General features: G+C 66.4%; 43 protein-coding genes and 1 pseudogene (2 of these 44 only partly in view). 25 read left to right on the top strand and 19 right to left on the bottom strand.

Translation table 11 applies throughout. The annotated features are described in order from the left end of the window. The 3 genes from AC3WTE_RS09640 to AC3WTE_RS09630 all read left to right on the top strand — a co-directional run. On the top strand, nucleotides 1-1,153 hold the 3' portion of the coding sequence (locus AC3WTE_RS09640) for an LCP family protein (protein ID WP_492437182.1). It extends 290 nt beyond the left edge of the window; only the last 1,153 of its 1,443 coding nucleotides appear in the window; its start codon lies off the left edge, out of view; the stop codon is at nucleotides 1,151-1,153. A 91-nt stretch (nucleotides 1,154-1,244) separates the two neighbouring features. Next, entirely contained in the window at nucleotides 1,245-2,390 is a 1,146-nt protein-coding gene (locus tag AC3WTE_RS09635) for a hypothetical protein (protein ID WP_492437180.1), read from the top strand. A 38-nt stretch (nucleotides 2,391-2,428) separates the two neighbouring features. Next, complete coding sequence (locus AC3WTE_RS09630; protein WP_459367967.1) at nucleotides 2,429-2,848, top strand: nitroreductase family deazaflavin-dependent oxidoreductase; 420 nt, start codon at nucleotides 2,429-2,431, stop codon at nucleotides 2,846-2,848. On the opposite strand, the gene AC3WTE_RS09625 is transcribed toward AC3WTE_RS09630, so the two are convergent. Further along, a complete protein-coding gene (locus tag AC3WTE_RS09625) occupies nucleotides 2,835-3,416 on the bottom strand; it encodes a TetR/AcrR family transcriptional regulator (protein WP_492437178.1) in 582 nt (193 codons plus the stop codon). The genes AC3WTE_RS09630 and AC3WTE_RS09625 overlap by 14 nt on opposite strands. A gap of 306 nt (nucleotides 3,417-3,722) precedes the next feature. Here AC3WTE_RS09625 and AC3WTE_RS09620 point away from each other — a divergent pair, with 306 nt between their 5' ends. Together AC3WTE_RS09620 and AC3WTE_RS09615 are read left to right on the top strand one after the other, a co-directional pair. Beyond that, complete coding sequence (locus AC3WTE_RS09620) at nucleotides 3,723-4,157, top strand: MmpS family transport accessory protein (RefSeq protein WP_492437176.1); 435 nt, start codon at nucleotides 3,723-3,725, stop codon at nucleotides 4,155-4,157. Next, nucleotides 4,154-7,042 (top strand): MMPL/RND family transporter, encoded by a 2,889-nt coding sequence (locus tag AC3WTE_RS09615; protein ID WP_492437174.1) that lies wholly within the window; start codon nucleotides 4,154-4,156, stop codon nucleotides 7,040-7,042. Before AC3WTE_RS09620 ends, AC3WTE_RS09615 begins: the two co-directional genes overlap by 4 nt. A 325-nt stretch (nucleotides 7,043-7,367) precedes the next feature. On the opposite strand, the gene AC3WTE_RS09610 is transcribed toward AC3WTE_RS09615, so the two are convergent. Together AC3WTE_RS09610 and AC3WTE_RS09605 are read right to left on the bottom strand one after the other, a co-directional pair. Beyond that, nucleotides 7,368-7,583 (bottom strand): hypothetical protein, encoded by a 216-nt coding sequence (locus tag AC3WTE_RS09610; RefSeq protein WP_492437172.1) that lies wholly within the window; start codon nucleotides 7,581-7,583, stop codon nucleotides 7,368-7,370. Nucleotides 7,584-7,745: 162 nt separating this feature from the next. Further along, nucleotides 7,746-8,531, bottom strand: a pseudogene (locus AC3WTE_RS09605) (L,D-transpeptidase); the annotation flags it as partial. Nucleotides 8,532-8,808: 277 nt separating this feature from the next. Between AC3WTE_RS09605 and AC3WTE_RS09600 the strand changes: the two are divergent. Further along, nucleotides 8,809-9,867, top strand: coding sequence for a patatin-like phospholipase family protein (locus AC3WTE_RS09600; protein ID WP_492437170.1), 1,059 nt, complete (start codon nucleotides 8,809-8,811; stop codon nucleotides 9,865-9,867). 13 nt (nucleotides 9,868-9,880) lie between these two features. On the opposite strand, the gene AC3WTE_RS09595 is transcribed toward AC3WTE_RS09600, so the two are convergent. Further along, nucleotides 9,881-10,288: a DUF732 domain-containing protein gene (locus AC3WTE_RS09595; protein WP_492437169.1), complete on the bottom strand. Its 408-nt coding sequence runs from the start codon at nucleotides 10,286-10,288 to the stop codon at nucleotides 9,881-9,883. A gap of 174 nt (nucleotides 10,289-10,462) precedes the next feature. After that, entirely contained in the window at nucleotides 10,463-11,065 is a 603-nt protein-coding gene (locus tag AC3WTE_RS09590; protein WP_492437168.1) for a hypothetical protein, read from the bottom strand. Nucleotides 11,066-11,606: 541 nt separating this feature from the next. Between AC3WTE_RS09590 and AC3WTE_RS09585 the strand changes: the two genes are divergently transcribed. From AC3WTE_RS09585 to AC3WTE_RS09550, 8 genes are all read left to right on the top strand, one after another. Continuing rightward, entirely contained in the window at nucleotides 11,607-12,596 is a 990-nt protein-coding gene (locus tag AC3WTE_RS09585) for an ABC transporter substrate-binding protein (RefSeq protein ID WP_492437167.1), read from the top strand. Between the two features lie 55 nt (nucleotides 12,597-12,651). After that, the gene (locus tag AC3WTE_RS09580) at nucleotides 12,652-13,347 is read left to right on the top strand and encodes a queuosine precursor transporter (protein ID WP_492437166.1); all 696 of its coding nucleotides are present in this window, start codon (nucleotides 12,652-12,654) and stop codon (nucleotides 13,345-13,347) included. A gap of 74 nt (nucleotides 13,348-13,421) precedes the next feature. Next, nucleotides 13,422-14,093, top strand: coding sequence for a 5-oxoprolinase subunit B family protein (locus AC3WTE_RS09575; protein WP_492437165.1), 672 nt, complete (start codon nucleotides 13,422-13,424; stop codon nucleotides 14,091-14,093). Between the two features lie 10 nt (nucleotides 14,094-14,103). Further along, nucleotides 14,104-14,997 (top strand): 5-oxoprolinase/urea amidolyase family protein, encoded by an 894-nt coding sequence (locus tag AC3WTE_RS09570; RefSeq protein WP_492437164.1) that lies wholly within the window; start codon nucleotides 14,104-14,106, stop codon nucleotides 14,995-14,997. A gap of 49 nt (nucleotides 14,998-15,046) precedes the next feature. Continuing rightward, nucleotides 15,047-15,613, top strand: coding sequence for a GNAT family N-acetyltransferase (locus AC3WTE_RS09565; RefSeq protein WP_492437162.1), 567 nt, complete (start codon nucleotides 15,047-15,049; stop codon nucleotides 15,611-15,613). A 136-nt stretch (nucleotides 15,614-15,749) separates the two neighbouring features. Next, entirely contained in the window at nucleotides 15,750-16,898 is a 1,149-nt protein-coding gene (locus tag AC3WTE_RS09560) for a uroporphyrinogen-III synthase (RefSeq protein ID WP_492437161.1), read from the top strand. Continuing rightward, nucleotides 16,895-17,578 carry a sirohydrochlorin chelatase gene (locus AC3WTE_RS09555; RefSeq protein WP_492437160.1) on the top strand — a complete coding sequence of 228 codons (684 nt, stop codon included), beginning with the start codon at nucleotides 16,895-16,897 and terminating at the stop codon, nucleotides 17,576-17,578. Before AC3WTE_RS09560 ends, AC3WTE_RS09555 begins: the two co-directional genes overlap by 4 nt. Nucleotides 17,579-17,643: 65 nt before the next feature. After that, a complete protein-coding gene (locus AC3WTE_RS09550) occupies nucleotides 17,644-18,456 on the top strand; it encodes a hypothetical protein (RefSeq protein ID WP_492437159.1) in 813 nt (270 codons plus the stop codon). A 15-nt stretch (nucleotides 18,457-18,471) separates the two neighbouring features. On the opposite strand, the gene nirD is transcribed toward AC3WTE_RS09550, so the two are convergent. The 4 genes from nirD to AC3WTE_RS09530 form a co-directional block, all read right to left on the bottom strand. Further along, the gene (gene nirD / locus AC3WTE_RS09545) at nucleotides 18,472-18,861 is read right to left on the bottom strand and encodes a nitrite reductase small subunit NirD (protein WP_061001460.1); all 390 of its coding nucleotides are present in this window, start codon (nucleotides 18,859-18,861) and stop codon (nucleotides 18,472-18,474) included. A gap of 13 nt (nucleotides 18,862-18,874) precedes the next feature. Further along, nucleotides 18,875-21,391, bottom strand: coding sequence for a nitrite reductase large subunit NirB (nirB, locus tag AC3WTE_RS09540; RefSeq protein ID WP_492437158.1), 2,517 nt, complete (start codon nucleotides 21,389-21,391; stop codon nucleotides 18,875-18,877). Between the two features lie 127 nt (nucleotides 21,392-21,518). Next, on the bottom strand, nucleotides 21,519-21,929 hold the full coding sequence (locus AC3WTE_RS09535) for a hypothetical protein (protein WP_492437157.1): 411 nt from the start codon (nucleotides 21,927-21,929) through the stop codon (nucleotides 21,519-21,521). Next, complete coding sequence (locus AC3WTE_RS09530; RefSeq protein WP_492437156.1) at nucleotides 21,920-22,678, bottom strand: isocitrate lyase/PEP mutase family protein; 759 nt, start codon at nucleotides 22,676-22,678, stop codon at nucleotides 21,920-21,922. Before AC3WTE_RS09530 ends, AC3WTE_RS09535 begins: the two co-directional genes overlap by 10 nt. A 145-nt stretch (nucleotides 22,679-22,823) precedes the next feature. On the opposite strand from AC3WTE_RS09530, the gene AC3WTE_RS09525 reads away from it, so the two are divergent. From AC3WTE_RS09525 to AC3WTE_RS09505, 5 genes are all read left to right on the top strand, one after another. After that, the gene (locus AC3WTE_RS09525; RefSeq protein ID WP_459367949.1) at nucleotides 22,824-23,111 is read left to right on the top strand and encodes an Rv0250c family protein; all 288 of its coding nucleotides are present in this window, start codon (nucleotides 22,824-22,826) and stop codon (nucleotides 23,109-23,111) included. A 108-nt stretch (nucleotides 23,112-23,219) separates the two neighbouring features. Continuing rightward, on the top strand, nucleotides 23,220-24,047 hold the full coding sequence (gene sdhC / locus AC3WTE_RS09520; protein ID WP_492437154.1) for a succinate dehydrogenase subunit SdhC: 828 nt from the start codon (nucleotides 23,220-23,222) through the stop codon (nucleotides 24,045-24,047). A 50-nt stretch (nucleotides 24,048-24,097) separates the two neighbouring features. Then, nucleotides 24,098-26,002: a fumarate reductase/succinate dehydrogenase flavoprotein subunit gene (locus AC3WTE_RS09515; protein WP_492437153.1), complete on the top strand. Its 1,905-nt coding sequence runs from the start codon at nucleotides 24,098-24,100 to the stop codon at nucleotides 26,000-26,002. A gap of 2 nt (nucleotides 26,003-26,004) precedes the next feature. Next, entirely contained in the window at nucleotides 26,005-26,757 is a 753-nt protein-coding gene (locus AC3WTE_RS09510) for a succinate dehydrogenase/fumarate reductase iron-sulfur subunit (RefSeq protein WP_492437152.1), read from the top strand. A 164-nt stretch (nucleotides 26,758-26,921) separates the two neighbouring features. Then, nucleotides 26,922-27,083: a hypothetical protein gene (locus AC3WTE_RS09505; protein WP_459367945.1), complete on the top strand. Its 162-nt coding sequence runs from the start codon at nucleotides 26,922-26,924 to the stop codon at nucleotides 27,081-27,083. Between the two features lie 31 nt (nucleotides 27,084-27,114). Here the strand turns inward: AC3WTE_RS09505 and AC3WTE_RS09500 are convergent, their stop codons facing one another. From AC3WTE_RS09500 to AC3WTE_RS09475, 6 genes are all read right to left on the bottom strand, one after another. Further along, nucleotides 27,115-27,600: a flavin reductase family protein gene (locus AC3WTE_RS09500; RefSeq protein WP_492437151.1), complete on the bottom strand. Its 486-nt coding sequence runs from the start codon at nucleotides 27,598-27,600 to the stop codon at nucleotides 27,115-27,117. A gap of 70 nt (nucleotides 27,601-27,670) precedes the next feature. Beyond that, nucleotides 27,671-29,077: a sugar nucleotide-binding protein gene (locus tag AC3WTE_RS09495; protein WP_492437150.1), complete on the bottom strand. Its 1,407-nt coding sequence runs from the start codon at nucleotides 29,075-29,077 to the stop codon at nucleotides 27,671-27,673. A 14-nt stretch (nucleotides 29,078-29,091) separates the two neighbouring features. Beyond that, nucleotides 29,092-30,090, bottom strand: a complete 999-nt coding sequence (gene rfbB / locus AC3WTE_RS09490) for a dTDP-glucose 4,6-dehydratase (RefSeq protein WP_492437148.1) — start codon at nucleotides 30,088-30,090, stop codon at nucleotides 29,092-29,094. Continuing rightward, a complete protein-coding gene (gene rfbA, locus AC3WTE_RS09485; protein ID WP_492437147.1) occupies nucleotides 30,090-30,959 on the bottom strand; it encodes a glucose-1-phosphate thymidylyltransferase RfbA in 870 nt (289 codons plus the stop codon). Before rfbA ends, rfbB begins: the two co-directional genes overlap by 1 nt. A 36-nt stretch (nucleotides 30,960-30,995) precedes the next feature. Next, nucleotides 30,996-32,501, bottom strand: a complete 1,506-nt coding sequence (locus tag AC3WTE_RS09480; RefSeq protein ID WP_492437146.1) for a serine/threonine-protein kinase — start codon at nucleotides 32,499-32,501, stop codon at nucleotides 30,996-30,998. A gap of 187 nt (nucleotides 32,502-32,688) precedes the next feature. After that, nucleotides 32,689-33,321, bottom strand: coding sequence for a hypothetical protein (locus AC3WTE_RS09475; protein ID WP_492437145.1), 633 nt, complete (start codon nucleotides 33,319-33,321; stop codon nucleotides 32,689-32,691). Between the two features lie 263 nt (nucleotides 33,322-33,584). Between AC3WTE_RS09475 and AC3WTE_RS09470 the strand changes: the two genes are divergently transcribed. Both AC3WTE_RS09470 and AC3WTE_RS09465 read left to right on the top strand, forming a co-directional pair. After that, nucleotides 33,585-35,309, top strand: a complete 1,725-nt coding sequence (locus AC3WTE_RS09470; protein ID WP_492437144.1) for an AMP-binding protein — start codon at nucleotides 33,585-33,587, stop codon at nucleotides 35,307-35,309. A 12-nt stretch (nucleotides 35,310-35,321) separates the two neighbouring features. Next, entirely contained in the window at nucleotides 35,322-35,963 is a 642-nt protein-coding gene (locus tag AC3WTE_RS09465; RefSeq protein ID WP_492437143.1) for a GAP family protein, read from the top strand. A gap of 50 nt (nucleotides 35,964-36,013) precedes the next feature. On the opposite strand, the gene AC3WTE_RS09460 is transcribed toward AC3WTE_RS09465, so the two are convergent. From AC3WTE_RS09460 to AC3WTE_RS09445, 4 genes are all read right to left on the bottom strand, one after another. Further along, nucleotides 36,014-37,054 (bottom strand): alpha/beta hydrolase, encoded by a 1,041-nt coding sequence (locus tag AC3WTE_RS09460; protein WP_492437142.1) that lies wholly within the window; start codon nucleotides 37,052-37,054, stop codon nucleotides 36,014-36,016. Between the two features lie 103 nt (nucleotides 37,055-37,157). Beyond that, nucleotides 37,158-38,303 (bottom strand): acyltransferase PE, encoded by a 1,146-nt coding sequence (pe, locus tag AC3WTE_RS09455; protein WP_492437141.1) that lies wholly within the window; start codon nucleotides 38,301-38,303, stop codon nucleotides 37,158-37,160. Continuing rightward, on the bottom strand, nucleotides 38,300-41,275 hold the full coding sequence (locus tag AC3WTE_RS09450) for an MMPL/RND family transporter (RefSeq protein WP_492437140.1): 2,976 nt from the start codon (nucleotides 41,273-41,275) through the stop codon (nucleotides 38,300-38,302). Before AC3WTE_RS09450 ends, pe begins: the two co-directional genes overlap by 4 nt. A 31-nt stretch (nucleotides 41,276-41,306) precedes the next feature. After that, on the bottom strand, nucleotides 41,307-42,746 hold the full coding sequence (locus tag AC3WTE_RS09445; protein ID WP_492437139.1) for a condensation domain-containing protein: 1,440 nt from the start codon (nucleotides 42,744-42,746) through the stop codon (nucleotides 41,307-41,309). Between the two features lie 346 nt (nucleotides 42,747-43,092). On the opposite strand from AC3WTE_RS09445, the gene AC3WTE_RS09440 reads away from it, so the two are divergent. The 4 genes from AC3WTE_RS09440 to AC3WTE_RS09425 form a co-directional block, all read left to right on the top strand. Then, the gene (locus AC3WTE_RS09440; protein WP_492437138.1) at nucleotides 43,093-54,195 is read left to right on the top strand and encodes a type I polyketide synthase; all 11,103 of its coding nucleotides are present in this window, start codon (nucleotides 43,093-43,095) and stop codon (nucleotides 54,193-54,195) included. A 512-nt stretch (nucleotides 54,196-54,707) separates the two neighbouring features. Then, nucleotides 54,708-55,448 (top strand): SGNH/GDSL hydrolase family protein, encoded by a 741-nt coding sequence (locus tag AC3WTE_RS09435; RefSeq protein ID WP_492437137.1) that lies wholly within the window; start codon nucleotides 54,708-54,710, stop codon nucleotides 55,446-55,448. 549 nt (nucleotides 55,449-55,997) lie between these two features. Continuing rightward, complete coding sequence (locus tag AC3WTE_RS09430) at nucleotides 55,998-56,513, top strand: class I SAM-dependent methyltransferase (protein WP_492437136.1); 516 nt, start codon at nucleotides 55,998-56,000, stop codon at nucleotides 56,511-56,513. A 141-nt stretch (nucleotides 56,514-56,654) separates the two neighbouring features. Continuing rightward, nucleotides 56,655-57,671 carry the 5' portion of a hypothetical protein gene (locus AC3WTE_RS09425; RefSeq protein WP_492437135.1) on the top strand. Its footprint extends 303 nt past the window's final position, so the window shows 1,017 of its 1,320 coding nt (coding positions 1-1,017); the start codon lies at nucleotides 56,655-56,657; its stop codon lies beyond the right edge, outside the window.

Here is a 57,671-nt window from a genome sequence, read left to right as displayed (position 1 = left end):
CCCCGACAACCACGTGGTCGCCTTCTCGATCCCCCGCGACGACTACGTGCCCGTCGACGACATCTCCGGCTACAGCCACATCAAGATCAAAGAGGCGTACGGCCTCAAGAAGGCCGAGTTCGCCCAGAAGCTGAACGACGAGGGCGTCACCGACCAGCACGAGCTCGAGTCGCAAGGCCGCGAGGCCGGTCGCACCGCCACCATTGCCGCCGTGCGTGACCTCACCGGCGTGAAGGTCAACTATTTCGCGGAGGTCAGCCTCGCCGGCTTCTACGACCTGACCTCGGCGCTGGGCGGCGTCGATGTCTGCCTGAACAATGCCGTCCAGGACGACGAGTACTCGGGCGCCGACTTTCCCGCCGGCAAGCAGACCCTGAATCCGTCCCAGGCGCTGGCGTTCGTCCGCCAGCGGCACAACCTCGACAACGGCGACCTCGACCGGACCCACCGCCAGCAGGCGTTCCTCGCGTCGGTCATGCACAAGCTGCAGAGCGGCGGCGTATTCGACGACATCAGCAAGTTCTCGAACCTGATGTCGGTGGCCCGCAAGGACATCGTGCTGTCCAGCGGCTGGACCAACGACGTGTTCCGGCGCCTCGGCTCGATCTCCGGTTCCAACATCGAGTTCCAGACCCTGCCGGTGCTGCGCTACGACAACGTCAACGGTCAGTCCGTCAACATCGTCGATTCGGCCGCGATCCGGTCCACCGTGTCTGCCGCCTTCTCGGACGACAAGGCCGCCTCGACCACGCCCGCGGCGCCGACCAGCACCGTCGACGTGATCAACGGCGGTGACATGACGGGACTGGCGGCCATGGTTGCGGCGGCACTGTCCTCGCACGGCTTCTCCACCGGTGACGTCCGCAGCGCGCAGCCCGGCGAGCCCACCTCGACCCAGATCGACTACGGACCGGGCGCGGAAGCCGACGCCAAACAGTTGGCAAGCCAATTGGCCATCACCGCGGCGCCACAATTGAGCGACCAGGAAGCGCCCGGCCGAATCAGGGTCATTCTGGGCAACGACTACGACCCACCGAGTGCGATTTCCGACGTCTCGGCCACCAACGCGGCGGTGACCAAATCGTCGTCCGACGAAGCCCCGCCCGACCAGGGAAAGCCGCTGAGCGGCGACGGGGTACCGTGCGTCAATTGACGTTCGCGTAGAGCATTGTTTGGCCCATAGCTAATGGTCAGACGCGTGTGACATACTGCACTTTGGCCAGAAAAGGGGAGGTGATCTCCGCGTGATGCCCCACGCGCGGCTGTTCGCCGCCTCAAGCCTCCTCGCAGCCGGCCTGCTGGCGTTGGGCCCTGAAGCCGTCGTGGCATTGGCCGACACCGGCAGTGGCAGCTCCACAGGTGGTACCTCAGGCACCTCGACCACAGGCACATCCGGCGGCAGCACCCCGACGGGCACCGGAACCTCGACCACCGGCGGCAGCACCTCCACGGGGCCGTCGACCACGGGTTCAACGACCACCGGCTCCCCCACGGGCGGTGCCTCGTCGTGGAGTGCGCCAAACCTGTTGGGCGGCATAGGCGGCATGGCCGGCCAGTTCACCCGCATCATCCAGCACCCCACTGACGTGCTGAACAACATTCCAGTGATCGGCGGCGTCGCGCCCGGAACGAAGCCCAGTTCCACCAAGAACGCACCGGCGGTCGCGCCCGGCACCTCGTCGACCACGGGTTCTTCGGCACCAGCCCAGGCGAGCTTGTCGGCGCAGCCCCCGGCCGGCCAGGCCTCGAGTTCGCAGAGCACCACCACGAACAGCAACGTCGCGGCCACTCCCCAGCCCCCGCTGGCGCAACTCCCGCTGGCCGCCGCCCAGATTCCGCTGACGGCGCTCGACCTGGTCAAGACCACCATCCCCACCGTCGTCGATGCGGTGCCGATTCCCGGGCTCGCGGCGCTGCCGGCGTTCGCCGATGCCCTGATCAACCCGATCGAGAGCACCGTCCGCGAATTGGCGTCGGCCGCCTCGGGTCTGCCGTTCCTGCAGTACGTCCCGGGCATGCCCATCGCGCAGGTGCCGCTCGACAACCGGGGCATCCCCCGCGACGCCCCGGTACCGAAAACCTTTGCGGCGGCTACAGATTCGGTGCCGCGTGACGTCTCGCCGGGCGCTCCCGGCGATCCCGTCAATCCCGTCCCGCCGATCCAGCCCAAGGACACCTTCGCGGCCGAAAACCATATTGTCGCCTCGAAGGATTTCCGGCCGGGCTATCCGGACTACCTGCGGGCCGCCGGCCTCAGCGAGGTTGCCGCGGTCGCGGTCCCCGGGTTCGCCGGCATCATCACCCTGACCGCCGCCGGCGGGTTGGTCGGATACCGGCAGGCCCGCGCCACCGCATCGGCGCCCGCCCGCGCTGCTCGCTTCGTGAACTGACCCGGAATAAGCCGCCCGCCGATCTCGTTGGGAGCGACGTGACCGAACATGAACTGAGCCCCACCGACTGGGTGCGCAAGCAGACCGAACAGATTCTGGCGCAGGGCACCACCGATGGCGTGACCATCCTCGATCGGCCGGTGGTCTTGTTCACCACCACGGGAGCCAAGTCCGGTAAAAAGCGTCTGGTCCCGTTGATGCGGGTCGAGCACGACGGCCGTTACGCGTTGGTGGCGTCCAAAGGTGGCGCTCCCGAACACCCGTCGTGGTACCACAACGTCAAGGTCAACCCCCAGATCACGGCGCAGGACGGCGACAAGGTCGTGGAGCTGACCACGCGTGAGCTCGAGGGCGACGAACGACAGGAGTGGTGGGACCGGGCCGTCGAGGCCTACCCGCCGTATGCCGAATATCAAACCAAGACCGACCGACTGATCCCGGTCTTCATCGCCGAATAGCGTGCTGCTCTTCCACGGTAAGCAGCCGATGCGCCGCCTGTAACAAGATGCGGTGGAGCTCGTCGTCAGGGATGTCCTGCAGTTCGGGGTCCATCGCGCTGCCGTAGATGCCCGAGGTGACCAGTGACATGGTCACTCGGGTCTCGGTGTCTGCGCCGTCCATTCCCAGCACTGTCCGCAATCGCCGGTTGATGGCGCTGCACTCCTCGTGGGAGTTGACCAAGGTGTCGATGGCCGGATCGCGATAGAAGACGGCCGTCACGCGCCGATGCCGCACCGCCAGTTCGACGAACCCGGCGATCGCGGTCGCCTTGCGGGCCGGCCCTTCCTGTTCGGCGTCGATCTCCGTGGCCAGCTGGTCGAGGTCGGCGAACACCGGCCGGATGACAGCCAGGACGATGTCGTCTTTTGAGTGGAACTGGTAGTACACGGAGGCCTTGCTGACCCCGAGGTGATCGGCGATCATCTGCAGCGATGTGCCGTTCACGCCGTGCTCCGCAAACAACGCCAGGGCGGCTTCGATCACCCGAGCACGCGCTGATCCGCGCGGCCCCACCGATTTGGCCAATCCCCGCTCCCTGTTCACCGCCGACCGGGCTCGGTCGCCGTGTTATCACGGTCACCGCTTTCGCAGCGACGTCACGTGCGTCACATGGGATGCCCCGATGTGTGCACCGACCTGCAGCAATTGAATCGCTTAACTTGTCTAAGTTTACCTTGGTGGATACGCTGAGTCTGCCGATCGGCAGATTGAAATCTGACACAGGTGGCGGCGTCGCACAAACGCCGCCCTGCGCATCAGGTCACGGAATCCGTCGTGGCATGTCGAGCAATCGAGGAACGGGGAGGTCAGCATGACCACGGAGATCGCCGGATGATCGGCACTGCGCTCAAGAAGGCGTGGATCCCGCTGCTCATCCTCGCCGTCGCCCTCGTCGCCGGCTTCACCGTGCACCGCGTACGCGGCTACTTCGGCCAGAACCCCGTCATCGTCACCCCACGCAACTTCGCCGACGACGCCAAACCGTTCAAACCCAAGGTCGTCACCTACGAGATCACCGGCGAACCCGGCGCCTACGCCGACATCAACTACCTCGACCTGGACGCCAAGCCGCAGCGCGTCGACCACGCCAAGCTGCCCTGGAAACTCGTCCTGTCCACCACCGCACCGGCAGCATCGCCGAACATCGTCGCCCAGGGCGACGGTGACTCCATCACCTGCACCGTCCACGTCGACGACGAACTCAAAGACACCCGCACCTCCACGGGCGTCCACGCCCAGACCTTCTGCCTGGTGAAATCCGCATGAGCAACCACAGCCTCGATACCCCGACCGACTCGTTCCCGAAGGCCGAGACACCTCATCGGCCCCTGATCCCCCGACTCATCCGCACCCTCGCGCTCCCGGTGATCCTCGCCTGGGTCGGCATCGTCGTCTTGGTCAGCACGATCGTCCCGGGGCTCGACGAGGTCGGCAAGATGCGCTCGGTGTCGATGTCACCGCACGACGCGCCGTCGATGATCGCGATGAAGCAGGTCGGCTCCGACTTCAAGGAATTCGACTCCGACAGTTCGGCCATGGTGGTGCTGGAGGGCCAGCAGCCGCTGGACGCCGCCGCGCACGCCTACTACGACCAGATCGTCGCCAAACTCCGCGCCGACACCGCGCACGTCGAGCACGTCCAGGACTTCTGGAGCGACCCGCTCACGGCGTCCGGCTCCCAGAGCGCAGATGGCAAATCCGCCTACGTGCAGGTCTACCTGCGCGGCAACCAGGGCGAGTCGCTGGCCAATGAATCCGTCGAGACCGTCGACAACATCCTCAAGAGCGTGCCCGCCCCGCCGGGCGTGAAGAGCTATGTGACCGGCGCGGCCGCCCAGGCCTCGGACATGAACGTGGCCGGCGATCGCAGCCTCAAGGTCATGGAGGCCGTTTCGTTCGCGGTCATCATCGTGATGCTGCTGCTGGTCTACCGCTCGATCATCACGGTGCTGATCGAGCTGTTGATCGTCATGGTGCTGGTGGGCGCCGCTCGCGGCCTGGTGGCCGTGCTCGGCTTCTACCACGTCATCGGGCTGTCCACCTTCGCCACGAACCTCTTGCCCATGCTGGCCATCGCGGCGGCCACCGACTACGCCATCTTCCTGATCGGCCGGTACCAGGAAGCGCGCACTGCCGGGATGTCCAAAGAGGACGCCTACTACGACATGTATCACGGCACCGCGCACGTCATCCTGGGCTCAGGTCTGACGATCGCCGGTGCGACGTACTGCCTGCACTTCACCCGACTGCCGTACTTCCAGACGCTGGGCATCCCGCTGGCCATCGGCATGGTCACGGTCGTATTCGCGGCGCTGTCGCTCGGCCCGGCCCTCATCACCGTGGTCACCAAGTTCGGTAAGACGCTGGAGCCCAAGCGCGAGATGCGGGTGCGGGGCTGGCGCAAGATCGGCGCGGCGATCACCCGCTGGCCGGGCCCGATCCTGGTCGCCACGATCGCCGTCGCACTGGTCGGCTTGATCGCCATCCCCGGCTACAAGACCAGTTACGACGATCGTCAGTACATGCCCATCGATCTCACGTCCAACGAGGGTTATGCGGCCGCGACCCGGCACTTCTCCCCCGCCCGCATGAACCCGGACCTGCTGCTCGTGCAGAGTGACCACGATCTGCGGAACCCGTCGGATTTCCTCGTGATCAACAAGATCGCGAAAGCCGTTGTAGCCGTTCCTGGTATCGCACAGGTACAGGCCATCACCCGGCCCGAGGGCACTCCCATCCAGCACTCGACCATCCCGTTCCAGCTCGGTATGCAGAGCACCACGCAGGTGATGAACCAGAAGTACCAGCAGGACATGATGGGCGATATGCAGAAGCAGATCGGTGACATCCAGGTCAGCATCGACACCATGACCAAGATGCAGGCCATCACGGTTCAGATGTCGACCGTCATGGACAGCATGGTCGGCAAGATGCACGGCATGTTGGGCGACATCGAAGATCTGCGCAACCACATCTCTGATTTCGACGACTTCTTCCGGCCTATCCGCAACTACCTGTACTGGGAACCGCACTGCTACGACATCCCGGTCTGCTGGTCCATGCGCTCGGTGTTCGACACCCTCGACGGCATCGACACGATGACCGACGACTTCGAAACGATCGTCCCGGACATGGACAAGATGTCCGCGCTGACGAAGCAGATGGTCACGGTCATGCCTCCGCAGATCGAGACCATGAAGAACATGAAGAAGTACATGCAGATGATGTACGCCACCCAGAAGGGGCAGCTGGATCAGCAGGCCGAGGGCCAGAAGAACTCCAGCGCCATGGGTGAGGCCTTCGACAAGTCCAAGAACGACGACTCGTTCTACCTGCCGCCCGAGGCTTTCGACAGCGCCGACTTCAAGCGCGGTATGAAGAACTTCATCTCACCAGACGGTAAGTCAGTGCGGTTCATCGTGCAGCACGAGGGTAATCCGCTTACCCCCGAAGGCATTTCGAATATCGACGCCATCAAGCAGGCCGCCAAGGAAGCGATCAAGGGCACCCCACTGGAGGGCTCCAAGATCTACCTGGCCGGTAGTGCAGCGACCTTCCGCGACATGGCCGAGGGCTCCGACTACGACCTCATGATCGCCGGAATCTCTGCTCTCGCACTGATTTTCGTCATCATGCTGATCATCACCCGAGCAGTGGTGGCCGCCACCGTGATCGTGGCGACGGTGGCCATCTCACTGGCCGCGTCGCTGGGTATGTCGATACTCATCTGGCAGTACCTGATCGGCCTGCCGCTGCACTGGATGGTGATTCCGATGTCGGTGATCATCCTGTTGGCCGTCGGCGCGGACTACAACCTGCTTCTGGTCGCCCGGTTCAAGGAAGAGATTCATGCCGGCCTGCACACCGGCATCATCCGCGCCATGGGCAGCACGGGTTCGGTGGTCACCAATGCCGGCCTGGTTTTCGCCTTCACCATGTCGTCGATGATCATCAGCGAGCTGCGCATCATCGGCCAGGTGGGCACCACGATCGGCCTGGGTCTGCTGTTCGACACCCTGGTCGTCCGGTCGTTCATGATGCCGTCGATCGCGGCCCTCATGGGCAAGTGGTTCTGGTGGCCGCAGATCGTGCGCCAGCGCCCGGTCCCGTCGCCCTGGCCGGCCGCCAAGAAGGTCGACGCGACCGTCTGACCCGTCATACCCTAAGCGCCGCGCTGAGACTGCCGTCTCAGCGCGGCGCTTTCGTATGCGCGTTGACCGTGCGTCGACGCAGACGGCTACTCGAACTTTCCTGCGTCAGCGCAATCTCGACTGCCGCAAGGAATTTGGCTAGTCGTGGGACCTGTGCGCGCGTACCCGAACACCTCTCACGCAAAATGCCCGCCTCCATGCGACGGGGTTGTCGCACAAAGGCGGGCACTAGCGTGCGTCCAGGTTGGAGTGGCGGGGCCGTCCGGCCGGGCTACCGGTAGCAGCGAGCGCCGAACTTCAGCACCGGCGCGAGCGGGCTATTGACTCAGGCGCCGAAGCCGCGGCCAGCGGACCACGCGAACACCGCGTAGGCCGCCGAAGACGACAGTTTGTGAATCTCGGCTTCCGTGCCGCCGAGCTCACGGATGCGGTCGGCGAAAGTCGACTCGATGATGCCCGAACACGTCGACAACACATCCATCAACGATGCGTCCGCCGGCGCCGACTCGAACTGGTTCGGCAAATGCGCTACTGCTCCCACGACCACTCCTGACTTCAAACTGATTACTTCAGTTATCTAATTTTATCGGCTAAGTACCGGTCGTGACGAGGACTTTTGCGGTGACTTTCACCAGCATACCAAAGGTATTGTGGTGTGCGTCACAGCGACTCGCATCGACATGCAAACTTGATCGCACCGTTATCACCACTGGTCCCACGGCACGCTCCAGTCGCCGTTCTGCCACAGCTGCAACGGCTTGCCGCCGGTGTTCCGCACCTCGACCACGTCGCCCGGCACGGAGAAGTTGTAGAACCACTGCGCGTTGGCGCCGTTCAGGTTCAGACAACCGTGACTGGTGTCGGTGTTGCCCTGGGCCCACACCGTCGCATCGAGCTGGTGGAGGTACACCCCGTCAGTACTGACCCGCACCGCGTACGGGATGGTCTCCTTGTACCCGAGGTGGCTGTTGATCGGGAGGCCGTAGGTCGACGAGTCCATGACCACCGGATTGCTCTTGTCGAGCACGGTGTACACGCCGGGTTGGGTCCAGAAGCTCAGCGTCTTGCCGTTCACGGTTTCGGTGCCGCCGCGCCCCATCGAGGTCGGCATGGTCCGCACCAGCGCTCCGCCGTCGTACACGCTGACCTTCTTGGTCGCGTCGTCGGCGATCGCCACGTGCGAGGCGCCGATGGTGAATGTCGGTCCTCCGGCCACCGACACCACGGTGCCCGGCGCCCAGTACTGCGGCGGGCGCCAGTGCGCGGTGGTGTTGTTGACCCAGTGCCACGAGCCCGTGACCGGCGGGTTCGCCGTCACAACCAAGTCCCGCGCGGCGGCGGCCTCATCGACCGGGCCGGCGAAGTGCGCGACGATCACAGTGCCGATGCCGTAGGTGGCGCCGTCTCGAATCGGCGCTCCCGAGGTCATGGTGAACGAGACCGGCGGCGGCCCCGGGGGTGGCGCATCGTCGTCTGCCGATGCCACCGCAGTGGGGACGAGAAGGACCGTGGACATTGCCATGACAAACGCGCGTACCGCCAACATGCGGTCACAGTACCGATGCTCCATCCGTCACCCCCTCTCCGGTGAAACCTTCGCCGTGCCAGCAACATTAGGGACAGGTACTGAGGGCGCCTTAGTCTGCGCCTAAGAATCGGCTGAGTGGTTCAGTAACGCCCGCCACAGCGCGTCGAAAGCCACTTCCGACCTCACAATCCGTTGCACTCCAAGGCAAACCGCAGCCGTTCACCTAGCATCGAGACCGATGGTTCACAGGCCCGACAACTCCCCCGCGGCCCCGGTCAAGACCGCTGATCTGGTGCTGTCGGGCGGCGGCGTCAAGGCAATCGGATTGGTCGGCTCCGTCGTCGCTCTGGGTGACGCCGGCTACCGCGTCGGCCGGGTCTCCGGAACGTCGGCCGGCTCCCTCGTGGGCGCGGTCATCGCCGCTGCGAACCGCCGTCAGCCGGCCGGCTGCCAGCTCAGCGGCGATGACCTCCGCGAGCTGGCGATGTCGCTGCCGTACCGCAGATTCCTGGATTCCGTTGGCACCAGCCGGATTCCGGTGCTGGGCAAGTACTGGACCGCCTTCCACGGGCAGGGGATGTACCGGGGCGACGTCATCCACGACTGGGTCGCCGGCGAGTTGCGCAGTCTGGGCGTAGAGACCTTCGGCGATCTGGCGCTCGACGACCGCGAACTACCACCCGAGCAGCGCTATCGCCTGGTCGTCACCGTCGCCGACATCACCCGCGGCACACTGGTCCGGCTGCCCTGGGACTACCGCGAGATGTACGGCCTGGATCCCGACGAGCAGTCGGTCGCGGATGCGGTCAGCGCGTCGATGGCCATCCCGTTCTTCTTCCGTCCGGTGACCATCACAGGCGCCTCCGGCACGACGTCGACGCTGATCGACGGCGGACTCCTGTCGAACTTCCCGATGTACTCGCTTGATCGCACCGACGGCAAGGTCCCGCGCTGGCCCAGCTTCGGCATCACCGTGACGGCCCGGAGTCCCGCCCAGGGCGACGGCGACCCGGCCCCGGGCCTGGCACCGGTGGTCGATCTACCCGGTACGCCACGCCTGTTGGAGAACCTCATCAATACCGCGTTGCTCGGTCATGACCAGACCTATCTTCGGCAGCCATCCGTCGCGGCGCGCACGATAGTGGTCGATGCCGCCGGTATCGGATACCTGAATTTCGACATTTCCCAGGCGGATCGGCAGCGGCTTTATGACAACGGATACTCCGCCGCGATGGAATTCCTGAATACCTGGGACTGGCCCGCTTACCTACACCGATTTCACGCGGGTTCGGCGTGAATACTCTCGAGGCCTAAAAACTGGGGCGCGGTACGCCGTCGGTACCGATGGTCAAACCGGGGCACAGATGCACCATTGCCATATCCATCACGAAAGTGGCGGAGGCTTTGTTGACCTTCAACGAATTCGAGATGTCGTTCACCGCGTCGCCGGTCGGCTCGCCGGCATACACGAACATGTTGCAGGTCAGGCGGCCCGTCTTGAGCAGGTCGGCGTCGCTGGCGCCTTTCAGCCGGCTGTGGAGCTCGGTGAGATAGGCGACCTCTGCCGCATTGGCCGCGGACTTGGTCGGCACACAGTCGAGCGGATTACCCCTTTCGGCGCATGCCGCCACCTGGCCTGTCCCGACATCAGCCAGTGCGGGGACAGAAACGCCGAGACCAGCCACCGCCAGAGCCGCCAGCAGCTGGCCGGTAATCACACGCCCAGTCATTGCCACGACACCTCCCGCCCGCCATATAAGACGCTTCCGTCAATTAATTCCGGCACCGCCCCGCGGTGTCCGTAACGGAATAATAAAGATTATTCGGGCATTGCGATAACCGAACGGGAAATGAACCTTTCACGACTTATCGCCGCGATACCGGCGAAGAAGTCAGACCGCGCTGCCGGTCACCCTCTGCGCGGTGAGTTGAGGTACCAGTCCGGACGCGATCAAACGCAGTTGTCCCGACGGGTCCAGCGCATCGGGCCACGGTCCCGCCAGCGCGTCGAACTCTGCTTGATGACAAGAAACAGCCTGCTTGACCGCGCGCAGTGACACACTGCGGTCGCGGGCCCGCCGACTGCACGCACATTGATGACCCGGGTGCTCGGAGCAGCCGGCCACATAACGATCGACCGCAGTTCGAAGAGTCGGATGCACGGGACGGGCCAATGCGATGCTGCGCACCTGGCCCCTGCGCCCGATCCAGCTGACGACCACGTCTTCGCCCATGTCATCCAGGGCCTGGGCATACGCCCCCAGCTCGGCTCGCGGCGACGGGTCCCCGGCACCGGCCGAGCCGACGATTTCGATCACCGCGTGGCCCCGCCAGTCAACGGGACGGAACCGTAAGGTCCGCCGGCCGGACCGCAGGACCTGACCGCCCGCACTCACCATCGCGCCGTCCGGCTGGACCGTATCGAAGAACCACCGCAGCCCGATGAGCAATTCGGGGAGGTGTCGCGCCGCGACTCGCTCCTGCTGCCCCGACACAAGCCCTCGACTCGCAGAGGGCTCGGTCCGACCATGTCGCCGCGGGACGTGCAGTCCAGTCGAGTCCGCCTCCATGGCACCTCCAGCAAATTCATGCCGTTCGTCAAAGAATGACGTTGGTCCCATTAGAGCATGGAAGACAGGTGGCCGACGATACTTCAAACGAAAGACATCTCGCAGTTCTCGCTAATGACCTCAGTCGAATCACAGGTAACGCGAAGACCACGCGACCCACTGGGAACGCAGGTCGCAGTAACGTAATTTACCTGCGCTTTATCGCAATCTGCGATACATAGGCGACTCGCCGACGGAAGCCGGCGGCCAAGGAGACGGCTGGTGCATAGCTAATACTCAGACCAGTTCCATACCTAAAGTACGTCGTGCGCCACCCACACCGCACCGCCCCCGAACCTTGCGATATCGGCAAACCACCTCCGCGATCACGCCAGAGCCGCCGCCGCAGCGCGCGGCACACGACCGGCACCGACCCTGTTCGCGTGTTAGCGGCGCCATTCCCCGGGACAGGTGAAAGACTCGCGACGTGCACCAAATCCGCTCGCGCCGTAGCTTCCTGGCATTGGCCGCCGGCGCCGCCGGGGCCGCGGTAGTCGCCGCGTGCACCAAGCCACCGGCCTCGGGCACCGTCGCCGGCGACGGGTCGGTCACGATCAATCACGCCTTCGGCACCACCCGGATTCCCGGACCGCCCAAGAAGGTTGTGTGCGCCGGCCTCACCGGGCAGGACGAACTGCTGGCCGTCGGCGTCATACCGATAGCCGTGACCGAGTGGTTCGGAAATCAGCCCTTCGCGGTATGGCCGTGGGCCCAGCCCGCGTTGGGGCCGGCCCAGCCGACCGTCCTCAACCTCAACGACGGCATCCAGGTGGACAAGATCTCCGCGCTGAAGCCCGACCTCATCATCGCCACCAACGCCGGATTGGATGCCGACACCTACAAGAAGTTGGCGGCCATCGCGCCGACCGTCGCCCAGTCCGGCCAGGACGCCTTCTTCGAACCATGGAAGGACCAGGCCACCGTCATCGGGCAAGCCGTGTTCAAGGCCGACGACATGAAAAAGCTCATCGACGGCGTCGACGCCAAGTTCGCCGGCGCAGGCAAGGCGAACCCGCGTTTCAGCGGCCGAAAGATGTTGCTCGTCAACGGCCTTCCCACCTCCGACGGGGTGGAGATCACGCCGGCCGGGTGGCGCACCGAGTTCCTCGGGGAGATGGGCATTGCCATGCCGGACGGCCTGGACTCCTTCACCAAGGGACAACACGCCTTCGTGCCTCGCGACCAGATGGCCACCGCGTTCCGCGGCGCCGACGTGCTGATCTGGACTCTCGACGCCGACGAGCAGCGGCCCGCGGTGTTGGCCGACCCGACGGTCGCGCAACTGAGTCAGGCCAAAGCCAATCGGATCGTCTTCCCCAACAAGGATTTGTCGGCGGCCATCACCTTCGCCTCGGTACTGTCCTACCTGGCCGTGGCAGACCAGCTGCCGCCCCTGCTGACTGCGGCGCTGGCCTGATCAAATCCGGGCCCAGCCCCGGCTGCGGGTTGCACCCTCCGGCCTGCCTGCCAAGATGATCGGCGTGATCGCCACCGAGCGCCCCGAACAGCACGCCCGATTCGCCCAGATCGGATCGGCCTACTATCCGACCCTCGTCGCGGTGTTCACGGCGCTCGTGATCATCTCCAACGTCACGGCCACCAAAGGCGTGGCATTCGGTCCGATCATCACCGATGGCGGGTTCATCGTCTTCCCGCTCACCTACATCATCGGCGACGTGCTGTCGGAGGTGTACGGCTTCAAGGCGGCCCGGCGCGCGATCTACCTGGGCTTCGCCATGAACATACTTGCCGCGCTGACGTTCTGGGTGACGATCTATCTACCGGCTGCCGACTTCTACCCGAACCAGGCGCATTTCGAGAACGTCGTGCACTCCTACACCCAGCTGATCATCGCGGGGCTGGCCGGCTTCATCGTCGGACAGACCATCAACGCATGGGTCGTCGTGGCGATCAAGGAACGCACCAAGGAGAAGCATCTGTGGGCACGACTGGTCGGCTCGACCTTCGCCGGGCAGCTCGGTGACACTCTGGTGTTCTGCGCCATCGCCGCCAACGCCATCGGCATCAGCACCTTCCACGACTTCGCCGTCTACACCGGCCAGGGCTGGCTGTACAAGACCGCCGTCGAGGTGGTTTTCCTGCCGGTGACCTACCGGGTGATCAGCTACATCAAGCGCCACGAACCGACCTACGACATGGCCCTCTGAGTGATTGCTAAGGCTCCTCTGGCGAGGCGCTAAAGAAAGCGGAAATCACGGCTACCCGCGGGTAGCTTCGAGTGATGACCGTCACACAAGAAGCGGTGAACGCAACAACGCCCATGACGCTCCACACCGTCCGTAACTACGGCGACCAAGCCTTGCTGCTGGAATTCAACAGCACCACCGAGGTCTTGGCATGGACCGACACGCTCCGCGCGGCCGGTTTGCCCGGCGTGCTCGACATCGTCCCGGCCTCCCGGACCATTCTGATCAAGCTCGCCGCACCGAGATATCAGATTCCCACCGGGCAGCGGCTGTCCAAGCTCCATCTCGGGGAACCGGCTGCCGCCGAAAACGGCACTCCACAGCGGCCTGACGTGGTCATCGACGTCGTATACGACGGCATGGACCTCGATGAGGTGTCGAGGCTGGCCGGCCTGGCCCCGAGCGAGGTGATCGCCGCGCACACCGGATCGCTGTGGCGCGTGGCGTTCGGTGGCTTCATGCCGGGCTTCGCCTATCTGGTGGGCGGCGACGAGCGGCTGCAGGTGCCGCGACACAGCGAGCCGCGCACCCGGGTGCCTGCCGGCTCGGTGGCACTCGCCGGCGAATTCTCCGGGGTCTATCCGCGAGAGACGCCGGGCGGCTGGCAGTTGATCGGCCGCACCGACGCCAACCTGTGGGACATCGAGCGGGAGCAGCCGGAGTTGCTGGCTCCGGGTATGTCTGTGCAATTCCGGGCAATCGGTTAGGGGCGAGACGATGACCGCAACACTCGAAATTCTCAAGACGGGCCCGCTGGCGCTGGTCGAGGATCTGGGCCGTCCCGGCCTGGCCCACATGGGCGTGAGTCGCTCGGGCGCCGCCGATCGCCGCTCGCACACACTGGCCAACCGGCTGGTGGCCAACCCGAACGACCGCGCCACCATCGAGGTGACGTTCGGCGGCTTCTCCGCCCGGGTCCACGGCGGCGGGAAGGAAGGCGTCGCGGTGGCCGTCACGGGCGCCGATGCCGATCCGTCGGCGAATGGAATCCCGTTCGGCACCAACAGCATTCACTACGCCCACGACGGCGAGGTGATCTCCCTGGGCGCACCGCATGCCGGGCTGCGCAGCTACGTGGCGGTCCGCGGCGGCTTCGTGGTCGACCCGGTGCTCGGCTCCCGCAGCTACGACGTGATGTCGGCGATCGGTCCGCGGCCACTGCAGGCCGGCGACATGCTGACCGTCGGCGAGCACACCGCCGAGTTCCCGGAGGTGGATCAGGCACCCGTGGCCGCCATCGCCGAGGACCTGCTGGAACTGCTGGTGGTCCCCGGCCCGCGCGACGACTGGTTCGTCGACCCTGATGCCCTGGTGCATACGGAGTGGGTGGTCACCGACCACAGCGACCGGGTCGGGATGCGCCTCGCCGGCCGGCCTCTGCAGCACCGTTGGCCAGACCGGCAGCTGTCGAGTGAGGGTACGACGCGTGGGGCAATTCAGGTGCCGCACAACGGGTTACCGGTGATCCTCGGCCCCGACCATCCGGTCACCGGCGGGTACCCGGTGATCGGCGTGGTTGCCGACCATGACATCGACAAGGTTGCCCAGATCCGCCCCGGCCAGCATGTGCGCATGCACTGGTCCCGGCCGCGTCAGCCGTTCGGTGCCTGAACCCGCGCAGGCACCAGCGCAGGCTGCGCAATCCTGGTAGAACGAGGGGGTGCACCCCACGGATCTCTCCCGCGTACACAACGTTCACACGGCGCGGCTGGTCCACACCGCTGATCTCGACGCCGAGACCCGCGAAGGCGCTCGGCAAATGGTCATCGACGCCTACGACGGCGACTTTTCTGACGCGGACTGGGAGCACTCGCTCGGCGGCATGCACGCGCTGATCTGCCACCACGGCGCGATCATCGCGCATGGCGCCGTCGTCCAGCGCCGGCTCATCTATCGCAACACCGCACTGCGCTGCGGCTACGTCGAAGCCGTTGCCGTCCGCGAGGACTGGCGGGGCCAGGGGCTGGCCACCGCGGTTCTCGACGCCGTCGAGCAGGTGATCCGCGGCGCCTACGAGATCGGCGCGCTGAGCTCTTCGGACACCGCGCGCCCGATCTATACCGCCCGCGGCTGGCTGCCGTGGCGCGGCACGACGTCGGTGCTGGCGCCGACTGGGCTGGGCCGCACGCCCGAGGACGATCGCTCATTGTTCGTGCTGCCGGTAACGGTCGAGGTCGACACCACCGCGGACATCACCTGCGACTGGCGCGACGGCGACGTTTGGTAGGGCTTGTGAGGTTCTGACCGGCAAAAGCCCAGCTCAGCGTCGAGTGTGAGCGAAACTTCATCGCTTGCTCACAGCCGACACCGCCGGGCAATGGTTGGGTAACCAACCGGAAACACATGTTCCGTTCACTGAACACATGAGTGATCCCGATCGGGCCCCGCTCACCGGATTTCGGGTGGCGGTGACGTCCTCGCGACGTGCCGATGAGTTGTGCACCCTCCTGCGCCGCCGCGGCGCGACGGTGATCGCCGCGCCCGCCATCTCGATGGTGCCGCTGCCCGATGACGAGGAACTACGGACCAATACCCAGGCACTGATCGAGGTGCCGCCTGATGTCCTGATCGCCACCACCGGCATCGGGTTCCGCGGCTGGATGTCGGCCGCCGACGACTGGGGCCTGTCCGGCGAACTGACCGACGCCCTCAGCCGCGCCCGGATCGTTTCCCGCGGCCCCAAGGCCACGGGTGCGCTGCGCGCCGCCGGGCTGCCCGAGGAATGGTCACCCGAATCCGAGTCGTCCCGCGAAGTGCTGGGCTACCTGCTGCAGGGTGGTATCTCGGGTCTGCGGATCGCCGTTCAGCTGCACGGCGCCACCGACGAGTGGGACCCCTTCCCCGAGTTTCTCGACGAACTGCGCCGCGCCGGCGCCGACGTCGTGCCGATCAGGGTCTACCGGTGGCAGCCCGTACCGCCCGGCGGTCCGTTCGACTCACTGGTCAACGACATCGCAGAGCGCCGGCTCGATGCCGTGAGCTTCACTTCGGCACCTGCGGTCGCGGCGACCCTGATGCGTGCGACCGAACTCGGCATCAATGAGCAAGTGCTGGAAGCGTTTCGGACTCAGGTGCACGCCATGTGCGTCGGACCCGTGACGGCGCGGCCGCTGGCTCGGCTGGGAGTCCCGACCTTCGCACCCGAGCGGATGCGCCTGGGCGCGCTGGCCCGCCACATCGCCGACGAACTGCCGGTATTGCAGGCCCGGAAGCTCCGGGCCGCCGGGCACGACTTGGAGATCCGTGGTACCTGCGTCGTCGTCGACGGTGTGGTCCGCGACCTGTCGCCTGCCGGCATGGCCATCGTCCGTGCGCTGGCCCTGCGGCCCGGCGCGGTGGTGTCACGGCAGGAACTGCTGGCGGCGCTGCCCGGCAGCGGCACGGACACCCACGCTGTCGAGACCGCGGTGCTGCGGCTACGAACCACGTTGGGCGACAAGGAGATCGTCGCGACCGTGGTGAAGCGCGGCTACCGGCTGGCGGTCGACGACTACTCGGCAGGTGCGCGGTGAACCCCGTCCTGGTGGCCCACGGCACGCGCAAGGGCTCGGGCGTGGCGATGATCGGTGAGCTGGCCGAGCAGGTCAGCGGCCTTCTGGATCGCCGGGTGCACACCGCGTTCGTCGACGTCCTCGGACCCACCCCGGCCGAGGTGCTGTCGGGGCTGCCATACGGCCCGGCTGTCGTCGTCCCTGCCTTCTTGTCGTCCGGGTACCACGTCCACAAGGACATTCCCGAGGGCCTCGCGGAGAGCGGCCATCGGGATGTGACGGTGACGCCGGCGCTGGGCCCATCCACCGCGATGGTCCGGGTGCTCGCCGACCGGCTGATCGAATCAGGCTGGCGTCCCACGGATTCCGTCGTGCTTGCCGCCGCCGGAACCTCGGACCCGCGCGCTGCCAGCGACCTGCGCCGGACCTGCGCCATGCTCTCGGCGACGCTGGGCAGCCGCGTCGAGCTCGCGTTCGCGATCAGTGGCACGCACTGGGTCGGCGACGTGGTGACCCGGCTGCGCAAGCGCGGCGCGGATCGGATCGCCGTAGCGTCATACCTGTTGGCCGACGGGCTCTTTCAGGACCGGCTGTACACCTGCGGGGCCGACGTGGTGACCGATCCGCTGGGCCGGCACCCCGGCGTCGCCAAACTGGTGGCCCACCGGTTCCGGACCGCCCGGTTGTCGCTCGCCGCCTAGGTTTCCCGCCGAAACTCAAGGGGTACCGCCCATTTGTGGGGGAGATTTCGGCCCATACTGGAGACATGGCCAAGCGGACGGGCGAAGACGTAGCGCTGGACACCTACCGGTTCCTTCGGGGCGGCATGGTGGTCATGGCCGTCCTGCTGGGTGCGGCGCTGGCCGTCGAGCGCACACACGCCACGTGCTGGCAGACCTCGATCAGCGCCTACTACTTCACCACCGCCCATGCCGTCTTCATCGGCGCGCTGTTCGCCATCGGCGCCATGCTCATCGTGTACCAGGGTGCCAGCGACACCGAGAACACCCTGCTCAACCTGGCCGGGGTGCTGGCCTTCATGATCGCCGTCGTCCCCACGACCCGGCCCGTACTGCAGTGCGGCACAGCCGATCCCGTGGCCGTGAAAACCGGAGCGGCGGTGCTGTTCAATGCCTGGACGGTCGCGGCGATGCTCGCCGGTTCGCGCGTCGCATCGTGGTTGTTGTTCCGGCCCGCCCAGCCCGACACCATGCTGGGTAGCGCCGCGAGGTGGCTGCAGCGCGCCGTGCTGGGGACCGGTGCCGTGGTTCTGATCACCGCTCCGGACTGGTTCCAGGTCAATGCCCACGGCATCGCCGCTGCCGTGATGTTCGGCGCCATTGTGCTGACGGTGTTCAGCTCGGCGTTCGGCACCGCCCCATCGTGCGGAAGCCGATTCCGTGGCGCCTACCGGACGATCTCACTGCTGATGGCCGGTACCCTGCTGACTACCGTGGTCCTCCACCTCACCCTCGATGGCTTCAACCATGCGGTGCTGCTCGCGGAGATCGCGCTGATCGTCGAATTCACGACGTACTGGGTGTTGCAGACCATCGAGGACAACAGCTGCACCCGCTGAGTGCGGGGCCCGGGGTCACGCCGCGACGTCGACGCCCAGCGGTCCGATCTCGACCAACCCGGCCCACACCCGGATCGGGTAGACGGGCAGGCTCACCGAGGGATCATCAAGGCAGACACCGTCATCCAGGGCGAAGGCCTGCTTCTTGATGGGGCTCTGCACGCAAGCCCGGCCGGCGCGGTCACCGACGAGCCCACGCGACATCACTGCCGCACCGGAGAACGGGTCGATATTGCCGACCGCGTACAGCGAACCGTCGTGCAGACGGAACAGCGCCGCCTGCGTGCCGTCGGGCAGCAGCACCCCGGCGCCGCGTCCGGGCACCAGCCGGTGGTACGAGCAGACGGCCGTCCACTCCGAACGGTCCTGGTACTGAGTCACTTCGGACAAGTCGTTGAGAGTCATCGTGGCCTCCTGATCAGTTCTTGGCGGGCGGGACGGTGGGCATGCCGATCGGCACCTTGCGGCCGTTGCGTTCGGTGAACTCGATGGTCGGGTCGGCGACGTCGGGCGCGTTGACGAACGAGACGAACTGCGACAGCTTCGCGCGGTCGTCGAGCACGCCCTTCCACTCGCAGGAGTAGCCGTCGACGTGCCGTTCCATGGCGGCTTCGAATTCGCTTGCCAGACCGAGAGAATCGTTGCAGACGACGTCGCGGACGTGGTCCAGCCCCATCTGGTCGACCCACGGCGCGGTGCGCTGCAGCCGGTCCGCAGTGCGGATGTAGAACATCAGGAACCGGTCGATGTAGCGGACCAGGGTCTCGTCGTCGAGGTCACCGGCCAGCAGCTGCGCGTGCGCGGGCGTCATACCGCCGTTGCCGCCGACGTACAGGTTCCAGCCGGTCTCGGTGGCGATGACACCGACGTCCTTGCCGCGGGCCTCGGCGCATTCCCGGGCGCAGCCGGAGACACCCATCTTGATCTTGTGCGGCGACCGCAGTCCGCGGTAGCGCAGCTCCAGATCGATGGCCATCTGCACCGAATCCTGCTGTCCGTACCGGCACCAGTCACTGCCGACGCAGCTCTTGACGGTGCGCAGCGACTTGCCGTAGGCCTGCCCGGACTCCATACCGCCGTCGACCAGGCGCCGCCAGATCTCCGGCAGCTGGTCCACCCGCGCACCGAACATGTCGATCCGCTGGCCACCGGTGATCTTGGTGTAAAGGCCGAAGTCCCTGGCGATCTCACCGATCAGGATCAGCTGCTCCGGGGTGATGTCACCACCCGGAACGCGCGGGACCACCGAGTAGCTGCCGTTCTTCTGGATGTTGGCCAGGAAGTGGTCGTTGGAGTCCTGCAGGGCCGCCTGCTCGCCGTCGAGGATGTGGCCGCTGCTGGTCGACGCCAGGATCGAGGCGATGGCGGGTTTGCAGATGTCGCAACCCTTTCCGGTGCCGAACTTCTCGATCAGGCCCGAGAACTTGCGGATCTCGGTGGCCGAGATGATCTCGAAGAGCTCAGCCCGCGACTGCGGGAAGTGCTCACACAGCGCCTTGGACTGCTCGACGCCCTGGGCCTCCAGGAGTTGCTTGAGAAGCGGAACACACGAGCCGCAGGAGGTTCCAGCCTTGGTGCAGGCCTTCAGGCCGGCGACGTCCGAGCAACCGCCTTCGATCGCGCCGCACAGGTCGCCCTTGGTGACGTTGTTGCAGGAACAGATCTGCGCGGCGTCCGGCAGTGCGCCCACACCGAGAGCGCTTGCGCCCTCACCGGATCCGGCCGGCGCGATCAGTGCCAGCGGATCGCCGGGCAGCGCCTCACCGACCATCGGGCGCAGCACGCCGTACGACGACGCGTCACCGACCAGGATGCCACCCAACAGGGTCTGGGCGTCGTCGGACAGCACCAGCTTGGCATAGGTCTGCTTCACCGGGTCGTTGACCACGACCTGCAGGCAGTCGGGCGTAACACCTTGGGCGTCACCGAAACTCGCCACGTCGACGCCGAGCAGCTTCAGCTTGGTCGACATGTCCGCCTCGGGGAATTCCGCAGCGCCACCGAGCAGGCGGTCGGCGACCACTTCGGCGGTGGTGTAACCCGGACCGACCAGGCCGTAGCACCGACCCTCGACCGCGGCCACCTCACCGATCGCGTAGATGTCGGGATCGCTTGTCACACAGGACAGGTCGGTCAGGACGCCACCGCGTTCGGCCAGCTCCAGACCGGCGTCGCGGGCCAGTTCGTCCCGCGGACGCACACCGGCGGCGAAGATGACCAGGCCGGCGTCGATCAGCGTGCCGTCGCTCAGCAGCACACGCACGCCCTCGTCGAGGGGCTCGATGGCGTCGGTGCCGACATCCAGGTGCACCGAGATGCCCAGCTTGCCGATCATGCGAGCCAGCAGCGCACCGCCGGCGTCATCGAGCTGCTGGTTCATCGGACGCGGCGCTCGCTCGACGATGTGGGCCCGCATTCCGAACTGGCGCAACGCGTTCGCCGCTTCCAGGCCGAGCAGGCCACCACCGATGACCACACCGGTGTTGTTGCCGTGTTCCGCCGAACGAGACATGGCGGCGCGGATGCCGTCCAAGTCGTCCAGGGTGCGGTAGACGAAGCAGCCGGCGAGCTGGTGGCCGGGCACCGGCGGCACGAAAGCATAGGAGCCCGTGGCCAACACGAGCTTGTCGTACGCGATGCCGCGGCCCGACTCGGTCACCACCGTCTTGGTGGCACGGTCGATACCGCCGACCTTGTCGGCCAGCACCAGGTCGACCAGTCCGTCGCCGTCATACCCGTTGCCGGGCAACGCCAGCTTCGACCGGTCCCAGTGCTCCGTGTAACCCGTGAGCCCCACCCGGTCATAGGCGGCATCTGCTTCTTCGGACAACACTGTGATGCGCCATTGGCCCGCGGCATCCCGCGAGCGCAGCGCCTCGACGAGACGGTGGCCGACCATTCCGTGGCCTACGACGACAAGGTTCTTCGCGTCCATGCCCCAAAAGGTAGGGAGCCGATATTGCGAATTGTGTTGCCGCGTGTGAATCGACCGTCACGCTCTTCTCACATGCAGCGGAAAAGGCCCGTGAAGTGAGTGGCCCGGGTCACAGACCTGCGCCGATCTACCCCACGCCGGCGGGTGGGGCCGGGGTGGCCGTGCTGTACGGGTTGTAGATCGTGGTGGTCGTTGTGGGGTAGGTCCCGTACCCGGCGGTGCTCGACGGCGTGTAGGTGGAGCTGGTCGACGGCGTCGTGCTGGTCTCGTCCGTGGTCGACGTGTCCGGCGTGGTTTCCGTCGTCGTTGTCGTGGTCGTTGTTGTCGTCGTGGTGGTGCGAGTCGTCGTCCGCTTGGTGGTCGTGGGATGCGTCGTCAACACCGTCGGTTCACCTGCCGGCCCCGACGGCTGTTCGGATTCCCCCGAGGTCTGAATCACCTGGTAGATCAGGATGATCAACAACACCGCGGCGGCAACGCCGGCGGCCCACCACAACCCGTAGTTCTCCTGGGCGTCGTCGGGGTCGCTCACTGCCACCGCGCCAGAATATCGGCGGCCTGCACAGCCAGTGCCCGCTGGAGGAACGGTCCGAAGCTGATGCGCCCGACGCCCAGCGGGCCGAAGGATGCGGGGTCGTCGGACTCCGGGATCGCAATGGCGTTGACCGGCAACGGAAGATCCGCGGCCAGCCGGCGCAGGGTGTCGTCATCGTGGCGGCCCACCGGGTACAGGGAGTCGGCGCCGGCCCCGGCACACAGCTTCAGCCGCTGCACAGCGCGTTCGTACCGGTCGGCCTCGTCGCCGATCTGCCGCAGGAACAGGTCGGTGCGCGCATTGATCACCACGTGGACCCCCGAAGCGTCTGCCGCCCTGCGCAATTCACCGACCAGGTCGGCATGTTCCTGCGCGTCCCGGATGCGGCCACCGTCCTTGTGCACGGTGTCTTCGATGTTCAGGCCCACCGCACCCGCGTCCAGCAGACCAGCGATGATGCGGCTCGGAGCCTCGCCGTAACCGGATTCGACGTCGACGGACACCGGCACGTCGACAGCCGAGGTGATCTGGGCGACGCGCGTGGTGAGGTCGTCGAACGACATACCCTCGCCGTCGGGTTTGCCCACGGAGTCGGCCACCGGATGGCTGCCGACCGTCAGCGCCGAGAACCCGGCGGACACGGCCAGCGTCGCCGACCAGGCGTCCCACACGGTCGGGAGGACGACCGGATTTCCCGGCTGGTGCAGGGCCAATAGTGCTTCGGCGCGCTGCGCCAGAACCGCGTCGGACATGCTCACACCGTACCGACCGGCATCCCTCGGACATGCCGACACCGCGGCCATAAACGTGACCTGTCTCACTTTCATCTCGAGATCTGACTACCATCCGGTGTCGTAATGTGATCCATGACACCCTTCAGCCCAAGGAGGTCGCCCGATGTCCACTACCACCGAGCTCGCCGAACTACACGAGTTGATCGGCGGCCTGCGTCGCTGCGTCAGCTCCCTGGCAGCCAAGTACGGGGACTCCCCCGCCATGCGCCGGATCGCCAACGACGCCGAGCGCATGATCAACGACATCGAACGGCTGGATATCGACGTCGAAGAGCTGGAATTCAGCCGCGGCATCAAGCACCAGCACGCCAAGGAAAAGATCGCCATCCCCGATCACGACTACTCCAGCGACTTCTGGCGTGACGTGAACGACGGTGGCGTCGGCGGCTGATTTCGAGGTGGGCGCGGCTTCCCCGGCAAGGAATGGTGCGCCCACCATCCGTCTCCGTCCCAACTTCATAGGTAGACCCTGCCCCCAACTGAAATCGAGGCCGTCTTCGTGAGCGCACCCGCCGCCAACCGTCCCGGGACCGGCGTTTTCTCCCCCACGCGTGCGCAGATATCGCAGCGCACCCTGCGGACCGATAACTGGCTCAAATCCCCGATTCTCATCGACCTGGGTTTCGCGGCATTCGTCATCTACGCGACGGTGCGCGCCTTCCAGCGGGACCACTTCTACGTCACGGACTACCACTACCTGACGCCGTTCTACTCACCGTGTCTGAGCGTCAAGTGCGGTGCTGCCAGCGAGTTCTGGCCCCAGATTCTGCCGGCCGACGGACCGCTGTCGCTGCTTCCCTTCGCGGCCCTGTCCCTACCGTTCCTGCTGCTGTTCCGGCTGACCTGCTACTACTACCGCGGCGCCTACTACCGCACGGTGTGGCAGTCCCCAACCGCGTGCGCCGTCGCCGAACCGCACGCCAAGTACACCGGTGAGACGCGGTTGCCGCTGATCATCCAGAACTCGCATCGGTACTTCTTCTACATCGCGGTCGTCATCTCGGTGATCAACACCTACGACGCCATCGTCGCGTTCCGCTCGCCCAGCGGTTTCGGCTTCGGGCTCGGCAACATCATCCTGCTGGGCAACGTCATCATGCTGTGGGTCTACACGGTGTCCTGCCACTCCTGCCGGCACGTCACCGGCGGCCGGCTCAAGCACTTCTCGAAACACCCTGTGCGCTACTGGATCTGGACCCAGGTCAGCAAGCTCAACACCCGCCACAAGCTGTACGCGTGGATCACCCTCGGCACCCTGATGTTCACGGACTTCTACGTCATGGCCGTGTCGGCCGGGTGGTTCAGCGACCCGCGTTTCGTGGGCTGAGTCAAACATTCTGATTTTCAACGCTATTCACAACAATTTGGAGTTATTTCATGGCTGAACTCGAACGGCACGAGTACGACGTCGTCGTAATCGGAGCCGGCGGGGCGGGGTTGCGTGCGGTCATCGAGGCCCGGGAGCAGGGTCTGCGGGTCGCGGTGGTGTGTAAGTCGTTGTTCGGCAAGGCCCACACCGTCATGGCCGAGGGCGGCTGCGCCGCGTCCATGCGGAACGCGAACTCCAAGGACAGCTGGCAGGTGCACTTCGGTGACACCATGCGCGGCGGCAAGTTCCTGAACAACTGGCGCATGGCTGAGCTGCACGCCCGCGAAGCACCGGACCGGGTGTGGGAGCTGGAGACCTACGGCGCCCTGTTCGACCGCACGAAGGACGGCCGGATCAGCCAGCGCAACTTCGGTGGCCACACCTACCCGCGCCTGGCGCACGTCGGTGACCGCACCGGCCTCGAGATCATCCGCACCATGCAGCAGAAGATCGTCTCGCTGCAGCAGGAGGATTTCGCAGAGACGGGTGACTACGAGGCCCGGATCAAGGTCTTCCACGAGTGCACCATCACCGAGCTGGTGAAAGACGGCGACCGCATCGCCGGCGCGTTCGGCTATTGGCGTGAATCGGGCCGGTTCGTGCTGTTCGAGGCGCCCGCCGTGGTGCTGGCCACCGGCGGCATCGGCAAGTCGTTCAAGGTGTCGTCGAACTCCTGGGAGTACACCGGCGACGGGCACGCCCTGGCCCTGCGGGCCGGCGCGACGCTCATCAACATGGAGTTCATCCAGTTCCACCCGACGGGCATGGTCTGGCCGCCGTCGGTGAAGGGCATCCTGGTCACCGAGGGCGTGCGCGGCGACGGCGGAGTGCTCAAGAACTCCGAGGGCAAGCGGTTCATGTTCGACTACATCCCCTCGGTGTTCAAGGGCCAGTACGCCGAAACCGAAGAAGAAGCCGACCAGTGGCTCAAGGACAACGACTCCGCACGGCGCACCCCTGACCTGCTGCCGCGCGACGAGGTGGCACGCGCCATCAACTCCGAGGTCAAGGCCGGCCGCGGCACCCCGCACGGCGGGGTCTACCTGGACATCGCCTCGCGTATCCCCACCGAGGAGATCAAGAAGCGCCTGCCGTCGATGTACCACCAGTTCATGGAGCTGGCCGAGGTCGACATCACCAAGGACGAGATGGAGGTCGGCCCGACCTGTCACTACGTCATGGGTGGCATCGAGGTCGATCCCGACACCGGGGCGGCCCGCACGCCGGGCTTGTTCGCGGCCGGCGAGTGCTCGGGCGGTATGCACGGCTCCAACCGGCTCGGCGGTAACTCTCTGAGCGACCTGCTGGTATTCGGCCGTCGGGCCGGCCTCGGCGCGGCGCAGTACGTGAAGTCACTGCCCGCGCGGCCGACGGTCTCCGATGCTTCCCTGGCCACCGCGGCCCGGGAAGCCTTGGCGCCGTTCGACGAGCACGTCGGCGCGGAGAACCCGTACACCCTGCACACCGAGTTGCAGCAGTCGATGAACGACCTGGTCGGCATCATCCGCACCAAGGATGAGATCGAAGCGGCATTGAACAAGCTCGACGATCTGAAGCGCCGGATGCACAACATCACCGTCGAGGGTCACCGCCAGTTCAACCCCGGTTGGCACCTGGCCGTCGACATGCGGAACATGCTGCTGGTCAGCGAGTGTGTGGCCAAGGCTGCGCTGGCGCGTACCGAGAGCCGCGGCGGCCACACCCGCGACGACTACCCGGAGATGAGCGCCGATTGGCGCAACATCTTGTTGGTGTGCAGCGCCGGTGGTGGCGACCCGATCGTCCCCGACGTGACGGTCACCCCGGAACAGCAGGTGCCGATGCCGGCTGAACTGCTCGCCTGCTTCGAGCTGTCTGAGCTGGAGAAGTACTACACCGACGCCGAACTGGCCGCCCACCCGGAACGGAGCTAGCCATGAGCAACAGCTACCAAGCCAATCTGCGGGTCTGGCGTGGTGACGACACCGGCGGCGGTCTCGACGACTTCAAGGTCGAGGTCAACGAGGGTGAGGTGGTGCTCGACATCATCCACCGCATCCAGGCCACGCAGGCCCCGGACCTGGCGGTCCGGTGGAACTGTAAGGCCGGCAAGTGCGGGTCGTGTTCGGCGGAGGTCAACGGCCGTCCCCGGCTGATGTGCATGACGCGGATGTCGACGTTCGACCCGGCCGAAACCGTCACCGTCACCCCGCTGCGGGCGTTCCCGATCATGCGCGACCTGGTGACCGACGTGTCGTTCAACTACGAGAAGGCCCGCCAGATCCCCGCTTTCGCGCCGCCGAAGGATCTCAAGCCCGGTGAGTACCGGATGCAGCAAGAAGATGTCGAGCGGTCACAGGAGTTCCGCAAGTGCATCGAGTGCTTCCTCTGCCAGAACGTCTGCCACGTGGTGCGTGACCACGAGGAGAACAAAGAGGCGTACGCCGGGCCGCGGTATCTCATGCGGATCGCCGAGCTGGACATGCACCCGCTGGACACCCTGGACCGCAAGGACATGGCGCAGGACGAGTTCGGCCTGGGTTACTGCAACATCACCAAGTGCTGCACCGAGGTCTGCCCCGAGCACATCAAGATCACCGACAACGCGTTGATCCCGATGAAAGAGCGCGTCGCCGACCGCAAGTACGACCCCATCGTCTGGCTGGGTAACAAGCTCTTCCGGCGGTAGGCGCCGACATGCGTCGAGATTGACGAAATGGTCGTTCCCAGCTCTCGGGAACGACCATTTCGTTCATCTCGAGCCGATTTGGCTTCGCATGCCGATCGGGCGGGCAAAGCGATGTTTCGGCGTAGGCTCGGAAGGGCAGCCAATCCGTGACGAAAGGCAGCCAGATGGGCCAACCAGAAACGCACAGCGTCAACGACATTCGGACCGCCATCCGCGAGCTCACGGCGCGCGCCGAGCTGGCACGCAAGGAAGGCCGGCCAGACGACGCCGCTGAACTCGAGCAGCGCGTGGCGGGGTACCGCCAGGAACTGGCCGCCAAGCCCTAGCGCGGCATACGTGAGCCGACGGCGTGTCGAGTCAAGCCTCCAGGCGGCGGAATGCGCTGCGGTGGAAGACCATCGGCTCGACGTCGGGGTTGATGACGATGTCGCTGATCGCCAGCACCACGATGGTGTGATCGCCGGCGGGAACCAGCTGATCGATCGACGTCTCCAGCCACACGCTGGTGCCGTGAATGAACAGCGCGCCGTTGTCGCGTAGCTCGGTTTCCATCCCCGCGAAGCGGTCGCCGGTCTTGGCGGCCAAGGTGCGCGCCGCGGTGTCGTGCTGCTGCCCGAGGACGCTGATCCCCAGCGCCGGCAGGTCCTTGAGCTTCGGCCAGGTGGTCGAGGTGTTCTGCACGCAGAACGAGACCAGCGGCGGTTCCAGCGACACCGGCACGAACGTGCTCGCGGCCAGGCCCACTTTTTCGCCGTTGACGTGGGCGGCGATGGCGACGACGCCGGTCGGGAAGTGGCCGAACGCCGCGCGCAGGGACGCCGGGCTGAGATCTGTAGAGCTCATAGTCCGTCCATCTTCACACGGCGCTCCCGGCGCGCCCAAGCAAGCGTCCGCTTGGCGGGAAACGGCGCAGCTACCCGCCCAGATAACGCGACAACGAATCGTCGACGGCCGCGGGGGTGAATCCCGTCGCCACCAGCTTCTGATTGTCGAGCACGCTGCTGCGCGGCCGCGGTGCCACCGCTCTGGTCGCCGCGGCGAAGTAGTCCGCGGTGCTGACACCCGTGACCCGCTCCGGATCGTGGCCCGACAGCTCGAATACCCGGCGGGCGATATCCGCCCACGACATCGCCGGCCCGCCGCCGGTGACGTTGTACGTCCCGTACGGGGCGCCCGTCGTGGTGAGGTGCCGGACGGCCCGGGCCAGCTCCGACGTGAAGGTCAGCCGCCCGAACTGGTCGTCGACCACCGACGGGTCGACGCCGCGTTCGGCCAACGACACCATGGTGCGGACGAAGTTGTGGCCGTCGCCGATCACCCAGGACGTCCGCAGGATGTAGTGCCGCGGCACCGTCGCGACGAGCTGGTCGCCGGCCGCCTTGGTCTGGCCGTACACCCCGAGCGGGGCGATCGGGTCGTCCTCCCGATACGGGGATTCGGACGTGCCGTCGAAGACGTAGTCGCTGGAGAAGTGGACCAGCGTGAGGCCGCGCGCGGCCGCGATCCGCGCCAGTGCCGCAACGCCGGTGACATTGACAGCCCAGGCATCGACCCGTCCGCTCGGCGTCTCGGCGTCGTCCACCGCGGTGTACGCAGCGGCGTTGACGACGGTGCCGTAGTCCTGCCAGCGGACGGCCGTCTCCAGGTCGCCGGACAGGTCCACGTCGTCGCGCGTGCCGAACTCGACGGCCGGGTCGGCGCCGTACTCGGCTCGCAGGGCCCGGCCGAGTTGGCCATTCGCGCCGAGTACCAGCGTCTTTCGTGGCGCGACGGGCTTGATGTCGGCCAGCCGGGGATGAGCCCGGTCCTTCGCCGACAGCTCGGCGCGCTCGAGCGGAATCGGCCATTCGACGGCCAGCGACTCGTCGGCCAGATTCACCGAAACATAGTGGGCGTCAGACGAATAGTGGTCGTTGACCAGATAGACGTAGGCGGTGTCCGATTCCAGGGTCTGGAACGCGTTGCCGACCCCGCGGGGGACGAACACCGCGCGCGATGGGTCCAGTTCGGCGGTGAAGACCGTCCCGAACGTCGGGCCGTCCCGTAGATCGACCCACGCACCGAAGATGCGGCCCGTCGCAACGGACACGAACTTGTCCCACGGTTCGGCATGGATGCCGCGCGTGGTGCCGGCCGCGTCGTTGAACGAGATGTTGTTCTGCACAGGCCCGAAGTCCGGCAGCCCGAGGGCCGTCATCTTCTCGCGCTGCCAGTTCTCCTTGAACCAGCCGCGGTTGTCGCCGTGAACCGGCAGTTCCCAGATGGTCAGTCCGGGGATCGGCGTGGTGTTGGCGGACAACGGTTTTCCGTACTCGGTCACTGGCTGCCCATCGATCACTGACCCTGACTGGCGTAGCGCGCCTCGGTGGCGTCCTTGACCGGGCGCCACCACGCCTCGTTGTCGCGGTACCAGGCGATGGTGGCGCTCAATCCGTCGGCGAAGTCGAGATATTTTGGCTGCCAACCGAGTTCAGTACGGAGTTTGGTCGAATCGATGGCGTAACGCAGGTCGTGCCCGGCCCGATCGGTCACGTGGTCGTAGGCGTCGGCCGGCTGACCCATCTGCGTCAGGATCATCTCGATGACGGTCTTGTTGTCCTTCTCGCCGTTGGCGCCGATCAGATACGTCTCGCCGAGGCGCCCCCGTTCGATGATCGCCAGCACGGCGGACGAGTGATCGTCCACGTGAATCCAGTCCCGCACGTTGCGACCCGCGCCATAGAGCTTCGGCCGGATTCCGCACAGCACGTTGGTGATCTGCCGCGGGATGAACTTCTCGACGTGCTGGTAGGACCCATAGTTGTTGGAGCAGTTGGAAATAGTGGCTCGGACGCCGAAGGACCGCACCCAGGCGCGCACCAGCAGATCACTGCCGGCCTTGGTGGACGAGTACGGCGACGACGGGTTGTACGCCGTGCGTTCGGTGAACTTGGCGGGATCGTCGAGTTCGAGGTCGCCGTACACCTCGTCGGTCGAGATGTGGTGCAACCGGGTGCCGTGCTTGCGCACTGCCTCCAGCAGCATGAAGGTCCCCACCAGATTGGTGTGCAAGAACGGTTCGGGATCGCGCAGCGAGTTGTCGTTGTGCGATTCGGCGGCGAAGTGCACCACGACGTCGGTCGTCGCCATCAATTCGTCGACCAAGTCCGCGTCGGCAATATCGCCGAGGACGAACGTCATCCGTTGTTCCGGCAGGCCCGCAAGGGATTCGCGATTGCCGGCGTAGGTCAGCTTGTCCAGCACCGTCACGTGATGATCGGTGTGGTCCAGGGCATATCGGACGAAGTTGGCACCGATGAACCCGGCACCTCCGGTGACCAGCAGCCGTGCCATCAGTACCCCCTGCTCAGCAGGTCCAGCAAGTACGTGCCATAGCCGGACTTCACCAACGGCTCGGCACGCTCCCGCAGTTCGTCGCCGCTGAGATAGCCACGGCGCCAGGCTATTTCCTCGGGCACGCCGATCTTCAATCCGGTGCGACGCTCGATGGTCCGCACGAATTCGGCGGCGTCGGTCATCTGGTCGAATGTCCCGGTGTCCAGCCATGCCGTCCCGCGGGGCAGCACCTGCACCCGTAACCGGTTCTGCGCCAGGTAGGTTCGGTTGATGTCGGTGATCTCGTACTCACCGCGCGCACTGGGTTTCAGCTCACGCGCGATGGACACCACGTCATTGCTGTAGAAGTACAGGCCCGGCACGGCGTAGTTGCTCTTCGGCGCCACGGGCTTTTCCTCGAGGGAGACCGGCCGGCCGGCTTCGTCGAACTCGATGACGCCGTAGGCCGAGGGTTCAGCGACCCAGTAGCCGAAGATCGCCCCGCCGTCGACGTTGTTGAACCGCTGCAATTGTGTGCCCAGGCCCGGGCCGTACAGCAGGTTGTCGCCGAGGATCAGCGCCACGCTGTCCCCGCCGAGGAAATCCGCGCCGATGGTGAAGGCTTGCGCCAGCCCGTCGGGTGACGGCTGCTGGGCGTAGCTGATGGACACCCCGTATCGCGACCCGTCACCGAGCAGCCGCTCGAAACTCGGCGCGTCGAGCGGCGTCGTGATGACCAGAATGTCCGTGATCCCCGCCAGCAGCAACGTGGACAGCGGGTAGTAGATCATCGGCTTGTCGTAGACCGGGATCAGCTGCTTGGACACCCCGGCCGTGACAGGGTGCAGCCGCGTCCCCGCGCCGCCCGCCAGGATGATCCCTTTCACTCGGCCATCCTGACATACGCGCACCGCGTCAGGTGCTCAGCGAGCAGACTCAACCGCGGGCTCAGACGCCAGCACTTGACCGTTCTGCACGATCTCCAGGCCTGACGGCGAGACGTGGTACTCGGCCGAGTCGGGATCGTTGATCGCGACGTAGCCGTCGCCGGACGCATGCACGGTTCCCAATCGGATCTTCGCGCCGTCGGACAGCCGATAGCCCAGGTAGTACAGCACGCCGACGCTGCTGCGGCAGATCACGACCGCGGACTGGGCGGTGCGCAGGATCATCGCGGCTTCGTCCGCACCGGCGCACCGCGCGGCGCCGCTGTACGTGGTGAAGCCACGGGAATCGGCGTCGGGCAGCACCATTCGCGCTGTGGTGGGCACCAGCGAGGTGGCAGTCTCCGGTGCGGTGGATTCGACCGACGTCGCGGTCACGCCGGACGTCTCGACCATGGCCGTCGTGGCCTCCGCTGAAGTCGTTGCGCCGCTGCGTCCGTCACGCCCGCGCATCAGCACCAGACCGACGAAGACCAGGCCCACCACCAGCAAAGCCGCGATTCCACCGAGGACCCAGGCCGTCGGACTCGGTCGGGATCGCGCTGCGGGTGGCGGATCCGGTTGGCGCACAGGACCGGCGGGCGCAGCGGCCGGACCGGATCGAATTGTCGGCGCCCCGGGTACCGCGGCGGCCGGCGGCAACGTCGGCGCCGCACCACGCGCCAGCGCCGCGGCGAAATCCGCGCAGGACGGGAAGCGGTCAGCAGGCCGGCGGGCCATCGCGATCGCCATCACGGGGTCCAGATCCGCGAGGTCGCGCCGAAACTCTGCCAGCTTCGGCACGACACCACTCACACGTTGGCTGATGAGCACCACGGGCGTCGAGTCGCCGCCCGGAGGCCGGCCGGTCAGCAGCTGAAAAGCCGTGGCGGCCAAGGCATACTGGTCTGCTCGTCCATCCAGCGCCTCACCGAGCAGTTGTTCCGGCGCGGCATAGCTGGGGGTGCCGAGGGTCATGTTCGTCGACGTCAGCCCATCGAAATCGTCGACGCGCCGGGCGATCCCGAAGTCGGCCAGCATCACCCGGCCGCGGCCGGGACCCTGTGCGCCCAGCAGGATATTGGCGGGTTTGACGTCGCGATGGAGCAGGCCGCGGCTGTGCGCATAGTCCAGTGCGTCGGCAATCGCGGTGACGATCGCGAAGACCTGATCCCGCGGCATGCCACCGGGGCACTGCGTCCGCAGCACATTTCCGGCATCGGAACCTTCGACGTAGTCCATCGAGATCCACAGTCGCCCGTCGCATTCGCCGCGGTCGTGCACGCCCACGATGTGCTGATGCCACAGTGTCGCCGCGGCGTCGGCCTCGCGCTCGAAGCGCCGCCGATATTCGGCGTCGGCGGACAACGATGCGGGCAGCACCTTCAGCGCGTCAGTGCGTGGCAGCCGCGGATGCTGGACCAGGTAGACCTCACCCATGCCGCCGGCACCCAACGATCTGACCACGGTGAAACCGGCGAAGACCGATCCATCGGGTAGCGACATGGTCGGATCGTAGCGGCCCGAACGCGGCTCCAACGTCGGCTTGTATGCCAATTCCGGCCAAATTGTCGGACCCAGGCCAACATTGGATCCCCTCAGCGTCCTCGCTTCCGCTGAGCGGCCGACAACTTCTCCCACGCCCGCAACACCACCACCCCGGGGCTGCCCTGACCTTTCGCCGTCGACTTTGTCACCCATATGACGCTCCACCCGCGGGATTCGAGCTCAGCCGTGTGGCTGTGCACCCACTCGCGATAATCCGGAGCATCCGCTTCCTCGTCGCACTCGACGGCCACCTTCCACCGTCGGTCTGCGCCAGCGAAACACGCAATCGATCGACACCTCGAATTCCGCGATTCACCGCTGCCAGCGCCCACACCTGCGCGGGGTCGAGACCGGTCGCGTTCAGCAACGCATCCAGGACCGGCACCGCCTGGGCTTCGGGCAACAGCCGGCCCAAGTCGAACGCCGTCCGCGCCACAGAGGTCACCCGCATACCGCGGACCTGGCGCACATCTCCTGGAGCGAGGGCGTACGAGCGCACCTGGAGTTCTGCCGGCGCGTGACGGTTGGTCCGCACGACCTCGGCGGGCGCGTTCACATCCAGCCACTTGGTGCCGTGCACGGCCGCCGCCGACAGCCCGCACAACACTGCGTCTGGCCCGGCGAACAGCCACGCCGCCTCGGCGCGCAGCCTCGGCGTCAACGCCACCTCGTTGGCGAGATAGACGCCCCGGTAGACGGCGCGGTACTCGGCACGGAGCTCTCGTTTGGTCAGCAGTCCGGCCTCCACGGCTGCGCTACCGAGAAACGGTCGGTTCATACGGCGAGCATTGCTGCGCCCACCGACAGACCGGATAGCTCTGCCGTGGTTATCCACAGGGGTCGCACGACCCAACCCGGCGGCGGCCGCTCTCCACAACCATCAAAGCCGGGGTGCTACGACGAATGTGCATGTTCGGGCTGAGATTTCGCGGTTTTGTGGGTCAAAACTGCACAGTCGTCGTAGCACTCCGCATCGCATGGAGCACCTGACCGGCAAACCAGTTACCACCGGTCTCACCATCGTTGAGTAGCCTTGGCGCCATGTCCGATGCGTCGATCCTGTCCGTGCTGCGCGAGCGCGCCGCCCTGACTCCTGACGGCGTGGCGTACACCTTCACCGACTACGACCACGACTGGGACGGCGTCACAGAGAGCCTGACCTGGGCCCAGCTGTACCGTCGCACCCTCAACGTGGCGCACGAGCTCCGCATGCACGGCGCTCCCGGCGACCGGGCACTGATCATCGCGCCGCAAGGGCTGGCCTACATCGTCGGATTCCTGGGCGCCATGCAGGCCGGCTTCATCGCGGTGCCGCTGTCGGTCCCGCTACCGGGTTCGCACGACGAGCGTGTCAGTGCCGTCATCACCGATACCTCGCCGACGGTCGTGCTGACCACCGCCGCGGCCTTCGACATCGCCGCGCAGAACGTGGACGACGGTGCCTCGATGGTCGCCGTGATCGCCGTCGACACCCTTGATCTGGATGCCGACCGGGAATTCGACGAAGAGGTGCCCCCGGGACCGGACGTCGCGTATCTGCAGTACACCTCCGGCTCGACGCGGCTGCCGGCCGGCGTGATGATCTCGCATCGGAATCTGCGGGTGAACGTCGAGCAGTTGCTCGCCGATCTGCTGTCGCAGCACGGCGGCGAGTTGCCGCCCGGGGCGTCGCTGGTCTCGTGGCTGCCCTTCTACCACGACATGGGCCTGGTGCTCGGGATCGCGGTCCCGATCTTCTCCGGCCACAAGGGCGACCTCATGAGCCCCATCGCGTTCTTGACCCGTCCGGTGCGCTGGTTGCAGGCGCTGTCCCGCAACAAGCCGGCGTGGTCGGCGGCCCCGAACTTCGCGTTCGACCTCGCCACCCGCCGCGTCACCGACGAGGAGATGGCCGAACTCGATCTCAGCGGCGTCATCGGCATCAACAACGGTGCCGAGCGCATTCACCCGCCCACGCTGATCAAGTTCGACGAACGCTTCGCCTCCGTCGGCTTCCGGCCCGAGATGATGGTGCCGTCCTACGGGCTGGCCGAGGCGACGCTCTACGTGGCCAGCGGCGCGCACGGCCGACCGCCGGAGGTCGTCGAGTTCGCCGCCGAAGAACTCACCCAGGGCATCGCATTGCGTAAAGCCGGTGGGACGCCGCTCATGCGGTACGGGCGGGCGCCGTCGCCGCTCCTGGAGATCGTCGACGCCGACAGCTGCCAGCCGTGCCCGGAAGGCGTCGTCGGCGAAATCTGGGCCCACGGCGACAACGTCTCCGCCGGGTACTGGCGCAAACCCGAGCAGACCGGCTCCGCATTCGGCGCAACGCTCGTGGACGCTCCCGAGGGCACACCCGGGACGGGTTGGCTGCGCACCGGGGATCAGGGCTTCATCTCCGAAGGCGACCTGTTCATCGTCGGCCGCATCAAGGACATGCTGATCGTGCGCGGCCGCAACCACTACTCCGATGACATCGAAGCGACGGTGCAGAAGATCAGTCGCGGCCGGGTCGCGGCCATCGCCGTCACCGACGAACACACCGACCAACTGGTGACCATCATCGAGCTCAAGGCACGGGCTGCCGCCGACGAGCTTGAGAGGCTGAAAAACGATGTGGTCGCGGCGATTTCGCGCGCTCACGGATTGCAGGTCGCCGACGTCGTCCTGGTGGAAGCCGGGTCCATCCCGACCACCACGAGCGGCAAGATGCGCCGGTCGGCCTGTGCCGAGCAGTACCGGCAAGGGCAGTTCGTCCGGCTGGACGGCGGGTCGGGCTCCTAGCCCCCGCTCCCCATGTGGATCACCCTGCTGGTGATGGCGGTCGCGGTCAGCCTGGAGCCGTTCCGCATCGGCATGTCCGTCGTCATGCTGAACCGGCCGCGCCCGCACCTGCAGTTGACGGCATTCCTGTGCGGCGGTTTCCTGATGGGCCTGTCCGTCGGTGCGGTGGTGCTGTTCGTCCTCGAGTCGCGATTACCTTCTTGGGCCTCAGCACATTTCAACCTGCCGACGGTGCAGATCGTCATCGGGGTGCTGGCCCTGGCGGCGGCGGCGCTGCTGGCCGTCACGACGGGCCGTGACCGGCAGGTGCCGGAGTGGCTGAGCCGGCTGCTCGACGGCCGGTCGCTGTGGGTGGCGGGCGTCGCGGGCCTGGGCATCGCCCTACCCTCGGTCGACTACCTGGCCGCGCTCGCAGTGATCGCCGCCGCACGCGTCGAGGCCGACACCCGGATGGGCGCCCTGCTGGCATTCAACGTGGTGGCGTTTTCGTTGGTAGAAGTCCCGCTCCTGGCCTATCTGATTGCGCCGCAACGCACCCGCACCGCAATGAGCAACCTGCACAACTGGGTTCGCGCGCGGCAGCGCCACGAAGTCGCGGGGTTGCTGGCGGCGGTAGGAGTGGTGCTGGTCGCGGCGGGTGCGGTGGGAATCTAGCTCCTAGTGCACGCTCGACATCCAAAGGTCCACCGCACCGTCTCTGAGCCCTAGCTGGGACAGCCTTCCCGGTTGGGGCCGTCGAGTGCCTTGGGCGCTCCTTCGATGGCTTTGTGAACCACGTCGAGCACCTTCGGATCCCAGGTGAGCGCTGTGTTCCAGTCCAGCCCGGCAAGATTGGACACGTAGATCGAATGCGTGTCGTCGAAGGTGTAGCAGTGCCGATGGGGAAGCACTGAATCGCTGATGTTCTTGGCCAGCGCGCTTTGCAACGCCACCAGGCCGTCGTTGGGCCAGATCGTCGGATCCACCTGACCCGGTTTGGTGAACCGCTGCCCGGCGATCAGCACCACCGGGATCTTGTCGAGCACCCCGGACTGGAATTCGTTCCAGCCGTCCTTGCCCATCAGGTACTGCGAGTTGACCTCGCGGCCGGACCCGGACACCAGCTGCTTGACCTCCGCGGCGAAGCTGGTCATCGCCGACTCGCAGAATTTGTCGCCGAGGCAGTCGGTCAGCGGGCGCATTCCATTGGCGTACTCGGACAGATACGACCCCTGCCATGGTGTGCCGATGGTGGTCAGCGACCGGACCTTCACCGGTGATTTCGTCGTCGTCAACACTCGGATCGCCGCCCGGGAGTACAGCCCACCCATAGAGTGCGCCACAACGTCGATCTCGTTGACGCCCTTGTCGGTGTGCAGCCAGTCCAGGAAGCGGGCCAGATGCTCGCCGGCCGTGTCGATGCTGCCCGTGGAATTCACGGTCATGTTCTCCGGCAGCGTCACCGGGCAGACCCCGAACGGGCCGAAGCCGGTCTGGTCGGTCACCTGCCCACGGCCCGCCATCGCCGGTGAGGTGTAGACCACATAGCCCTGCTTGAGCAGGTACTCGCGCAGCGCGGTGTCCGTGTTGCCCGCGGCCAGTCCCGTCGCGCATGCCTGATCCGGGGCGGTGAACGGCGACGTGGCAGCACCGCCGGAGACGATCACCACCGCCGCCGATGCGGGCCGCTTGTCCGAGCCGCCACCTCCTCCGCAGGCAGCCAGGATCAACGCCAACAGCGACACAAGGACGGTCAGTTTCCGCACGAGCAGGATGTTAGCGGCGCGAAGGCGTCGCCACGGCGCATCCGAAACGGCGGACTTGGCCGGAACCGTCGGGTTCGTCCCCTCAGTTCACGAGCAACGGCTCCTAATGCGCGCTCGGCCCGTGGCTCAGGACGTAGTTGATGCCGGACATCAGCTGCGAGACCGGGTCGGCGGCACCGCCGAAGGCGGCCTGCGTCGCCGGGGCGGTCGCGGCGGCCGGGTCGTAGCCGTTGACGGGATCAACCGTGACCGGTGCGGTCGCCGGGTCGTCATTGCGCGAATATCCCGCATCCACCATGGGTTTCATCACGGCGTCCAGGTGATTCATGTCCGCTTCCGACATGCCCAGGTACTTGAACGGCACGACGAGCGGCAGGTGCTGCTCGGGGATCATGTACGTCGTGGTCGTCGCGCCGCGGGAGTTGACCGTCTTGATGACGTTCTGCGGCGGCACGTTCTTCGGGTTGGTGAACGCCACGGCGGTATGGCCGGTGGCCAGGCCGACGACAGCGTTCAACAGCGCCATGAGGTTGTCCGGCCGGTCGGGCCAGTCGGCGATGCTGTCGTACGCGGAGATGAATTGGTAAGTGTCGTACTGACTGTCGACCACCGGCGGCATCCGGAAGTCGAGCGCCGGGACCGTGCTACCCACCGGGAAGTTCTGGCGCAGGAAGCTCTGGGTCCACGGGTTGATCGCGAGCGGGTCGCCGTAGGTCGCGAACGACAGCTCGTTCGGCGCCGGCGCGGCCGGGTCATAGGCCAGCCGGTCCTGCACGGCGTGCACGACCATGGCGCCTTCGGACAGGCCGATCACGGTGCCCGGGCCGCCGTCCCCAACCCGGCGAATCACGTTGCCCTGCCCGATGTCGACGGACTCACCGATGCTCGGGCCGTTCAACCCGATTGCGGGCATCTTCTCGTGCAGTTCCTCGATGCCCGGGATGAAGCTGAGCACGTGGCCCTGCACCTGGCCGGCGGGGTAGTCGACGATTTCGCGCTTCAGGCCGGGGAACCAGTCAGCGCCGGTACGACGGATGTATTCGTCGTACGGAATACCCATGACGTGGGCGCCGCCGAGTGCGTAGCCGCGGCCGGGCGTACCGATCGGCGGGATGGCGGGCGTGATCGGCTCGCCCGAACCGGAGCCAAACCCGGGCCAAGGCTCGTCGGCCGTCGCGATCCAGTCCGCCATGGGTCCGGAGGCACCGACCGTCAGCAGCGTGGTCGCGATGGCAAGTAGCTTCTTCATGCGTTGCTCCCCTGCGTTTTCGGTCGGGACGGCCACCAGTTCGCTTCTCCGACAAGCGTGGCCATGGCGGGCACGGTGATGGTCCGTACCAGGAAGGTGTCCAGCAGAATGCCGGCGCCGATGACGAATCCGCCCTGGATCACCGTGCCGATGCTGGAGAAGAGCAGACCCCACATCGAGGCCGCGAAGATCAGGCCGGCTGCGGTGATGACACCGCCGGTCGACGACAGCGTGCGAATGATGCCGTACCGCATGCCATGTGGCGACTCGTCACGCATTCGCGAGACGAACAGCATGTTGTAGTCGGCACCCACCGCGACCAGCACCACGAAAGCCAGTGGTGGGACGGTCCAGTGCAGCGGCTGGTGGAACAGGTACTGGAACACCACAACCCCGATACCGAGCGCCGCGAAGTACGAAAGCACCACGGAGCCAACCAGATACAGCGGCGCGATCAGCGACCGCAGCAGCAGCATCAGGATGAGCAGCACCACCGCGATGGTGACGATGATGATGAACCGGATGTCGTTCTGGTAGTAGTCGCGAGTGTCCTTGAGCGCCACCGGATATCCACCCATGGACACCGTCGCGTCGGACAGCGACGTGTTCGGCTGCGCGCCGCGGGCGGTGTCGCGGATGGTGTTGACCTGATCCATCGCGGCGGCGCTGAACGGGTCGAGTTTGGTGAGCACCAGGTACCGCACCGAGTGGCCGTCGGGCGAGATGAACATCTTCGACGCCGACTTGAAGGCTTCGAGCTTCAGTACCTCGGGCGGGATGTTGAAGCCGGCCTGAGTCGGCCCGCCCGCGTTCTGTTTCATCGACAGCAGGAACGCCCCGGCCTGGTCGAGGCCCGACCGCATCAGCTTGATCTGATCGACAACCTCGTCGACCCCGTTGGCGACTTCCCGGCTGCCGCTGGCCGACCGGTCGGCGCCCTGGCGGAGCTTGGTCAGATTGGCCTGCGCGCCGGCGGGACTGTCCATCCCCATGCTGCGCATCACCTTGGTCAGGTTGGTCAACGCGCCCTGCAGCTGCTGCACCGACGCGTTGAGCGTCTTCTGGTCCTGCATGTTCTGCAACTGCCCGGCGAGCTTGTTGATCTCGTCGATGGTGCCATCCTGGCGTGCCTCTTCGAGACGCTGGAAATGGCCGCGGGTTTCGGCGCAGGACACGTCGAGATCGCACACCGCGTTGTTCTGCAGCGCCGCGAGCACCGGGCCCACCCAGCCGAACATGTCCTTGGCCGCCGTGTAGTTCAGTCCCAGCGTGTTGCCCAGCTTGCTGACGCTGTTGATCAGCTTGGCCGCGACTTCGACGTTCTGCACCAGCTTTTCGCCGCCGTACTGGCTGCGCATCGCGGTGAAGGCGTCGAGCGTCGTCTGGAGGCTGCCCGCGATCTGGGTGACCTGGCCGCGCACGTCGCCGAGGTTGGTCGCGAGGGTGTCGGCGCCCTTGGCCAGCCGGTTGATGTCGCCTGTCCGCTCGCCGATCATGTTGGCCCCGTCGGTCAGCCGGTCGCCGACCAGACCCGCCTGGAAGGTGGCCCGGAACTCCGGCGGCACCTCGCCGAGCGGACGGGTGATGCCACTGACCATCGCGACGTCCGGCAGTTGGCTGATGCGCGAGGCCATCTGTTCCAGATCGGCAAGGGCCTGCGGGGAGCGCAGGTCGCGCGGCGACTGCACCAGGACGTACGACGGGACGGACTGGTTGATGTTGAAGTGGTTTTCCAGCGCGGCGTACCCGATGGAGCTCGGGGCCGACGCGGCCACGGCCTTGCGGTCGTCGTAGTTGAACTTCGCGAAACTCGCGCAGGCCGCCAGCAGGATCAGCACCAGCAGGCTGGCCACCAGGTGCAGTCGCGGCCGGCGGACGATGCGGGCACCGGACCGGCGCCACAGCTGCGCGGTGATCTCGTTGCGCGGCTTGATCCAGCCGCGTGGCCCGACCAGCGTGATGATCGCGGGCAGCAGCGTGACAGCGGCGAGGAAGGACACCAGGATGCCGATGGCCGACGAGACACCGACGGTGGAGAAGACGCCCATCTTGGCGAAGCTGATGCCGAGGAAGGTGACACCCACTGTCGCCGCCGATGCGGTGATGACCTTGCCGACGGAGGTCAGCGCCTTGCGGACGGCGTCGGTCGAGTCGGTGCGCTGCCGCACGTAGTCGTGGTAGCGGCTGATCAGGAACACCGCGTAGTCCGTGCCCGCGCCGAAGATCATGGCGCTCAGCAGGATGATGGCCTGGTTCGAGACCCCGAGGCCGGTCAGCTGCGACAACCCGGCGACGACGGCCTGCGCGATCACCAGCGACATGCCGATGCCGGCCAGCGGCAGCAGCATGGTGACGGGGTTGCGGTAGACGACGAGCAGGACCAGCAGCACCAGGACCGCGATGGCGATCTCGATGGGCATCCGGTCCTTCTCACCCGCGACGGTGAGGTCGGCGACGGTGGCCGCCGGCCCGGCGAGGTGAATCTTCAGCGGGCTGCCCGCGGTGCTGTGCTTGACGATGTCCGCGACGCGGTTGTAGGCGGCATACGACTGCGGCGTGCCCAGCGCGCCGGCCAGACCGACCGGCAGCACCCAGGCCTTCTTGTCCTTGCTGGTCAGAAAGTTGCGCAGCGGTGGGGTGCTGATGAAGTCCTGCAGCATGACGACGTCGTGTGGGTCGTCGCGCAGGGCGTCCACGAGCTTGCGGTAGGTGCCTTCATCGGCGCGCTCGAGCCCGCGGTCGTTGATGAGGACGACGAGCAGCAGGTCGTCGGTGCCGGGCTCTTTGAACGCCTCGGTCATGTGCCGGGCGGCGACGCTCGACGGGGAATCGGCGGGGAGCATGGCCAGCGGATGCTTCTGGGCCATCTCGTTCAGGCTCGGTACGGACAGCGGCAGGACCGCCGCAAGCGTGATCCAGAGGCCGATCACCACCCAAGGCCACCGCACCACAAAATCGGCTAGCCGTCGCAACTGAGGCCCCTTGTCGAGCCCGCCCGACGGGTCACCAGTTCCCGCCGTCGGCGATCCGCGTGCAGACCGATTTCATCGCCTCCAGGTACCGGGTCACGGACTTCTTGGCGATGGGATTGTCCGGATACATGACCTCCATGACGGTGCCGCCTTCGTAGCGGAACACGTAGATGGTCAGCTGGTAGGAGTAGCGGCCGTCGGAGTAGATGCCGATGTTGTTGGCGTACCCCATCTCGGTGGCCGCGAGGATGGTGTTGAGCGGCGCCGCGCCGCCGTGCAGGAAATTGGACACCGGGAAGTTGGGCCGCGGCCAGTCCAGCCACGGGGCCAGTTCCAGCACGCGGTAGTACGGCACGCGCGCCATGTTCAGGTTGCCGTCGAACGACTCCTGCGCCGCCCAAGCGGCTTCGTTGAAGGTCGCGGCGGCGATGGGCACCGTGATGGGCACCAGGCCGGTGAACCAGCCCTGCGTCATGAAGTTGTCCGTCGTGCGCCGGGTGTCACGCGGGGTGAGCCCGTAATACGTTGCGGCACCGGTCAGTTCGTGTTCGACCTGGGCCATGCAGGCGAACAGGCCGCCGACGAATCGGGCCCCGGCCGCCTCACAGGCAGCCTCGAATCGTGCCGTCTGGTCCGGGTCCAGCAGCGATTCGCCGACCATGTCGCCGACCGACGGCTCCATGGCGTTCCCCAGCGGCAACGGGAACTCCGGCATGCTGTTGTTGTTGTTCTCAGCAAACTCGATCCAGGCCTGAACCTCGGGTGAGTCGACGGTCAGGGCCGAGGTGCGCTCGTGCTCGGCGACGCACCATTCGTCGAAGCTGCCGGCGTCGGGCAGAGCAAACGCTGAGCCCCCTGTTGTCAATGCTGTGTACCGGCCATGAGCCTCCAGCATGGTGATGCCGATGAGCGCGGCATCCCCGTGGACATGGTCGATGGCGGCATAGAAGTTGAAGCTGTCTTCGCTCTGCACGATGCCGAAGGAGAAGCAGCCCCACTCGAGCGGCGTCGGAATGTCCACCAGATGCTTGCGGACCTCTTCGACCGCCAGCTCGCCGTGGTTGACGGGCTCGAATTCGAGGTCCTCGGGATCGGTAATTGTATGGCGAAGGATCTCGACCGTGCCGTTTCCCGTCGCTCCGCTCGCCCCGGTATCGGTGCACTCGAACCAGCTGCGGTACGTGTCGTGTCTGCGCAGGTAGGAGTTGAGCGCCTCGTTCATGGCCGCGATATCGCACTGGCCGGGCACTTCGCACGTCGCGATGATCTGGCGGGAGTATTCGAGGCCCGAGCCGGTGCGCTCGACGACACCCCGGATGTGCTGGCCCTGCATGTAGCTGACCGGAACCGGGCTCACAGGCGCCTGCCGGGCCACTTCACGAGCCGTGTCGGTGGGATGCCAAGAGGTCAGGACTCCCGGGATCGGCGTCCAATCATCGATCTTTCCGATCGTGATCTTCCCGATGCGCAATTACTTTCCTCCCAGGTTTGGACACACTGAGGTCCGGCAACGCTGTTGGCGCCATCAACATACCCCGGCAACCTTCGCGGGCGCCGTTACGCCTGGTGGGGCGGTCCTCGATGACCGACCAGCACCGCTGCAGTTAATCCTCGTGCTTCAGCAACCTACATGTAATACTGGCCCGCAGACGATGAGCTGGCCGTGGCCGTTCGGAAGATCAACTGGCGGTGGCCGTTCAGTAGATCTGCCGACCATTCGACAAGGCCGGCCGTTCGCAACAGAAATTCTGGCGCTGAGCACGGTCTCCTTGCGTGGGATCGGACATCACCGGCAAACGCGGGAGGACATTTTTTTCATGGCAACGATCGAAGGTCCGGAAGCGTCCAGCTTTGCGATCGTCGGATATGCCGCGCGATTCCCCGGAGCAACCGACGCCGAATCCTTCTGGGAGATGCTGCGCGAAGGCCGGGACGCCGTATCCGAGGTGCCCCGGGATCGCTGGGATGTCGACGAGTTCTTCGACGCCGACCCCGACGCCCGCGGCAAGATCATCACCCGCCGCGCCGGCTTCATCGACGACGCCGTCGGCTTCGACGCGCCGTTCTTCGGAGTGTCCACCCGCGAAGCCAAGATGATGGACCCGCAGCAGCGGCTGCTGCTGGAGACGGCGTGGCGCGCGGTCGAGCACTCGGGCACCGCGCCCTCGGCGCTGGCCAACACCCCGACCGGCGTGTTCATCGGTCTGGCCACGCACGACTACCTCGGTATGGCCTCGGCTGAATTGGCCTATCCCGACATCGAGGCCTACATGGCCATCGGCACCTCCGGTGCCGCCGCCGCGGGCCGCATCAGCTACCGGCTGGGCCTGCAGGGGCCGGCGGTCACGGTCGACACCGCGTGCAGCTCGTCGCTGGTCGCCGTCCACCAGGCCTGCCAGGCCCTGCAGCTCGGCGAGTGCGATCTGGCGCTGGCCGGTGGTGCGAACGTCATCCTCAGCCCGGCGACCATGATCACGTTCTCGCAGTCGCGCATGCTGGCCCCGGACGGCAAGTGCAAGACGTTCGACGCCTCCGCCGACGGCTATGTGCGCGGCGAGGGCTGTGGCGTCCTCGTCGTGAAGCGGCTCGCGGACGCAGTCCGGGACGGTGACCGGATCCGGGCCGTCATCCGCGGCAGCGCCATCAACCAGGACGGCGCCTCGGGCGGCCTGACCGTGCCCAATGGCGTTGCGCAGCAACGCGTTATCGCCGAGGCGCTGGAGCGCGCGGGCCTGACACCGGGCGACGTCGGGTACTTGGAGGCACACGGCACCGGCACCTCGCTGGGTGACCCGATCGAGGTCCAGGCCGCCGCCGCCGCGTACGGCACCGGACGTGACGCGACAGATCCGCTGCTGATCGGCTCGGTGAAGACGAACATCGGGCACCTGGAGGCCGCCGCCGGTGTCGCCGGAATCATCAAGGTCGTCCTGTCGCTCGAGCATCAGGAACTGCCCAAGCACCTGCACTTCAAGAACCCGTCGCCCCACATCCCGTGGGACCGCATCCCCGTCAAGGTCGTCGACGAGGCCACCAGCTGGGAGCGCGGCGACCGGCCGCGCGTCGCGGGCATCAGCTCGTTCGGCTTCTCCGGCACCAATGCCCATGTGCTGATCGAGGAAGCGCCGCCGGTCGTCGCCCCCACGCAGACCCGCACCGAAGAGCCCGACGACCGGCGCTTCATGGTGCTCCCGCTGTCCGCCCGGACCCCGGCCGCCCTGGTGCAGTCCGCCGAGGACTACCGCACCTGGTTGGCCGCGCACCCCGAGGCCACGCTGTCCGACGTCTGTGTCACAGCCGGTGCGGGTCGCGCCCATTTCGAGCACCGCGCCGCGCTCGTGGTGAATTCCCTGGATTCCGCCCGCGAATTGCTCGGTGCCCTCGCCGACGACCGCCCGGCACCGGGCCTGGTGCGCGGCACGACCGCCGACAAGCCGAAGACCGCCTGGCTGTTCCCGGGCCAGGGCAGCCAGTTCGCCGGCATGGCCAAGGAGCTGTTCGAGACCGAACCGGTGTTCGCCGAGACCATGAAACAGTGCGCGGCCGCGGTCGACGAGATTTGCCAGGGCGAGCGAAGCGACGGGACATATCCCGTAAAGCCTTTCCTCGAAGTGATATTCGATGACGGTCCCGGCGCAGAGGAGACGCTGCGGCAGACCAGCTATGCCCAGCCGGCGATCTTCGCCGTCGAGATGGGCCTGGCCCGCCTCTGGCAGTCGTGGGGCTTCGAGCCCGACGTCGTGCTGGGCCACAGCGTCGGCCAATACACCGCGGCGTGCGTCGCGGGTGTGTTCAGCCTGGAAGACGGCATGCGCCTGCTCGCCGAGCGCGGCCGGCTGTTCGGCAACCTGCCCGCAGGTGGCCGGATGGCGGCGATCTTCGCCGCGCCCGAGCGCGTCGAGCGGCTCACCGACGAATACCCGAGCCTGTCGGTCGCCGCGTACAACGGCGCCAACACCGTGCTCTCCGGCCCGGGTGCCGACTTGGAGCGCGCCGTCGCAGGACTGACCGGCGACGGCATCCGCTGCGACTGGCTGGAGACCAGCCACGCCTTCCACTCGGCTCTGCTGGACCCGGCGCTCGACGAATTCGAGTCGTACGCAAACCAATTCACGTTCAATGCGCCGCAGCGCATCCTGGTGTGCAACCGCACCGGCGACACCCTCGGCCGCACCGCCAAGCTGGATGGCCAGTATTGGCGCCGGCACGCGCGCCAGCCCGTCGAATTCTCCAAGGGCGTCGAGACCCTGGCCAAGCTCGGTTGCGCGGTGCTGCTCGAAGTCGGTCCGCAGCCGGTGCTGACCGCCGCGGCTCTGCGCGCCTGGCCCGACCCGGCGACCGCGCCGCGGGCCATTGCGTCGTTGCGCCGCAAGGGCGCTGACCATCGGCAGATCACCGAGGCCCTGGCCACCACGTACACCGCCGGTCACCTGCCCGACTTCGCGGCCGTCCGGCCCGGCTCTACGCACACGTTCGACCTGCCGACCTACCCGTTCCAGCGCAAGGCGTACTGGTTCCGCGACGAGCGGCTGGCGCCGTCGGCCCTGGCGCACCAGGGCGCCGGGGCCACCACCGAAGCCGTCCGCCTGCTCGAAGACGGCCGCATCGACGAACTCGCGACCCTGCTGGGTGGCAGCGATCAGTCCACCACCGAGGTGCTGAACAAGCTTGCCGCGCAACACAACCGGCAGCGGAGCGCACAATCCCTCTCGGACGCCCGCTACGAAATCCGGTGGGACACGATTGCGGCCGGCGGCGCCGCGGAAGTCGGCGAAGGCTCGGCGTGGGTCCTCATCGGTGACATGACCAATCAGGGCGCGGTACTTGACTCATTGACCGAGGCCCTGACCCGGCTCGGTCACCGGCACCGGGTCCTCGGCTTGCCGGGGTCCGATGCCGACGAGCAGCAGCTCGAGGCCGACCTGCGCGCGGCCGTCGACGACGAGCCGGCACTACGCATCCTGCACGTCGCGGCGCTCGATACCGATCATGCGTCCATGCAGGCGCTGCTGCGGATGCAGCACCGCGTCCTCAGTGGCACGCAGCGCCTGTTCCGCGCGGCGGCTGCCGCCGAGTTGCGGGCGCCCATCTGGATGATCACCCGTGGCGCGCAGCGACTGCTCGACACCGACACCGTCGCACCCGAGCAGACCGGGCTGTGGGGCTTCGGCCGCTCGGCAGCGCTGGAGTACCCGCAGGTGTGGGGCGGTCTCGCCGACCTCGCCGAGGGCAGCACCGAGGAATGGTCGCGGTTGCTCACCCAGGTGATCGCGGCCGCACGCGGCGAAGACCAGATGGCCCTGCGCGCCGACGGCGTGCACGTGCCTCGCCTGGTCCGCCGTACCGGTCAGCCGAACCCGACGCAGCTGGAATTGCGGGCTGACGCAACGTATCTGGTGACCGGTGGCCTGGGGTCGCTCGGCCTGGAGATCGCGAACTACCTGGCCGCGCACGGCGCGCGGCAGCTGGTGCTGACCAGCCGGCGCACGCCGAATGAGGCAGTGCAACAGCGCATTGCCGCGCTGCGCGAACAGCACGGCTGCCAGACCCGCGTCATCACCGCCGATGTCGCGAACCCGCACGACGTCGCCCGCCTGATGTCCACGCTGCGTGCCGAGCTGCCGCCGCTGGCCGGTGTCGTGCACGCGGCCGGGGAGAACAGCACCACCGGCCTGGCCACCCTGGAAGACGCCGAGCTGGAGCGCGTGTTCGCCGGAAAGGTCTGGGGCGCCTGGTATCTGGCCGAGGCCGTAAGTGGTCAGGGTCTCGACTTCTTCCTGTCCACGTCGTCGATCTCCGCGGTGTGGGGCAGCTACGGGCAGACCGCCTACAGCGCGGCCAACGCTTTCCTCGACGGCCTCACCTGGCGCCTGCGTGAGCAGGGTGTGCCCGGCATGAGCGTCAACTTTGGTCCCTGGGCGGCCGGTATGGCCGACCCCGATGCCCGTGCCCAGTTGGAGCGCCGCGGCGTCCGCACCCTCTCCCCCGCCGACGCCCTCGCCGGCATGGCCGACGTCATGGTGGCCGACGGTTCCCCCGCCGAAGCCGTTGTGGCCCGGATGGATTGGGCCAAGTTCCTGCCGATCTACTCGCAGGCCGGCTCCCGGGCCCTGCTGGCCGAGGTGGCCCGCGAGGTACCCGAATCCGCGGGTGCTTCCGGCACCGTCGGCGCGTCCGGAAACACACGATTTGTCGAGCAGCTCATCGCGGCGCCGGTGCAGCAGCGTAAGAAGCTGGTGCTGGAGTACCTGCGGGATGCCGTCGCCGAGGTGACGCGCATCGAGGCCGCCGAAATCCGTGAGGAGACCGGGTTCTTCGACCTGGGCATGGACTCGCTGATGGCCGTCGAACTGCGCCGCCGCCTGGAACAGGCTGTCGGCAAGGAACTTCCGGCGACGCTCGCGATGGACCACCCGCGGCTCACCGATGTCGCGGACTATCTGCTCAGCGACATCCTCAACCTCAGCGAAAAGTCGGCAGTCAAGGCCGTCACCCAGGTCAAGTCCCTCGCTGCTGCCGACGAGCCCATCGCCATCATCTCGGTGGCATGCCGCTTCCCCGGTTCGCCCGATCCGGATGCGTTCTGGCAGGTGCTTTCTCAGGGCGTCGACGCGATCAGCGAGATCCCCGAAGACCGCTTCGACGTCGACGAGTTCTACGACCCCGACGCCATGACGCCGGGCAAGATCTACACCCGCTCCGGCGGCTATCTCGAGAGCGTCGACACCTTCGATCCGGAGTTCTTCGGCATCTCGCCGCGCGAGGCCGTGTGGATCGATCCGCAGCAGCGCCTGATGCTCGAGATCGCCTGGGAGGGTCTGGAACGTGCCGGCTACGCCCCAGCGGCGTTGCGCGGCAGCCGAACCGGCGTGTTCGTCGGCGTCGGCGCCAACGAGTACTCACACCTGTTGTCGGGTGGCTCGGTCGACAACCTCGAGCCGCACTTCATCACCGGCAACGCGCTCAACGCCATCGCCGGTCGCGTGTCGTTCACGCTGGGCCTGGAGGGCCCGGCCATGGCGGTCGACACCGCCTGCAGCTCGTCGCTGGTGGCCGTTCACCAGGCCGCGCAGGCCCTGCATGCGGGCGACTGCGACATGGCCCTGGCCGGTGGTGTCAACGTGCTGCTGAGCCCGGCGTCCATCGTCGCGGCGTCCCGCGCGCGGATGCTGGCGCCGGACGGCCGCTGCAAGACGTTCGACGCCGCTGCCGACGGCTACGTCCGCGGTGAAGGCTGTGGCGTCCTGGTCCTCAAGCGGCTCAGCGATGCGCAGCGCGACGGCGACCGCATCGCCGCCGTCATCCGCAGCACCGCGGTCAACCAGGACGGTGCGTCCAGTGGCCTGACGGTACCCAATGGTGGTGCCCAGCAACGTCTCATCAACACGGCCCTGGCTCGGGCCGGGCTCAGCGGCGGCGACGTCGACTATCTGGAAGCACACGGCACCGGCACCCCGCTCGGTGATCCGATCGAGGTGCAGGCCGCCGCGGCCGCCTACGGCGCCGGTCGCGACGCGAACCGACCGCTGCTGATGGGTACGGCGAAGACCAACATCGGACACCTCGAATCCGCGGCCGGCGTTGCCGGCCTGGTCAAGGTCGTGTTGTCGCTGGAGCACGAAATGCTCCCGCAGACCCTGCATTTCAACAAGCCATCGCCGCACATCCCGTGGGACTCGCTGCCCGTCCAGGTGGTGGACAAGCCCACGCCGTGGCACACCGACGGTCGTCCGCGTCGCGCGGGCGTCAGCTCCTTCGGGTTCACCGGCACCAACGCCCATGTGCTGTTGGAAGAGGCACCGATGGTGACTTCCGATGACGACGTCGCAGACAACGTCACGCCCGAAACCCCGGCCGCCGAACCCGTCAGTGTGCTGCCGCTGTCGGCGCGCTCGGCTCAGGGGCTCACGGCGCTGGCGCAGCGTTACCGCGACTGGCTGGAAGCCCACCCCGATGCCTCCATCGCCGACGTCTGCTTCACCGCCGGCTCCGGCCGTTCGCACTTCGAGCACCGCGCCGCGGTGGTCGCGAACACCGTCCACGACGCCAAGAACCTGCTGGAAGACCTGGTGGCGAACAAGCTGCGGCCGGGCGTGCTCAAGGGCGAATGCACCGACCCGCCGACCACCGCGTGGTTCTTCCCCGGCCAGGGCAGCCAGTACCCGGGCATGGCACGCGAATTGTTCGAGACCGAACCGGTTTTCGCCGACGTGGTGCGCCGCTGTGCACAGGCGGTGGATCCGATCCTGCCGCGCCCGCTACTCGAGGTCATGTTCGCGAATGACAGAAATAATGCGGCAGAGGCTTCAATCTCTCTGCGCAACACCGCGTTTGCGCAGCCTGCGATCTTCGCCGTAGAGATGGGCCTGGCACGGTTGTGGCAGTCGTGGGGCATCGAGCCCGACGCGGTGCTGGGCCACAGCGTCGGCCAGTACGCGGCCGCCTGTGTGGCCGGTGTGTTCAGCCTGGAGGACGGCGCGCGGTTGATCGCCGAGCGCGGCCGGCTGTTCGCCAGCCTGCCCGCGGGTGGCCGCATGGTGGCGGTATTCGCCGATCCCGAATACGTGGAGCGTGCCGCTGAGGCGTTCCCCCGGGTTTCGGTCGGTGCGTACAACGGCCGCAACACCGTGCTGTCGGGCCCGGGTGAGGATCTGGAGCAGATCGTCGCCACCTGTAGCGAGGACGCCACGCGCTGCACTTGGCTCGAAACCAGCCACGCCTTCCACTCGGAGCTGCTGGACCCGGTGCTCGACGAATTCGAGTCCTTCGCAACGCAGTTCCAGTTCGCGGTGCCGACGCTGCCGCTCATCTGCAACCGCACCGGTGCGGTGCTGACCGCCGAGACGCCGATCGACGCGCAGTACTGGCGCCGGCATTCGCGTCAGCCCGTGCAGTTCACCGAAAGCGTCAAAACCGTCGCGGCCCTGGGTTGCTCGGTACTGATGGAGATCGGCCCGCAGCCGATCCTCACCGCCGCCGCGCTGCAATGCTGGCCCGAATCCTCGGAGACCCCGCGCGCCATCGTGTCCCTACGCAAGGGCGCCAACGCGCAGCGGCAGATCACCGAAGCGCTGGCCACGACGTACATCTGCGGGCACCGGCCCGACTTCGCGGCCAAGAACCACGGGCCCAAGAATCAGAGGCGCCGGGTCGAACTCCCCACTTATCCCTTCCAGCGGCGCCGTTTCTGGCCCAAGACCGCAAATGTCGCCGGCATGAGCTCCGGCGGGGCGGCGGCGACATCCGGAATCCTGGGCAGTGCAAAGGATCTGGCCACCGGCGACACGATCTACAGCAACGTGCTGTCGGTCAAGACGCAGCCCTGGCTGTCACACCACGTCATCTACGGCACCGTCGTGGTGCCGGGTGCGACGTACGCGGCCATGGCCCTAGCCTCGGTCGGCGCGCCGGCGCGGGTCAAGGAGGTCTTCTTCTACGAGCCGATCATCCTGCCCGACAAGGCCTCTCGCGAGACCCAGCTGACCATCCGCGCCCTGGAGGGCGGCGAGGGCTGGAAGTTCCAGGTGCACAGCCGGCCGAACGGGGTCCGGGAAGCCGAGTGGTCGCTGAACGCCGACGGCACGCTGCTGGCCGGTGCCGACGAAGCCGACGCCTCGGACAATGTCGCCGGTTCGATGGAGGACGTCGTCGAGCGCATGGAGCGGCTGCGTCCGCAGCAGCTGTTCGAGACCTTCAACGACATGGAATTGGCGTGGGGCCCCACCTGGTCCACCTCGCTCAAGTCGCTGTGGGTGCGGGACGGCATGGCCATCGGTGACGTGGCCGTCGGCGATGAGCTCGCCGAGCACCTCAGCAGCGAGCCCATTCACCCTGTCCTGCTTGACCTCTGCACCGGTGTGGCCTTCCCGGCCTTCCCGGCGCTGCTGGCCGCCGAGCACGGCATGCACGACCTGTTCCTGCCGCTGCGGTACGGCCAGGTTGAGCTGCGCGAGAAGATGCCGCGGCGCTTCTACGCCCGGGCACGCTGGCACACCAGTGAGCTGACCAACGAGACGCAGGTCTTCGACATCGACTTCCTGGACCGGGATGGCAAGCGGCTCGGCGGTATCACCGAGTTCACCGTGAAGCGGGCGCCCCGCGAGGCGCTGATGCGCGGGCTCGGCGGCGACACCACCCGCCTGCTGTACACGCTGGGCTGGCAGGAGGGCGCGACGCCGGGTTCTGCGGAGGAGGCTGAAGCCAAGACCGCGGGTACCTGGCTGGTCGCCGGCTTCGATGAACTGGCCGCCGGCCTGCCCGGCGCCGTCAAGCTCGACCAGACGCTGGACGCCGCCGCCTGGCAGCAGGCGATCACGACCGCCGCCGAAAGCGGCTCACCGGTCACCGGAATCGTCTGGCGCGCTTCGGGACACGACGACGCCGACAGCACGTCGGAAGCAGCGGCACGGCTGGAGACCGAGGTCGGCACCGTCCTCAGCGCGATGCAGACCGCACTCGCCGAGGAGAAGCTGAACCTCACCGGCGGCCTGTGGATCGTCACCGAGCGCGCTGTGGCCACCGAGCCCGGCGAGCCCGTCGACCCGGTGCAGGCAGCGCTGTGGGGCCTGGGCCGCACCGTCATCAACGAGCAGCCGACCCTGCGGCTGAAGCTCGTCGATCTCGACGACGCCGACGACAACGCCACCAACTGGCTGACCGGCATTCTGGGCACTCCGGTGGCCGAGTCGGAATTCGCGCTGCGGCAAGGCAAGTTCCTCGTACCGCGGCTGATGCACTGGGCGCGCAACGGCCACCTGCCGATGCCGCGATCCGACGACTACGTGCTGGCTCCCACCGAGCGTGGTGCGATCGACAACCTGCGGCTGACCGAAAAAGAGGTGACGCCGCCCGCGCCGCACGAGGTGCAGGTCCGGATCGAGGCCGCCGGCCTCAACTTCCGCGATGTGCTCAACGTGCTCGGCCTCTACCCGGGCGATCCCGGGCCCATCGGCGGCGACCTGTGCGGTGTCATCACCGAATTGGGTTCGGAGGTCACCCGATTCGAGGTCGGGCAGCGGGTGTTCGGCTCCATGCAGGGCGCCTTCTCCAGCCGCCTCAACGTGCCGGAGCAGTTGCTGGCCGTGGTCCCCGAGGGCATCAACCCGGTCGACGCGGCGACGCTGCCCGCGGCTGCGCTGACCGTCCGGCTCGCGTTCGACTGGGCGCAGCTCAAGCCGGGCGACCGCGTGCTGATCCACGCCGCCAGCGGTGGTGTCGGTTTGGCGGCGGTACAGATGGCGCGTCAGAAGGGCGCGATCGTTTTCGCCACTGCCAGCACCTACAAGCGTGCGACGCTTCGCAACATGGGTGTCGAGCACGTCTACGATTCGCGCACAACCGATTTCGCGGACCAGATTCTCGCCGACACCAACGGTGAGGGCGTGGACGTGGTGCTCAACAGCCTGACCAACGAGGGCTTCGTCGAGGCCACGGTGCGAGCAACCGCCCAGGGCGGCCGGTTCGCCGAGATCGCCAAGCGGGACATCTGGACTCCCGAACGCATGGCGGAAGTTCGGCCGGACATCAACTACGAGATCGTCGCGCTGGACGTGACGATGATGACCGACCCGGCACACATCCAGCGCCTCATGGAAGAGGTGGCCGACGGACTGGCCAAGGGTGAGTGGACGCCGGTGCCTGCCGAGGTCTACCCGCTGACGGAGGCCAAGACCGCGTTCCGCCGGATGCAGCAGGCCCGGCACATCGGCAAGATCGTGGTGCAGATGCCGAAACCGCTGCAGCCGCATGGGGACCGGACGTATCTGGTCACCGGTGGCCTCGGGGCGCTCGGCTTGCACACCGCGGCATACCTGGCCCAGCTGGGTGCCGGTGACATCGTGCTGACCAGCCGGCGGGAGCCGGATGCCGACGCGCAGCGCGCCATCGACGCGATGATGGAGCGCTTCCACTGCCGGGTGCACGTCTTCTCCGGTGACGTCGGTGACGAGTCCTCGGTCGCGGCGTTGCTCGACCGAATCCGCACGGAACTGCCGCCATTGGCCGGTGTGGCGCACCTGGCGGGCGTGCTCGACGATGCGCTGCTCCCCCAGCAGGATCTGGAGCGCTTCCGGAAGACGCTGGGCCCCAAGGCGTTCGGTGCACTGCATCTGCACAAGCTGACCCAGGACGACGATCTCGACTTCTTCATCGTCTACTCGTCGGCGTCGGCGGTGCTGGGTTCACCGGCGCAGGCCAACTACGCCACCGCCAACGCGCTGCTCGACGGCCTCGTCGCGCACCGCAGGGCACTGGGGCTGCCGGCGACGGCCGTCAACTTCGGTCCGTGGGGCCGGGGCGGCATGGCCAGCTCGCAGGCCGTGACCGCGAACCTGAGTGCGCAGGGCATGATGCCGCTCGAGCCGTCAGCGGCGCTGGCGGCGCTCGGCGAGGTGATTCGGCACGGTGCCGCGCAGGCGACGGTCCTCAAGGCCAACTGGCAGCGGGCCGCCAAGATGCTCGGCGGCATCCGCCCGCCGCTGCTGGACCAGGTGTTGCCGACCAGCGACACGGCGGCCGCCGGCGACAGCGAGCTGCTCCGCCAGCTGCAGGAGATTCCGGACGCCCAGCGCGCCGGGTTCATCACCGAATTCCTGCAGAAGGAGGTGCAGGGCTTCCTGCGCCTGGCACAGCCGCCGGCGGCGACGAGCCGCTTCCTGGACCTCGGCACCGACTCACTGATGGCGGTCGAGCTGCGTAACCGGTTGTTCGGGCAGTTCGGCGGGAAGTTCGACATCAGCCCGACGGCGATCTTCGACTACCCGACGCTCGGGGAACTGGCCGGGCACCTGGCGTCGCAGCTGCCGCCGTCGGATGCCCCGGAGGCGCCTGCTGCCGGATCCGAGGCGCCGGCCGAAGAGTCGAACCAGGCACCTGAGACGCCTGCGGCCGCGACCGAGAGTGAGCCCGGGGCAGCGGACTGACGTCACGAACGTGAGGGGTGTGCACGCCATCTGGCGGTGCACACCCCTCAGTTTTTGATCGAGCTCGTCCCCGTGACCCGTTACGCCGAGGGCAGCCGCAGACTGATTCACGGATCCCATCGATAGCCCCAACAGTTATTGACGCCGTCGATACACTCCCTCCACGACGCAGCGACTGTCCGCTCGTCGCCTGCGTCAAGGGAGTCAGCCATGACTACAAGTCATTGGGTTTCGCGAAACTCTGCGCTGGGCGCCCTTGGGCAGTGGGGAGACGGTGAAGCCCCCCTGCTCGTATCCGACTCCGCTAGGCCGAACAGGTGAAGTCAATACGGCGCCTGACAAGAGTCGTCTGTGTCATCTGCCTCATGTTCGCACTGAGCTGTTGCGCGGCAGCCGGAAAGCCCGCAGCGGCTCATTCAGCATGTCCCCCAAACCAACTGGTCGCCTGGGGCGACTCACTGACCTACGGCTTGACTCGAATCGATGGCGTCTGGCAACAGGCCAAACCCACCATGCCTGAGACCATTGGCACCGATTTGGGCGTGCCGACAAAGAACTTCGGTTGGCCCTCGCAGGGATCGGCTGAGATCGCCGTGCGGCAAGGCGGCCTGAGACCGCAAGTGACGTTGAGCGGCGGCCGGATTCCCGCAAAGTCGACCGCGCCGATTCACGTGGACGCCATCAGCCCCACCGATGGTTGGAGCCAGTACGAGCATGCCGGGTCGTTGAAGATGCATGGCGTGCTCGCCGGAGTGCCCGGGACCTTGGAGCACACGCGGAACCCAGGGGTTGATGATTTCTCATTTACTCCCGACGCCGCTGTGGACGTTACTGTGCCCATCCCCCTGGGATCCACGTTCAGCGGAACGGACGGCCTCGAGTACCGCGGCTGCTTCGAAGTCATCTGGGCGGGCGCAAATAATTGGGCGCAACCAGCGGCAATCACCCGCGACATCGCCTCGATGGTCTCCGCTCTATCCGCCCCACCGCGTTACCTGATCATCGGCTACCTCCCCGCTACCACTGATGCGCTGGCGAAGACGTACGGATCGCGGTTCGTTGACCTGCGCGGCTGGCTGGCTTCGGACGGCTTGGCGGCTGCGGGCGTCGCGCCCACCCCCGCTGACACGGAAGCTGTTTCAGCGGGAGCGATGCCGCCATCATTGACGGTGGACGGCACTCACCTCACCCAAGCGGCCTACACCGCCGCAGGCCATCACCTCGCGTCCTTGATTGCCAAGGCACTGAATTGAGGTGCGACACATTCAGCGCTGTACGCGCCCCTCGCGTCTCTCGCGCCTGGCGGAGGCGAAGCAGCCGCGCGGACTACCTCAGGGGCGAGGACAAATTGCACGGATTGACCCAGCAGTTATTGACGTCGGCGATACACTGCGTCCGACGACGCAACGACCGTACGCAACGACCGCTTGCTCGTTGCCCACGGCGAGGGAGTCAACTATGGCCGAATGCACGCGCTCGCTGTATCGGCGGGCGCGGAGACTCACCCGTTCAGTGGCCGCTGTGCCTGCAGACTGCAGACATGAAGCCCCGCGAACCGGGCCTCAGATCGCAACGACGCTATGGCTCGGCACCGAACGGCTCGCAATCGATCTGCCGATCAATGCTGACCGGCGTCAACGCCTACTAACTCGTGAGAACCTACTGCCGAAGGCATGGGATGTGCCGAGGGTAAGGCGGGTGCTGTGTCCTTAGGCCCATGGTTCAAGAAGGCAGTCCGCAAGGCAGTCCTCGCGTACAGCCTGCGTAACCGACGGAAAAAAGCGGACCTCATTCTCGCATTCTTGGCCGAACAAGGCACCAAGGATGTGTTGCTCGTCGGAGCCACCGGTGACGAAAACGCCGACGACCCCGGCATGGCGAACTCGGGAGTGATCGAAAGAACGATCGCCGAGCGTTATCCGGTCAAGATGGGTATCAACATCGAGCCAGCCATCACCGCATACCCGTTCTTGATCGCCGATGCACGTGACATGCCGTTTGACGATGACTACGTAGACTTCGCGTTGGCTAATGCAATTATCGAGCACGTCGGCGATGAATGCGAGCAGCGACGCATGGTCGAAGAAATGACTCGGGTAGCGCGCACGTGGATCATCACCACTCCTAATAAGTGGTTTCCGGTCGAGTCACACACGTCCACGCTCTTCCTGCACTGGTTTCCTACGTGGCGCCGACACCGGAAGAACGATTTCACGCGGTTGCTATCGCGCCGTGAATTTCGCGCGCTGCTTCCCGATGGCGCCAAACTTTCTGGAAGCCTGATCAGTCCAACATTCACAGCTTGCTATGTCCGATAGAAACCCTCGATGGAGAACCCTATTGACACACGGAAAACCTAGAACCTTGCGCTGTCTCACTGCCCAATTTCGTGAGGCACCGAGTCTATCGGGGCGACAAAGCGAAATCAGATGGCACTGAGGTTCTCGCGCCGGGCGCTGATGAGTCGCGGAGCCGCCACACTGGCGATATCGGCATTCCCGTTCCTGCGCACTCCGGCCAATGCCGCATCAGATCTGCCATCCAACGTGCCGACATACTATCTTTCAGCACTCGGCAGCGACAACGCAGATGGCCGCACCCCCGAGACTGCATGGGCAACCGTCCGGCACGCTGCCGAGGCACTGCCAAGCAGTGGTTCGAGACTTCTACTCCGTCGCGGAGACACTTTCTTTGGCGAGTTCGCGCCGCCCTGGGGGTGCGAAGTAGGTGCCTATGGTTCCGGCGACAGACCGATTGTGACGATGTTCAAGATATTGAACCGCGCCGATGGCTGGGCCGAGCATGCGCCGGGTATTTGGAAGGTCGACCTCGGTTCGGCCGATACGCACGACGGTTACACGACGACATCGGATGCGAATATTGGCTTCTTGATGGTGGACAGGGCAGTCAAGGCGTCCTTGCAGCCAGATATCGCCTCGTTGAAAGAACCTTGGGACTTTTACGCGGACATACTCGCCAATACGCTCTACGTTGCCGCTCCCGCAAATCCGGCGAGCCTGGCCGACGATATCAGAGCAGCTCCGAACTGCGACATAAAGAACGGCAGCGGCGCAGTTATCTACTGCCCAAACGGTGCAAATGCGATCCATGACATCCACATCACAGGCACCGGTGGCTGTGGCGTGGCCGGCACCGGACCCGATGTCCATATTTACAATTGCCTTATTGACTTTATCGGCGGCTCTCTGCTGATCGGTCAGACGCGCTGGGGCAACGGAATCTCAAATTGGGTCAATGCGAAGCGTTGGCTTATCGAGAAAAACGAAATAGCTCAAGTTTACGATACGGCATGGAGTGCACAAGGAACTGCCGGATCCGATGGCGGATGGGAGGACATGACCTTCCGAGATAATCATGTTCACGATTGCACTCAGTCCATCGAATTTTGGTCCCAAGGCAGCGCGTCCGCCGTTGGTTTCCGCCGCATTCTTGTTGAACGAAATCTATGCGAAAGG

Source organism: Mycobacterium sp. FW102-FHT13B02, from assembly GCF_058790275.1.
This window is presented reverse-complemented; position numbering and strand designations above follow the sequence as displayed.

What these genes read in the sequence shown, in the direction of transcription:
- AC3WTE_RS09620 (WP_492437176.1), top strand. Translation starts at nt 3,723, where the DNA reads ATGATCGGCACTGCGCTCAAGAAGGCGTGGATCCCGCTGCTCATCCTC.
- AC3WTE_RS09615 (WP_492437174.1), top strand. Translation starts at nt 4,154, where the DNA reads ATGAGCAACCACAGCCTCGATACCCCGACCGACTCGTTCCCGAAGGCC.
- AC3WTE_RS09600 (WP_492437170.1), top strand. Translation starts at nt 8,809, where the DNA reads ATGGTTCACAGGCCCGACAACTCCCCCGCGGCCCCGGTCAAGACCGCT.
- AC3WTE_RS09580 (WP_492437166.1), top strand. Translation starts at nt 12,652, where the DNA reads ATGATCGGCGTGATCGCCACCGAGCGCCCCGAACAGCACGCCCGATTC.
- AC3WTE_RS09575 (WP_492437165.1), top strand. Translation starts at nt 13,422, where the DNA reads ATGACCGTCACACAAGAAGCGGTGAACGCAACAACGCCCATGACGCTC.
- AC3WTE_RS09570 (WP_492437164.1), top strand. Translation starts at nt 14,104, where the DNA reads ATGACCGCAACACTCGAAATTCTCAAGACGGGCCCGCTGGCGCTGGTC.
- AC3WTE_RS09560 (WP_492437161.1), top strand. Translation starts at nt 15,750, where the DNA reads ATGAGTGATCCCGATCGGGCCCCGCTCACCGGATTTCGGGTGGCGGTG.
- AC3WTE_RS09550 (WP_492437159.1), top strand. Translation starts at nt 17,644, where the DNA reads ATGGCCAAGCGGACGGGCGAAGACGTAGCGCTGGACACCTACCGGTTC.
- nirD (WP_061001460.1), bottom strand. Translation starts at nt 18,861, where the DNA reads ATGACTCTCAACGACTTGTCCGAAGTGACTCAGTACCAGGACCGTTCG.
- nirB (WP_492437158.1), bottom strand. Translation starts at nt 21,391, where the DNA reads ATGGACGCGAAGAACCTTGTCGTCGTAGGCCACGGAATGGTCGGCCAC.
- AC3WTE_RS09530 (WP_492437156.1), bottom strand. Translation starts at nt 22,678, where the DNA reads ATGTCCGACGCGGTTCTGGCGCAGCGCGCCGAAGCACTATTGGCCCTG.
- AC3WTE_RS09525 (WP_459367949.1), top strand. Translation starts at nt 22,824, where the DNA reads ATGTCCACTACCACCGAGCTCGCCGAACTACACGAGTTGATCGGCGGC.
- AC3WTE_RS09515 (WP_492437153.1), top strand. Translation starts at nt 24,098, where the DNA reads ATGGCTGAACTCGAACGGCACGAGTACGACGTCGTCGTAATCGGAGCC.
- AC3WTE_RS09510 (WP_492437152.1), top strand. Translation starts at nt 26,005, where the DNA reads ATGAGCAACAGCTACCAAGCCAATCTGCGGGTCTGGCGTGGTGACGAC.
- AC3WTE_RS09505 (WP_459367945.1), top strand. Translation starts at nt 26,922, where the DNA reads ATGGGCCAACCAGAAACGCACAGCGTCAACGACATTCGGACCGCCATC.
- AC3WTE_RS09500 (WP_492437151.1), bottom strand. Translation starts at nt 27,600, where the DNA reads ATGAGCTCTACAGATCTCAGCCCGGCGTCCCTGCGCGCGGCGTTCGGC.
- rfbB (WP_492437148.1), bottom strand. Translation starts at nt 30,090, where the DNA reads ATGGCACGGCTGCTGGTCACCGGAGGTGCCGGGTTCATCGGTGCCAAC.
- AC3WTE_RS09480 (WP_492437146.1), bottom strand. Translation starts at nt 32,501, where the DNA reads ATGTCGCTACCCGATGGATCGGTCTTCGCCGGTTTCACCGTGGTCAGA.
- AC3WTE_RS09475 (WP_492437145.1), bottom strand. Translation starts at nt 33,321, where the DNA reads ATGAACCGACCGTTTCTCGGTAGCGCAGCCGTGGAGGCCGGACTGCTG.
- AC3WTE_RS09470 (WP_492437144.1), top strand. Translation starts at nt 33,585, where the DNA reads ATGTCCGATGCGTCGATCCTGTCCGTGCTGCGCGAGCGCGCCGCCCTG.
- AC3WTE_RS09465 (WP_492437143.1), top strand. Translation starts at nt 35,322, where the DNA reads ATGTGGATCACCCTGCTGGTGATGGCGGTCGCGGTCAGCCTGGAGCCG.
- pe (WP_492437141.1), bottom strand. Translation starts at nt 38,303, where the DNA reads ATGAAGAAGCTACTTGCCATCGCGACCACGCTGCTGACGGTCGGTGCC.
- AC3WTE_RS09440 (WP_492437138.1), top strand. Translation starts at nt 43,093, where the DNA reads ATGGCAACGATCGAAGGTCCGGAAGCGTCCAGCTTTGCGATCGTCGGA.
- AC3WTE_RS09435 (WP_492437137.1), top strand. Translation starts at nt 54,708, where the DNA reads ATGCCTGAGACCATTGGCACCGATTTGGGCGTGCCGACAAAGAACTTC.